This is a genomic window from Fusicatenibacter sp. (assembly GCF_977045365.1).
The window spans coordinates 1-57671 of sequence record NZ_CDRRUH010000011.1 but is presented as its reverse complement, the minus strand read 5'-3'; the positions used below and the strand labels follow the sequence as shown (position 1 = coordinate 57671).

53 protein-coding genes are annotated in these 57671 nt (G+C 46.4%); 40 read left to right on the top strand and 13 right to left on the bottom strand.

The genetic code is table 11. The features are described from left to right. The first annotated feature begins 241 nt into the window (after positions 1-241). The 9 genes from ACY2VW_RS04380 to ACY2VW_RS04340 all read left to right on the top strand — a co-directional run bounded on the left by ACY2VW_RS04380 (position 242) and on the right by ACY2VW_RS04340 (position 10309). Positions 242-1456: an MFS transporter gene (locus ACY2VW_RS04380; RefSeq protein WP_461877190.1), complete on the top strand. Its 1215-nt coding sequence runs from the start codon at positions 242-244 to the stop codon at positions 1454-1456. 109 nt (positions 1457-1565) lie between these two features. Next, positions 1566-2327: a type I 3-dehydroquinate dehydratase gene (gene aroD / locus ACY2VW_RS04375; RefSeq protein WP_118666662.1), complete on the top strand. Its 762-nt coding sequence runs from the start codon at positions 1566-1568 to the stop codon at positions 2325-2327. A gap of 103 nt (positions 2328-2430) precedes the next feature. Next, a complete protein-coding gene (locus ACY2VW_RS04370; RefSeq protein WP_461877189.1) occupies positions 2431-3075 on the top strand; it encodes a TRAP transporter small permease in 645 nt (214 codons plus the stop codon). Next, positions 3063-4352 carry a TRAP transporter large permease gene (locus ACY2VW_RS04365; protein WP_461872980.1) on the top strand — a complete coding sequence of 430 codons (1290 nt, stop codon included), beginning with the start codon at positions 3063-3065 and terminating at the stop codon, positions 4350-4352. The genes ACY2VW_RS04370 and ACY2VW_RS04365 overlap by 13 nt, the downstream gene beginning before the upstream one ends. Before the next feature lie 16 nt (positions 4353-4368). Beyond that, on the top strand, positions 4369-5400 hold the full coding sequence (locus tag ACY2VW_RS04360) for a TRAP transporter substrate-binding protein (protein WP_461877188.1): 1032 nt from the start codon (positions 4369-4371) through the stop codon (positions 5398-5400). Positions 5401-5562: 162 nt separating this feature from the next. Next, positions 5563-6231 carry an SGNH/GDSL hydrolase family protein gene (locus ACY2VW_RS04355; RefSeq protein ID WP_461872978.1) on the top strand — a complete coding sequence of 223 codons (669 nt, stop codon included), beginning with the start codon at positions 5563-5565 and terminating at the stop codon, positions 6229-6231. 260 nt (positions 6232-6491) lie between these two features. Next, entirely contained in the window at positions 6492-8174 is a 1683-nt protein-coding gene (locus tag ACY2VW_RS04350; RefSeq protein ID WP_118595765.1) for a phospho-sugar mutase, read from the top strand. Between the two features lie 123 nt (positions 8175-8297). Next, entirely contained in the window at positions 8298-8858 is a 561-nt protein-coding gene (locus ACY2VW_RS04345; RefSeq protein ID WP_461877186.1) for an RNA polymerase sigma factor, read from the top strand. Next, the gene (locus ACY2VW_RS04340; RefSeq protein ID WP_461877185.1) at positions 8855-10309 is read left to right on the top strand and encodes a serpin family protein; all 1455 of its coding nucleotides are present in this window, start codon (positions 8855-8857) and stop codon (positions 10307-10309) included. Before ACY2VW_RS04345 ends, ACY2VW_RS04340 begins: the two co-directional genes overlap by 4 nt. A gap of 53 nt (positions 10310-10362) precedes the next feature. Here the strand turns inward: ACY2VW_RS04340 and ACY2VW_RS04335 are convergent, their stop codons facing one another. Both ACY2VW_RS04335 and ACY2VW_RS04330 read right to left on the bottom strand, forming a co-directional pair. Next, the gene (locus tag ACY2VW_RS04335) at positions 10363-10956 is read right to left on the bottom strand and encodes a DUF1349 domain-containing protein (RefSeq protein ID WP_055218940.1); all 594 of its coding nucleotides are present in this window, start codon (positions 10954-10956) and stop codon (positions 10363-10365) included. Positions 10957-11020: 64 nt separating this feature from the next. Next, positions 11021-11953 (bottom strand): MFS transporter, encoded by a 933-nt coding sequence (locus ACY2VW_RS04330; protein WP_461877184.1) that lies wholly within the window; start codon positions 11951-11953, stop codon positions 11021-11023. Positions 11954-12091: 138 nt separating this feature from the next. Between ACY2VW_RS04330 and ACY2VW_RS04325 the strand changes: the two genes are divergently transcribed. After that, the gene (locus ACY2VW_RS04325; protein ID WP_461877183.1) at positions 12092-13030 is read left to right on the top strand and encodes an AraC family transcriptional regulator; all 939 of its coding nucleotides are present in this window, start codon (positions 12092-12094) and stop codon (positions 13028-13030) included. A 140-nt stretch (positions 13031-13170) separates the two neighbouring features. Here ACY2VW_RS04325 and ACY2VW_RS04320 read toward each other — a convergent pair whose 3' ends face one another. Beyond that, a complete protein-coding gene (locus tag ACY2VW_RS04320) occupies positions 13171-13866 on the bottom strand; it encodes a hypothetical protein (RefSeq protein ID WP_461877182.1) in 696 nt (231 codons plus the stop codon). A gap of 202 nt (positions 13867-14068) precedes the next feature. Here ACY2VW_RS04320 and ACY2VW_RS04315 point away from each other — a divergent pair, with 202 nt between their 5' ends. The 17 genes from ACY2VW_RS04315 (at position 14069) to ACY2VW_RS04235 (ending at position 36319) form a co-directional block, all read left to right on the top strand. Then, positions 14069-14515, top strand: a complete 447-nt coding sequence (locus ACY2VW_RS04315) for a MarR family winged helix-turn-helix transcriptional regulator (RefSeq protein WP_461877181.1) — start codon at positions 14069-14071, stop codon at positions 14513-14515. Between the two features lie 45 nt (positions 14516-14560). Next, entirely contained in the window at positions 14561-16879 is a 2319-nt protein-coding gene (locus tag ACY2VW_RS04310; protein ID WP_461877180.1) for an ABC transporter ATP-binding protein, read from the top strand. Next, the gene (locus ACY2VW_RS04305) at positions 16872-18725 is read left to right on the top strand and encodes an ABC transporter ATP-binding protein (RefSeq protein WP_461877179.1); all 1854 of its coding nucleotides are present in this window, start codon (positions 16872-16874) and stop codon (positions 18723-18725) included. The genes ACY2VW_RS04310 and ACY2VW_RS04305 overlap by 8 nt, the downstream gene beginning before the upstream one ends. A 203-nt stretch (positions 18726-18928) precedes the next feature. Beyond that, the gene (locus ACY2VW_RS04300) at positions 18929-19645 is read left to right on the top strand and encodes a LytR/AlgR family response regulator transcription factor (protein WP_461877178.1); all 717 of its coding nucleotides are present in this window, start codon (positions 18929-18931) and stop codon (positions 19643-19645) included. Further along, complete coding sequence (locus ACY2VW_RS04295; protein ID WP_461877177.1) at positions 19642-20958, top strand: sensor histidine kinase; 1317 nt, start codon at positions 19642-19644, stop codon at positions 20956-20958. The genes ACY2VW_RS04300 and ACY2VW_RS04295 overlap by 4 nt, the downstream gene beginning before the upstream one ends. 176 nt (positions 20959-21134) lie before the next feature. Beyond that, complete coding sequence (locus ACY2VW_RS04290; protein WP_461877176.1) at positions 21135-22313, top strand: hypothetical protein; 1179 nt, start codon at positions 21135-21137, stop codon at positions 22311-22313. Further along, complete coding sequence (locus ACY2VW_RS04285; protein ID WP_461877175.1) at positions 22270-23121, top strand: hypothetical protein; 852 nt, start codon at positions 22270-22272, stop codon at positions 23119-23121. The genes ACY2VW_RS04290 and ACY2VW_RS04285 overlap by 44 nt, the downstream gene beginning before the upstream one ends. Next, a complete protein-coding gene (locus tag ACY2VW_RS04280; protein ID WP_461877174.1) occupies positions 23114-23965 on the top strand; it encodes a hypothetical protein in 852 nt (283 codons plus the stop codon). Before ACY2VW_RS04285 ends, ACY2VW_RS04280 begins: the two co-directional genes overlap by 8 nt. 4 nt (positions 23966-23969) lie before the next feature. Beyond that, complete coding sequence (locus tag ACY2VW_RS04275; RefSeq protein WP_461877173.1) at positions 23970-24605, top strand: ABC transporter ATP-binding protein; 636 nt, start codon at positions 23970-23972, stop codon at positions 24603-24605. A gap of 289 nt (positions 24606-24894) precedes the next feature. Then, entirely contained in the window at positions 24895-26235 is a 1341-nt protein-coding gene (locus ACY2VW_RS04270) for an ATP-binding protein (RefSeq protein ID WP_461877172.1), read from the top strand. 51 nt (positions 26236-26286) lie between these two features. Then, positions 26287-26586, top strand: coding sequence for a cupin domain-containing protein (locus ACY2VW_RS04265; RefSeq protein ID WP_461877171.1), 300 nt, complete (start codon positions 26287-26289; stop codon positions 26584-26586). 12 nt (positions 26587-26598) lie between these two features. Further along, positions 26599-27540, top strand: coding sequence for a helix-turn-helix domain-containing protein (locus tag ACY2VW_RS04260; protein WP_461872954.1), 942 nt, complete (start codon positions 26599-26601; stop codon positions 27538-27540). Positions 27541-27742: 202 nt separating this feature from the next. Then, positions 27743-29116 (top strand): ABC transporter substrate-binding protein, encoded by a 1374-nt coding sequence (locus ACY2VW_RS04255; protein WP_461872953.1) that lies wholly within the window; start codon positions 27743-27745, stop codon positions 29114-29116. A gap of 210 nt (positions 29117-29326) precedes the next feature. Next, the gene (locus tag ACY2VW_RS04250; RefSeq protein ID WP_461877170.1) at positions 29327-30190 is read left to right on the top strand and encodes a carbohydrate ABC transporter permease; all 864 of its coding nucleotides are present in this window, start codon (positions 29327-29329) and stop codon (positions 30188-30190) included. Continuing rightward, positions 30190-30996 carry a carbohydrate ABC transporter permease gene (locus ACY2VW_RS04245; protein WP_461877169.1) on the top strand — a complete coding sequence of 269 codons (807 nt, stop codon included), beginning with the start codon at positions 30190-30192 and terminating at the stop codon, positions 30994-30996. Before ACY2VW_RS04250 ends, ACY2VW_RS04245 begins: the two co-directional genes overlap by 1 nt. A 98-nt stretch (positions 30997-31094) precedes the next feature. Then, positions 31095-34133, top strand: a complete 3039-nt coding sequence (gene lacZ / locus ACY2VW_RS04240) for a beta-galactosidase, LacZ type (protein WP_461877168.1) — start codon at positions 31095-31097, stop codon at positions 34131-34133. Between the two features lie 155 nt (positions 34134-34288). Further along, positions 34289-36319: a beta-galactosidase gene (locus ACY2VW_RS04235; RefSeq protein WP_461877167.1), complete on the top strand. Its 2031-nt coding sequence runs from the start codon at positions 34289-34291 to the stop codon at positions 36317-36319. A gap of 62 nt (positions 36320-36381) precedes the next feature. Here ACY2VW_RS04235 and ACY2VW_RS04230 read toward each other — a convergent pair whose 3' ends face one another. Next, on the bottom strand, positions 36382-36759 hold the full coding sequence (locus ACY2VW_RS04230; RefSeq protein ID WP_461877166.1) for a winged helix-turn-helix transcriptional regulator: 378 nt from the start codon (positions 36757-36759) through the stop codon (positions 36382-36384). Positions 36760-36920: 161 nt separating this feature from the next. On the opposite strand from ACY2VW_RS04230, the gene ACY2VW_RS04225 reads away from it, so the two are divergent. The 6 genes from ACY2VW_RS04225 to ACY2VW_RS04200 all read left to right on the top strand — a co-directional run bounded on the left by ACY2VW_RS04225 (position 36921) and on the right by ACY2VW_RS04200 (position 40532). Continuing rightward, positions 36921-37118, top strand: a complete 198-nt coding sequence (locus ACY2VW_RS04225) for a hypothetical protein (RefSeq protein WP_461877165.1) — start codon at positions 36921-36923, stop codon at positions 37116-37118. Then, entirely contained in the window at positions 37066-37362 is a 297-nt protein-coding gene (locus ACY2VW_RS04220; RefSeq protein ID WP_461877164.1) for a hypothetical protein, read from the top strand. The genes ACY2VW_RS04225 and ACY2VW_RS04220 overlap by 53 nt, the downstream gene beginning before the upstream one ends. Before the next feature lie 198 nt (positions 37363-37560). Then, positions 37561-37956: a pyridoxamine 5'-phosphate oxidase family protein gene (locus tag ACY2VW_RS04215; RefSeq protein ID WP_461877163.1), complete on the top strand. Its 396-nt coding sequence runs from the start codon at positions 37561-37563 to the stop codon at positions 37954-37956. Positions 37957-38002: 46 nt separating this feature from the next. Further along, complete coding sequence (locus ACY2VW_RS04210) at positions 38003-38614, top strand: pyridoxamine 5'-phosphate oxidase family protein (RefSeq protein WP_461877162.1); 612 nt, start codon at positions 38003-38005, stop codon at positions 38612-38614. Between the two features lie 79 nt (positions 38615-38693). Continuing rightward, positions 38694-39476 carry a protein-ADP-ribose hydrolase gene (locus tag ACY2VW_RS04205; protein WP_461877161.1) on the top strand — a complete coding sequence of 261 codons (783 nt, stop codon included), beginning with the start codon at positions 38694-38696 and terminating at the stop codon, positions 39474-39476. A gap of 150 nt (positions 39477-39626) precedes the next feature. Then, positions 39627-40532, top strand: a complete 906-nt coding sequence (locus tag ACY2VW_RS04200; RefSeq protein WP_461872941.1) for an SIR2 family NAD-dependent protein deacylase — start codon at positions 39627-39629, stop codon at positions 40530-40532. Between the two features lie 320 nt (positions 40533-40852). On the opposite strand, the gene ACY2VW_RS04195 is transcribed toward ACY2VW_RS04200, so the two are convergent. The 3 genes from ACY2VW_RS04195 to ACY2VW_RS04185 all read right to left on the bottom strand — a co-directional run bounded on the left by ACY2VW_RS04195 (position 40853) and on the right by ACY2VW_RS04185 (position 43571). Continuing rightward, positions 40853-41272: a MerR family transcriptional regulator gene (locus ACY2VW_RS04195; RefSeq protein WP_461872940.1), complete on the bottom strand. Its 420-nt coding sequence runs from the start codon at positions 41270-41272 to the stop codon at positions 40853-40855. Positions 41273-41357: 85 nt separating this feature from the next. Next, complete coding sequence (locus tag ACY2VW_RS04190; RefSeq protein ID WP_461877160.1) at positions 41358-43301, bottom strand: EAL domain-containing protein; 1944 nt, start codon at positions 43299-43301, stop codon at positions 41358-41360. Between the two features lie 51 nt (positions 43302-43352). Continuing rightward, on the bottom strand, positions 43353-43571 hold the full coding sequence (locus ACY2VW_RS04185; protein ID WP_461877159.1) for a FeoA family protein: 219 nt from the start codon (positions 43569-43571) through the stop codon (positions 43353-43355). A 235-nt stretch (positions 43572-43806) separates the two neighbouring features. Between ACY2VW_RS04185 and ACY2VW_RS04180 the strand changes: the two genes are divergently transcribed. After that, entirely contained in the window at positions 43807-44205 is a 399-nt protein-coding gene (locus ACY2VW_RS04180; RefSeq protein ID WP_461877158.1) for a hypothetical protein, read from the top strand. Positions 44206-44223: 18 nt separating this feature from the next. Here ACY2VW_RS04180 and ACY2VW_RS04175 read toward each other — a convergent pair whose 3' ends face one another. Continuing rightward, positions 44224-45381 (bottom strand): M20/M25/M40 family metallo-hydrolase, encoded by a 1158-nt coding sequence (locus tag ACY2VW_RS04175; RefSeq protein ID WP_461877157.1) that lies wholly within the window; start codon positions 45379-45381, stop codon positions 44224-44226. 23 nt (positions 45382-45404) lie between these two features. Continuing rightward, the gene (locus ACY2VW_RS04170; RefSeq protein WP_461872935.1) at positions 45405-46691 is read right to left on the bottom strand and encodes a hypothetical protein; all 1287 of its coding nucleotides are present in this window, start codon (positions 46689-46691) and stop codon (positions 45405-45407) included. Between the two features lie 142 nt (positions 46692-46833). Between ACY2VW_RS04170 and ACY2VW_RS04165 the strand changes: the two genes are divergently transcribed. From ACY2VW_RS04165 to ACY2VW_RS04155, 3 genes are all read left to right on the top strand, one after another. Further along, complete coding sequence (locus ACY2VW_RS04165) at positions 46834-47946, top strand: M20/M25/M40 family metallo-hydrolase (RefSeq protein ID WP_461872934.1); 1113 nt, start codon at positions 46834-46836, stop codon at positions 47944-47946. A gap of 94 nt (positions 47947-48040) precedes the next feature. Further along, positions 48041-49228 carry a hypothetical protein gene (locus ACY2VW_RS04160; protein ID WP_461872933.1) on the top strand — a complete coding sequence of 396 codons (1188 nt, stop codon included), beginning with the start codon at positions 48041-48043 and terminating at the stop codon, positions 49226-49228. A gap of 274 nt (positions 49229-49502) precedes the next feature. Then, the gene (locus ACY2VW_RS04155) at positions 49503-51104 is read left to right on the top strand and encodes an ABC transporter substrate-binding protein (RefSeq protein ID WP_461877156.1); all 1602 of its coding nucleotides are present in this window, start codon (positions 49503-49505) and stop codon (positions 51102-51104) included. Between the two features lie 68 nt (positions 51105-51172). Here the strand turns inward: ACY2VW_RS04155 and ACY2VW_RS04150 are convergent, their stop codons facing one another. Beyond that, positions 51173-52654: an IS1182 family transposase gene (locus ACY2VW_RS04150; protein WP_461877155.1), complete on the bottom strand. Its 1482-nt coding sequence runs from the start codon at positions 52652-52654 to the stop codon at positions 51173-51175. Between the two features lie 237 nt (positions 52655-52891). On the opposite strand from ACY2VW_RS04150, the gene ACY2VW_RS04145 reads away from it, so the two are divergent. Further along, on the top strand, positions 52892-54814 hold the full coding sequence (locus tag ACY2VW_RS04145) for a hypothetical protein (RefSeq protein WP_461877154.1): 1923 nt from the start codon (positions 52892-52894) through the stop codon (positions 54812-54814). Then, positions 54792-55766, top strand: a complete 975-nt coding sequence (locus ACY2VW_RS04140) for an HNH endonuclease (protein WP_461877153.1) — start codon at positions 54792-54794, stop codon at positions 55764-55766. The genes ACY2VW_RS04145 and ACY2VW_RS04140 overlap by 23 nt, the downstream gene beginning before the upstream one ends. Before the next feature lie 111 nt (positions 55767-55877). Here the strand turns inward: ACY2VW_RS04140 and ACY2VW_RS04135 are convergent, their stop codons facing one another. Next, a complete protein-coding gene (locus ACY2VW_RS04135; RefSeq protein WP_461877152.1) occupies positions 55878-56477 on the bottom strand; it encodes a transglutaminase domain-containing protein in 600 nt (199 codons plus the stop codon). Between the two features lie 77 nt (positions 56478-56554). On the opposite strand from ACY2VW_RS04135, the gene ACY2VW_RS04130 reads away from it, so the two are divergent. Then, the gene (locus ACY2VW_RS04130; protein WP_147422252.1) at positions 56555-56746 is read left to right on the top strand and encodes a hypothetical protein; all 192 of its coding nucleotides are present in this window, start codon (positions 56555-56557) and stop codon (positions 56744-56746) included. A 1-nt stretch (position 56747) separates the two neighbouring features. Here ACY2VW_RS04130 and ACY2VW_RS04125 read toward each other — a convergent pair whose 3' ends face one another. Together ACY2VW_RS04125 and ACY2VW_RS04120 are read right to left on the bottom strand one after the other, a co-directional pair. After that, positions 56748-57212, bottom strand: a complete 465-nt coding sequence (locus tag ACY2VW_RS04125) for a hypothetical protein (protein WP_025581125.1) — start codon at positions 57210-57212, stop codon at positions 56748-56750. After that, positions 57205-57671: DUF3990 domain-containing protein (locus tag ACY2VW_RS04120; protein WP_461877151.1), on the bottom strand; the 467-nt coding region annotated here is incomplete at its 5' end. The genes ACY2VW_RS04120 and ACY2VW_RS04125, both read right to left, overlap by 8 nt.

Genomic DNA, 57671 nt, shown 5'->3' with positions numbered 1-57671 from the left:
GTCTTTGCTTCCTCTTATTATTATAACTCAAGTATACCACATCAATGCATTCAATGCATTGGTTTTTTCCTTTAAAAGCATTAGACTGTATCCCCTTTCACTGCTAAAATAAAGGCAAATGTTATTTTTTTAACATTCACGAAACTGGTAATCTGTTGTTTGTGACAAAACAAAAGGATGAACCGAACAGAGGCAAAAACAATTTGACCTCAACATGATCTTATTTAAAAGGAGAGAAACCATGAACAAGAAATACCTGCCAAGTGCATTAATTCTGTACTTGAACTACTTTATCCACGGTGTTGGATGCTCCATCCTGGGCCAGGCAGTCATCAAAGAGGCTCTGGCAGCAGCATGGGGAGTGGAAGCAATGGCAATTACTGCGATTTCCGCAGCACTCGGTCTTGGCCGTCTGATCGCACTGCCATTTGCAGGTCCTCTGTCCGACAAGCTCGGACGCCGCATTTCCACTGCAATCGGAAGTGCTTCTTATGCAATTTACCTGATCGGTCTTGCTCTTGCATTTAATGCAGGAACACACGGTGGTTATACCATCGCTTACGTATGCGCCATCATCGGCGGTATCGCAAACTCCTTTCTGGATACCGGTATTTATCCGGCAGTATCCGAGATTATTTACAAAGCTCCTGGCGTTGCTACCATGGGAATCAAATTTTTCATCGCAATCGCACAGATGCTGCTTCCGTTTGTTCTTGGTGTAGCGGTTACTTCTACCGCAGCTGGCCTTACCTCCTACAATCCGTTATTCTACGGATGCGGAATTGCGTATATCGTACTTTTCGTACTGGTATTCCTGTTCCCGCTGCCAGATGCTGACCAGAAAGCATCCGGTAAAAAAGAAGGTCTGATCGACAGCCTGAAACATACCCATTTCTCCGTCGAGTCCGTTGCCATGATCCTGATCGGATTTACCTGCACCGGTACCTTCCAGCTGTGGCTGAACTGTGCGCAGAACTTTGCAAAAGAGAATGTAGGCTGGGCGAATCCGTCCATCATGCAGACCTATTATTCAGCAGGAACCATGCTGGCACTCGTTGTAACCGCATTCCTGACCAGAAAAATCAAAGACGTTCGTTTCATCGTTGTTTACCCGGCTATCTGCTTTGTAACCATGATCGCTGTCCTGATGGGACAGAGCAAACCGCTGATGATCGCCGGTGCTTTCATCATCGGATGGGCTGGTGCAGGCGGACTGCTTCAGATCGCAACTTCCGTTTGCAACATGCTGTTCCCGAAAATCAAAGGAACCGTAACCGCACTGGTTATGATCGCATCTTCTCTGTGTAACTACACCATCCTGACCGCAGCATCTAAAATGCAGCCGTCCGGCGTTATGACCATGAACATCGTTCTGACCGCTGTTGGTGTTGTACTTGGACTGTTTGTAAACATTCGCTACAAAAAAATGGTTGAACTTGCACAGCAGGACAACTAAAATGAGGTTAAGGATTGCGGGAGTACGAAGTACCAGGTAATCCGGGCGTGAAAAAGAAAAGCCTGTAAAGAAAAGTCAGGATTAATATTGAAGAAAGAAGGAAAAACACATGAATACAGTAAAAGTTCGTGATATTGAAATCGGTGCCGGTGCACCGAAGATCATCGTTCCGATCGTAGGCGTTACCAAAAACGATATCATCGAAGAAGCAAAAACCTTCCATTCGATTCCGGTTGACGTTGTAGAATGGCGTGTAGACTGGTTCGAGGGTGTATTCGACTTTGCACAGGTAGAGGACGTGTTAAAAGACCTCCGCGAAGCACTCGGCAATATTCCGCTTCTGATGACATTCCGTACCTCCAAAGAGGGCGGTGAAAAAGCGATTGAGCCGGCAGCATATGCAGAGCTGAACATCAAAGCAGCACAGACCGGATATGTGGATCTGGTGGATGTTGAGATCTTTACCGGAGATGATATTGTAAAGAAGATCATCGACGGTGCACACGCAGCAGGCGTAAAGGTTATCGCTTCCAATCATGATTTCTTCAAGACTCCTGCAAAAGCAGACATCATCTACAGACTGCGCAAGATGCAGGATATGAACGCAGATATTCCGAAGATCGCTGTTATGCCGCAGAATAAGAAAGACGTTCTGACCCTGCTTGCAGCAACAGAGGAAATGACCACCAATTATGCGGACAGACCGATCATCACCATGTCTATGGCAGGCACCGGTGTAATCAGCCGTCTCTGCGGTGAGGTGTTTGGTTCTTCCATGACCTTCGGCGCGGCGAAGAAAGCATCCGCACCGGGTCAGATGGGAGTCAATGATCTGAGCACAGTCCTGGATCTGCTTCACAAAGCCATGTAACCGTTTTTCTTTTGGGGACACCGGTGTTTTTAGCATTGCTATTGATGCCGATGTCCCCTTTATGTTATTATCCTGTTACAAATTTAACGGAGGTATGCCTTTCATGAAAAAAATATTTCACTGGCTGGATGAAAACCTGGAAGAATTTCTTCTTGTGATCGGTCTGATCGCCATGACGCTGATCATGGGAATTCAGGTTTTCTGCCGCTACGTCCTTGGCATGTCGCTGTCATGGTCGGAAGAGCTGACCAGATATATTTTTATCTGGTGCGGTTTCTTAAGTGTCAGCTACTGCAGTAAGAAATGTCTTTCGATTAAGATCGAGCAGTTTGTTGCGATTTTTCCGCGGAGAGGAAAAGCCATCTTCAAAATTGTGAATCATACGTTTGAATTGATTTTTTTCATCTACATGATTCCGTTTGCTTTTTCTTATATGATGTCGTCGGTTAAAAGCGGCCAGCTTTCCCCGGCCTGCGGAATCCCGATGTACTTCATCCAGGCAGCACCGCTTGTCTCCTTTGTGCTGGTTGCGTTCCGTGTCCTGCAGCGTTGGATGATTGAGTTCCGTGTAGCGCGCGGTGAGAACGTTTTCGACCCGGCCCATCCGGAGCGCAATACGCCGGAATCCTTCATCGAGGCAAATGCCGGAGCAGATAACGCCACAGAAAATGCCCTGAACGCGGGGATCGACAACCGCATCCATACGATTAAAAATTCGAATGAGGAGGAACACGAATGCCGGTCGTAGTATTATTTCTGATTTTTGTTGCATTGCTGGTCATCGCTGTTCCGGTATCGATTACCCTTGGAATCACATCTGTGCTTCCGTCGGTGTTTGACCCGTCTTTTACGGTAGGAGCCAAATATCTGATCCGTGCCATGTTCGGAGGACTCGATTCCTTCCCCCTGCTGGCAGTTCCGATGTTCGTTCTCTCCGGTATTATCATGGCAAAGGGAGGAATCTCCAAGAAGCTGTTTGATGTCTTTGCCTATTTCCTTGGAAAATTTACTGCGGGTATGCCGTGTGCGGTTATCGTCACCTGCCTCTTCTATGGTGCGATCTCCGGTTCCGCTCCGGCGACCGTTGCCGCGGTCGGAAGTATGACGATCCCGATTCTGACCACGCTTGGTTATGATCTGACATTCTCCACTGCGATTGTGGCAGTTGCCGGCGGTCTTGGCGTTATCATTCCGCCAAGTATTCCGTTCATCATGTACGGTATGGCTTCCGGCGCTTCGGTCAGCGATCTGTTTCTTGCCGGAATTGTACCGGGTCTGATGATTGGTCTGCTGCTGATGATTTATGCCGTTTATCACTGCAAACGGTATGGGGAGGACAAAGAGAAGATCCATGCAGAAGTCAAAACGTTGCATGACAAAGGTTTGCTTCGCGTTTTAAGAGAGAGCTTTTTTGCATTACTCAGCCCGGTGATCATCCTCGGATGTATCTACAGCGGCGTTGCTTCCCCGACCGAGGCGGCTGTTATCTCCGTATTCTATGCATTGATCATCAGCCTTTTTGTGTACAGAAGTATCCGCATCCGCGACATCTGGTCCATTCTGGTTGAGGCGATTCGTACCTTCACCCCGATCCTGTTCATCCTGGCAGCATCGACCGCATTCTCCCGTGTGCTGACGCTGATGCAGGTACCGCAGACGGTCAGCGAATTCATTCTGAACAACTTCCACAGCCCGGTTGCGATCCTTCTGATCATCAATGTATTCCTGCTGATTGTCGGAATGGTGATGGATACCACACCGGCAATCCTGATTCTGACCCCGATCCTGCTGCCGATCGTACAGGCAATCGGTATGGATCCGATTCAGTTTGGTGTGATCATGGTTGTCAACCTGGCGATCGGCTTCGTAACACCGCCGATCGGCGTCAACCTGTTCGTGGCAAGCTCCCTGACCGAGGTTCCGGTCATGCAGATCGCAAAGAAGGCTATGCCGATGATCGGTTTCTTCCTTGTGGCACTGCTGCTGATTACGTTTATTCCGGCGATTTCGATTGGAATTTTATAAGGAGGAGCGAAGGACAATGAAAAAGATGACAAAAAAGAAAAAGCTTTTCCGAACAGCGACGGTACTTGCTGCTGTCGTTGCGCTTGGTGCATCGCTTGCCGGCTGCGGCTCTTCCGAGGGAGAGACGACACAGCGTTATTCCTGGCCGCTGGCAACGGCGAGCCCGGAGGACACCGTAACACAGATTTTTGCCGAGAAGTTCGCGGAAGAGATTTCGGAGCTGAGCGACGGTAAAATGAAAATTCAGGTTTACGCAAACTCAACGCTCGGCGGCGACCGCGATCTGCTCGAAACGTGTGCCGACGGCGATATTCCGTTTGTCGTACAGAATACGGCACCGCAGGTTTCCTTTATGGGGGATCTTGCCGTGTTTGATCTGCCGTGTGTGTTTGATTCTCTCGATGAATGCCGTGAGAAGATTGATAATCCGGAGTTTTACGAGCTGATCAGCAATGTTTATACGGAGGGCGGCTATCACCTGCTCGGTATGGCGGATCAGGGATTTCGTGTCATGAGTACGAATAAGCCGGTTTACAGCTTTTCGGATTTCAAGGGCCAGAAGATCCGTACCATGGAGAACAGCTACCATCTGGCATTCTGGAAAGCGATTGGCGCCAACCCGACACCGATGAGCTTCAGTGAGGTTTACATCGGCCTGCAGCAGCATACAATCGATGCGCAGGAGAACCCGTATGAGGTTATCGTTTCGAACAACCTGTACGAGCAGCAGGACTATGTGGTGGAGACCAACCATCTGCCGCATCTGATTTCTCTGATTGTCAACGACGATTTCTTCAAGGATCTGCCGGAGGACGAGCAGGAGATTATGACTGAGGCTGCCAAGATTGCGACCGAGTATGCAAGAAAGCAGTCCGATGCCCGTATTGCCGACAAGATCGCGACGATCGAGGAGAGCGGAACGACGATCCTGACTCTTGATGACCAGACAAGAGCGGACATCCGAGAGGCATCGAAGAGCGTGTATGCGTCGATTAAAGAGAACATTGACCCGGCGATTTACAATGCTTATATGGATGGGATTGAGTAAGAAAAGAAAATGAAATTCCCGGCTGCGGGGCACTGAAAAACAGTGTTTCGCGGCCGGATTTTTTTACACAAAATTTGCCTTGCACGGTCGAAACTGTAAGACTATAATGGGGTTCAGAGGGTTTTTCTAAATTAATTACTCATGATCAAGGGAGGCAAAAAAATGATTTTTGAACACATGGACCGGATTGTATTTGCAGGAGATTCCGTAACGGATATGGAGAGTGCACAGCCGGTGGGGGAAGGTTTATTTGAAAATGTAGGAAAGAGTTACGTTCGAATTGTCGAGAACATGCTCGCTGCATTTTACCCGGAGGTATATCTCCGCGTGACAAACTCCGGCATCGGCGGAAACACAAGCCGTGATCTGCTGAAGCGTTTCGACCGTGATGTAGTATCTTTAAAACCGGACTGGGTATCCATCTGCATCGGCATCAACGACGTCTGGAGACAGTTCGACAGCCCGGCCATCCCGGACGAGCAGGTATCCCCGGAGGAGTACCGTTCTAATGTGGAACAGATGATTCTTTCCGTAAAAGATAACGTAAAAGGCATTTTCCTCATGACCCCATACTACATGGAGCCGAACGCAGAAGACTGGATGAGAAAACGCATGGACACCTACGGCGCAATCTGCGGCGAACTGGCTGAAAAATACGGCTGCCGCTTCATCGACCTGCAGGCCGTTTTTAACGATTACTTCCAGTACCGCCATTCCTCCTACATCGCCTGGGACAGAATCCACCCGAACCAGATTGGTGCAACGGTGATCGCGCGGGCATTTCTGGAAAAATGCGGATTTGATTATAACCATAGGCCGGGGGAAGAATAAAAAATGCATATGATAAGCGGGAATCGTCATCGCGGTTCCCGCTTTTTGCTTTTGAAAAGGGCAGAGGTTCTGTCTGAAAACTGCGGATGGAGTCGAAAAAAGGAGAAAAACTGCGGTAAAATTTTGCTTAAATGACCAAATTTAATTGCTGTTTTGGCGCTTTTATGGTATATTATGACTATCCATACATTTATGTGGCGCTGAATTGGGACATAAGAGTGAGACATAAAAATAAAGAATAGAACAGGAGAGAAAAAGATATGTATCTGGAAGAGTATAAGAGATGGCTGGCAGCCGATCTGGAAGACGCAGATCTGAACCCGGAGCTGGCACGGATTGAAGGAAACGATGAGGAGATCAAGGATCGTTTTGCCGTATCTCTGAAATTCGGAACCGCAGGACTTCGTGGTGTACTTGGCGCAGGAACAAACCGTATGAATATCTATGTAGTACGTCAGGCAACACAGGGTCTTGCAAACTGGGTAAAAACACAGGGCGGAAACCAGACCGTAGCCATCAGCTATGACAGCCGTATCAAGAGCGATGTATTCGCAAAAACAGCAGCAGGCGTTCTGGCAGCAAACGGAATCAAAGTCAGAATTTACGATGCATTGATGCCGGTACCGGCACTTTCCTTTGCAACCCGTTACTACAACTGCAACGCAGGTATCATGGTAACCGCATCCCACAACCCGGCAAAATACAACGGCTACAAAGCCTACGGTCCGGACGGATGCCAGATGACTGACGATGCTGCTGCAATCGTATACGCAGAGATTCAGAAAACCGATATCCTGACCGGCGTAAAATACATGCCGTTCGCAGAGGGCGTGGAAGAAGGACTGATCCGTTTTGTCGGAGAAGACTGCAAGAATGCCCTGTATGAAGCAATCGAATCCCGTCAGGTTCGTCCGGGCCTGTGCAAAACTGCCGGACTGAAACTCGTTTACAGCCCGCTGAACGGATCCGGTCTTGTACCGGTTACCCGTGTATTAAAAGACATCGGCATCACCGATATCACGATCGTTCCGGAGCAGGAGTACCCGAACGGATACTTTACTACCTGCAGCTATCCGAACCCGGAAATCTTTGCTGCACTGGAAAAAGGTCTTGATCTTGCAAAAGAGACCGGCGCAGACCTGATGCTGGCTACCGACCCGGATGCAGACCGTGTTGGTATCGCCATGAAATGCCCGGATGGAAGCTATGAGCTGGTAACCGGAAACGAAGTCGGCGTTCTGCTTCTCGACTACATATGCGCAGGCCGCATCGAGAAAGGCACCATGCCGGAGAAACCGGTTGCTGTCAAATCCATCGTATCCACACCGCTGGCAGATGCTGTTGCTGAGCACTACGGCGTAGAACTCCGCAGCGTTCTGACCGGATTCAAATGGATCGGCGACCAGATTGCAAACCTGGAGGCAGACGGCGAAGTAGACCGCTTCATCTTCGGATTCGAGGAGAGCTACGGATACCTGGCCGGCCCGTATGTAAGAGATAAAGACGCAGTCATCGGCTCCATGCTGATCTGCGAGATGGCAGCTTACTACAGAAGCATCGGAAGCTCCCTGAAACAGAGACTGGAAGAGATCTATGCCGAGTACGGCCGCTACCTGAACAAAGTAGACAGCTTCGAGTTCCCGGGACTTAGCGGAATGGACAAGATGGCCGGCATTATGGACGGCCTTCGAAAAGAGCCGCTGACCGAGATCGCAGGTTCTGCCGTTGTCAAAGTAACCGACTATGAGAAACCGGAAGAAACCGGACTCCCATCCGCAAACGTTCTGATCTACAAGCTGGCAAACGGTGAAACCGTCATCGTCCGCCCGTCCGGAACAGAGCCGAAGATCAAAGTATACTACACAACACTTGGAAAGGATCTGGCAGAGGCAGAAGCAGAGAAAGAAAAACTCGCAGAGGCTTTAAAACCGATTCTGGCATAAAGAAAATAAAAGAATGGAAGGGCGTGGCTTTGGTCACGCCCTTTTTTGAACCGAATTTTTTTAAAAAAAGTGTAAGATTTTCTGCAAAATGGCGTGATGATAGATGAAAGGGGGGATTTCCATATGGAGGATACTCATATTGTCCAACTGTACTGGGACAGAAACGAAACAGCGATCAGCGAATCATCGATGAAATATGGCGCATACTGTACGTCCATTGCACAGAATATTCTGCAGAATCCGGCGGATGCAGAAGAATGTGTCAACGACACCTGGCTTCACGCGTGGAATGCCATGCCGCCGCACCGGCCGTCTCTGTTATCCACATTTCTTGGAAAAATAACGAGAAATCTTTCGTTTGATCTGTATAGAAAAATGCATCGCAAAAAACGCGGAGAAAGTCAGATGGATGCGGTATTGGACGAGCTGGAAGAATGTGTTTCGGGGAAAGATGATATTGAGCGGCAGTGGGAGATGAAAGAACTGATCGCGGAGATCAATCGGTTTCTGCAGAAGCTGCCGGAGGAAAAACGATGCATGTTTGTCCTGCGGTACTGGTATGTAGACAGCATCGGTGAAATCGCGGAGCGGCTGGGAAGAAGTGAAAATTATATTTCAGTTTCATTGAACCGGATCCGTGGAAAATTGCATATACACTTGACGGAAAGGGGGTTCGAAGTATGAAGAAAGAAGAATTATTTGAAACGCTGGGAAATCTGGATCCTGGTATGGTGGAAAAAGCGGGGAAATATCAGCATTCACGAAGGGCTGCGTGGAAAAAATGGATGGCCACTGCAGCCTGTGCGGTGATCATTGGCGGAGCTGTGCTGGGGGTTACGACATGGAGAAACGGTCGGGAGGGTTCTGCAGTCCGTTACCCGTCGGGGGTAACGACGGTTCTGGCGGCTTATCCGGCATCTGTGGCGCGGACAATGGATGCGCAGAAATTTATGGAAAGCGATGCACACTGGGACTGGTGGGATTCGTACCGGGAGCTGACAGCAAAATCAGCAGAACTGCAGACAGGAATGGATGCGTATTATCAGAACCTGATAGAACAGATGCTGGTTTCGGAAAATGAAAATACCGTCTGCTCGCCGATCAATCTGTATATCGCGTTTGCGATGCTGGCGGAAACTTCGGATGGAAATACACGGCAGCAGATTCTCGACATGCTTGGTGCTCAGGATATGGATACGTTGCGGGAAAATGTTTCTTCGCTCTGGGAAAGTAATTATGCAGATACGCCTGCGCTGAAAAGTGTGCTGGCAAATTCGCTGTGGCTGGATGGTGAGGAAACATACAATGACACAACGCTGCAGCGGCTGGCGGAGCAGTATTATGCATCGACCTTCCGTGGGACTCCCGGATCGGAGGAGATGAATCAGGCCCTGCGGACGTGGACGGATGATAATACCGGAGGACTTTTAAAAGAATATACCGAAAATATGGCGATCGCCCCGGAAACGGTATTTGAACTGGTATCAACCATCTATTATAAGGCGATGTGGCGGGAGAACTTCTGGGAAGTAGATACAGAGAAGGAAACCTTCCACGGAACTGCGGGAGATACCACTGTGGATATGATGAAGAAAACGGAACGGATGGATGTCTATCAGGGCGGACAGTTTACGGCAATTGGCCTTAGCCTTCAGGACAGCGGATCTATGTATTTTCTGCTTCCGGATGAAAATGTAGATGTCAATGAACTGGTATCATCGCCGGATCTGATGAAGGTTATACGGCGGGATGAAAGCAGTGATAACTGGTATTCCCCTATGGTGAACCTGTCTGTTCCTAAATTTAAAGTATCGGAAAAAACAGACCTGATCGAAACCGTGCGTGCACTGGGTGTAACGGATGCACTGGATGCGGATCTGGCAGATTTCAGCCCATTGACAGGGGATAAAGAGAATTTATACCTGAGTAAAGCAGACCACGCCGCCATGCTTGAAATCGACGAAAACGGAGTAACCGGAGCAGCGTATACAGAACTTGGCATTTCAGAAACTGCAGCAGAAATCCCGGACGACGAAATCGATTTCGTACTGGATCGTCCATTCCTGTTTCTTGTTACGGGGCAGGACGGATCGCTGTTGTTCTCGGGAGTTGTAAGAAATATCGACGGGAAGTGAAAAAAGGAGTCGGACTGTCCGACTCCTTTTAAAATAGAAGAACTCAGGGTATTTCATTCTCCGAAGCGGATATTCTTTACTGTTTTCTTCTCAATATGCAAATCTTCATAAATCCGGTTGCCACCATTTCCCTGCGGCGCCTGGGCAAGAAGCCCTACTTTTACGGTCTTTTTACCGGAAAGATTAAAAAATCTTGTCATAAAATAATGAATGCCGTCTTCAGAATAATGGAAAGCAAAGGAATTTTTCACTCTGCAAATTTTCAGCCATGCGGTATTTCCGGAAATATTACTTCCGTTGGCATCGTCAGAATAACCTTGTTTCGTCACAACGCTGACAGCGGCATGAGTTCCGAAATCGGTTTTTTCAAAGCAGCTTTTTGCCCAGTTGTCCAGATCTTCCATGACCATAAGAGAAGAAGAGTCATAGATGTCTTTGAAGTCATGAGAAACTTTGACAGTCAAAACAAAATCGCCTTCGATTTCCGTATAATAATAGGGTGCATTGTGCAGTGATTCCGGCGTAATGCCTTCTTCCGAAACAGTGCCGTTGTTGCAGAAGAAATCTGTCCCAGCCGGTGCAAAGATGACAAGCTTGCCTTCTTCCTCTCTTTTTAATTCGCTTTCATTTAACCAGGAAAAATCCATCATCCTATCTCCTTTCTAAGAAGTGTGTCTGAGACACGTTACAGTATCTCTTCGGTGCTTATTTTTACTCTGCGTTCCTTTGTCGGAGCAGAAAAACAGACAAAATCAGTACAGCAGGGAAAATGCAACCGGCCAGCATACCTGCCTTCAGATCGTCGCCGGTGTTTTGTGTGACAAATCCAATAACAAATGGTCCAATGGAACCGCCCATATCTCCGGCCATGGCGAGAAGTGCGAACAGTGCAGTTCCGCCAAGTGGAATTTTAGAGGATGAAATACTGATGGTTCCCGGCCACATAATTCCTACGGAGAAACCACACACAACGCAGCCTGTAAGATTTAAAAGAGGATATGGTGCGAGAGCTGCAGCCAGATAACAGATCAGGCAAAGTGTACCGGATGCGATCATGAATTTTGTTAAGTCAATTTTTTCCCCGTATTTACCATAGAAGGTTCTGCTGATGCCCATCATCACAGCAAACAGGCACGGTCCTGCAATGTCTCCAATGCTTTTTGAGAGACCTAATGCAGACTCGGCATAAGCGGAAGCCCATTGCGCCATCGAAATCTCGCTTGCTCCGGCGCAGACCATAAGAACAAGGGAAATCCAGAAAATGGGAAGACGGCACAGCTGACGAATGGTAAGTCCTTCTTCGCTTCCGGTCAGTGATTCAATCGGGCAGGAAAGAAAATTAAACGTATTGTACAGTGGAAGTACAGCCCAGATACATGCGAGGATCGGCCAGCGTTCCATACCAAAAACTGCCAGAAAAGCAGTGGAGAGTAAGATGACGCCTACAGACCCCCAGCAGTAAAAGGAGTGAAGCAGACTCATAACGCTGTCCTTATTGTCAAACGGACAAGCTTCTACGATTGGGCTGACAAGAACTTCAATCAGTCCGCTTCCGGCGGCATAGATCATGGCGCTGAGCAAAATTCCTGCATAGGTATTTGGCAGAACTGCTGCGGCCGTAGTGTTCGTTTCGTTGCCGTTCACCGTGTTCCATGGAGCGACAACGATTCTTTTTGTATAATAACGTAAAATAATGTCGTTTTCACTGGAATATATCCTCTGTTTATTGTATAATATCGTAAAATAGAGAGGGCCGTGCCTGAAAAACGGAGGCGGGGAAAGATGGAATTTAATACATTTTATAACAAGATCCAAACGGATGAAAGCATGATGGAAACGATACAGCATGGAAACAGTGAGTATCCGTTTCAATTGTATTACGACGATCTTGCGTTGTTTGATTTTCATTGTGTAGAATGGCACTGGCATGTGGAGTTTGAGTTTGTTTTTGTACAGGAGGGAACAGCAACCTTCTGGGTTGGCGAAAAGCAGTTTTCACTGGGACAGGGAACGGGCATTTTTATTAACTCAAAGATTTTGCATCGCTATTTTTCTGAAGGCCATGCGATTGTGCCAAATTTCGTTCTGAAACCGACATTTCTCGCTCCGGCAGACAGCCTGATTTACAAAAAATACATTGCACCGATACAGGCGTGTAAGGTGGACTGCATTGTCTTTTGCAGGGAAATAAAATGGCAGGCAGAAGCGCTGGAGCTCATGCAGAAAATTCTCAAAGCGCAGGAATCAGACAAAGACCGGGAACTGGTTACTTTATTTCTGACGCAGGAATTGTGGCACTTGCTTTATTTGCACATGGATTCGGAAGTGCTGCAGAAAAAAAGAGAAAATACGGCATCCTCACAGGGAAGAACACAGCTGATGATGCAATATATTCATCAAAATTTCCGACAGAATCTTACCTTGGAGGATATCGCCGGGCAGGCTATGGTGAGCAAGAGTACGGCATTGAATCTGTTCCGAAGATATCTTCACGATACGCCGGTACATTATCTGGTGAAGTATCGTCTGCAGGAGGCTGCAAAGCTTCTGGCCACGACGGAGAAAAAGATAACTGTAATTTCCGGCGAGACGGGATTTGAAAATATGGATTATTTTTGCAAAGCATTTAAGAAGTATTATGGGAGGACACCAACGGAATACCGAAGAAAAAAACAAATGGATACGGATGACAGAGGATGGATCGTTCAAGATGTAGTGTAAGAGAAAAAGGATATATAGAGCGGAGCGTTGACAAAAAAGACCGCAGAAAGTGGATAAAAGTGCGGTAGACATAAAATAAAATTACATTCTGAAAAAGGAGCGGAATCTGGTGTGGGTTCTGCTCCTTTTTGAATGGAAAATTATGGAATATACGTATTCGGCACAGCCAAAAATTCTTCTACATATTGTTCCAATGCCGCAAGCAGTTCTTCAAGCGGAAAGACCTTCAGATCCTGCGCAGCCTCCGGCGGGACGGAGAGGAAGTGATGGAGGAGGTCAAGTACCTGTTGGACGTTCTCGTACTGAATTTCTGTGATTCCAGGGTTCGTGACGTTAGGATCGAGATCGAGCGGGATGCAATAGCGGTTGACAAGATAGGTATTCATTTGGGTATAGTCCCCGTAATAATACTCCTCCGTGAGATATCTGGAAAATGGAATGAATGTCTGCGATTTTTTGATATAAACCGTTGCAATCTCATCTCTCATATCTGTAATTTCCCCATCCGCATTATAAAATTCCACAATCTGCGGAATAAAATCCTTAAAAAATTTCCGGTCAATATAAAGATGAAAATAATATCCCAGTGCGCTCGAATCTGGCAGAAGTGAACGGTATTTCGCCGTAAACCGCGTAAGGTCCGGGAATACCATCATTTTTTCACGGTAAAGCGGGTCGCGGAAATGGGAGGATTCTTTTTGCTGCGTCGCATCCGGCAGAAGATTTCCGATCAGAAAATCATTTACCGATGAAATCGGATATGGAAAATCCGGATGGGACGGGAGGTGCTTTAACAGCATTTGGGCTGCGGTGAGATGTAAGATAAAACCTGGCATGGGAATGAAGGTGTCCTTTCGTATTTGCTTCTAATCTAAACAAAATGGCAGCGTTTGTCAAATTCTATTTGAGTTACTCTAAATTCTAAAAAAAACATAAACACCGGCAAATTTCTTGACATAGAAATTTGCCGGTGTTATTATTTAACGCACGTAAATAAATAACACTGTTAAGCATTTGCGCAAAAAGGAGGGGGACAACATGAAGGATGCATTTGAAAAACTGTTTCGTGCGATGCACCAGTTTAAAAAACTGAACGTATCAGACCTGATTCCGGGACTCAGCAGCTCCGAATTTTCCATTATGGGTGCGATTTTGCAAATGGGAGAAAACGGAAGAATTACAAGCTCCGAACTGGCAGCAAAGACCAAAACACTTCCGCCGGCTGTATCGCGGACACTGCGCGGACTGGAGGAAAAAGGATATGTAGAGCGGACCGTTGACAAAAAAGACCGCAGAAATACGTATATCAGTCTGACAGAGCAGGGCTGGAAAAAGGGGGAAGAGGTACGGGACAGAATGCAGGATTTTGGCTGTTCTGTGATGTCACAGTTAAAGGAAGAGGATATAGATCAGCTGGTTGCTTATCTGGATCGTATCTATGAGATCGCAGAAAAAGAAATTGAAACCCGAAAACGACAGAATTAGTGTGCCGGCAAGCTGGTACACAAAAAAAGACAGAAAGGGGAAAAAATGAGTAAGATTTTCAAAAACATGCTCCCGTACTGGAAATCAATTCTTGTGATTCTTATGCTGTTATTTGTCCAGGCGTGGTGCGACCTGTCGCTCCCGTCGTACACATCCGACATTATTGATGTGGGCATTCAGAACAGCGGTGTTGAGCATGTTACGCCCAAAAGGATCACAGAGGAAGAATTTCAGACAGCAAAATTCATCATGACGGATGATGAGGCAGACTTGTGGGAAAGCCTTTATACGAAAAAGAACGGCTATTATGAGCGGAACAAAGTTTCCGAAAAAGAGCTTGATGCAGCGGATGAAACGCTGACCGTTGCACTCCTTATGAATTACCAGATGGGTGCGATGGAGGAAACTACCTTCAAACAGCTCATGGCGCAGCAGACCGGTCAGGATGTTTCTGCATTTGAAAACATGACCATAGAGCAGATCGGCGAGATGATGCATGTGGAGCTGAAGAGCTTCCGGCAGGAAAAAGAAGATGAGGATGGAAACAAGGCGGAAGTGACCAGTGTGGATGTCCGTCCGATTTTTGCATCCATGCTCGAGAGTGGACAGATGGAGAAAGATGACGTGCTTTCGATGCGCGACAACATGGAAAAAACGCTCGATACGATGGGAAGCTCGCTGGTAAAATCAATGGGAATTGCCTATGCGGTTTCCGTAGATAAAGCGGCGGGACTTGATATCGACCGGATTCAGAAGTCGTATCTTCTGACGGCTGGCCTTAAGATGGTCGGCATGGCACTTCTGATGGGTGTGGTAACGGTTTTTGTCGGACTGTTTGCATCCCGCGTCGCTGCCGGAATCGGTCGTGATCTGAGAGATCAGGTATTCAAAAAGGTTGTCGGATTTTCCAATGCGGAAATGGATCAATTCTCCACCGCATCTCTGATTACGCGAAGTACAAATGATATCCAGCAGATCCAGATGGTATCGGTGCTGCTGCTGCGCATGATTGCGTATGCGCCGATCCTTGGTATTGGCGGTGTCATTAAGGTGGTAAAAACAGGGGCCGGCATGGGTTGGATTATCGTACTGGCAATTATTGTGATTATCAGCTATGTCATGTTGCTTGTATCCATTACAATGCCAAAATTCAAAAAGATGCAGAAGCTGGTCGATAACATTAACCTGGTTTCCCGTGAGATCCTGACCGGACTTTCCGTCATCCGTGCATTCGGAAGAGAAGATAAAGAAGAAGAGCGTTTTGATACGGCAAACCGGGAGCTGACCGGGACGACACTGTTTACCAACCGTGTCATGACCTTTATGATGCCCGGCATGATGATGATTATGAATGTACTGACCGTAGGAATTGTCTGGTTTGGTGCACACAGAATCGACGAGGGTACGATGCAGGTCGGTGCAATGACAGCGTTCATTACCTATGCCATGATGATTGTTATGTCCTTCCTGATGCTGACGATGATGTCTATCATGCTGCCGCGTGCTGCAGTTGCAGCAGGCCGTATCGACGAGGTTGTCCGGACAGAGCTTTCGATTCAGGATGCCGAAATGCCGGAAAAATTAGACGTACACAATGGCGTTGTCCGCTTTAGCCATGTCAATTTCCGGTATCCGGGAGCAGAAGAGGATGTATTGCATGATATTGATTTCGTGGCGGAGCCGGGAAAAACAACGGCAATTATCGGAAGTACCGGCTGCGGAAAATCAACGCTGGTAAACCTGATTCCGCGTCTCTACGATGTGACGGGCGGACAGATTACCCTGGACGGAAAAGATATCCGAAACATTACCATGAAGGATCTGCGCGACGAGATTGGCTTTGTGCCTCAGAAAGGCGTGCTGTTCTCGGGAACAATCGCATCGAACCTGCGCTTCGGAAAAGAAAATGCAACCGATGCCGAGATCGAAAAAGCAGCCGCGATTGCACAGGCAACAGAGTTTATTGAAGCAAAAGACGATAAATATGACACCGCGATTTCCCAGGGCGGAACGAATGTGTCCGGCGGACAGAAACAGCGTCTGGCGATTGCACGTGCGATTGCCAAGGATCCGAAAATCTTTATTTTCGATGACAGCTTTTCTGCACTTGACCTGAAAACGGATGCGGCGCTTCGAAAAGCACTGGCGGAGAATGTCAAAGACAGCACCGTGATTATCGTGGCACAGCGAATCAGTACAATTCTCCATGCGGAGCAGATTCTGGTGCTCGATGACGGAAAGGTAGTCGGAAAAGGTACACATGAAGAACTGCTGAAGAACTGTAAGGTTTATCAGGAGATTGCAAAATCCCAGCTTTCGGCGAAGGAGCTTGGAATAGAAAGTGAGGTGGCTGACCATGAGTGACAGGAGAAATCAGCAGCCGCGCAAAGGAGGACCGATGGGAGGCATGGGCCGCGGCATGCAGCCGGGCGAAAAGCCGAAGAACCTGAAAAAATCGATCAAACAGCTTGCACAGTATATCGGAAAGTATAAAATTGCGATTTTTGTCGTTATGCTCTGTGCCGCATGTTCGACCGTGTTCAACGTTGCGGGACCGAAGATTCTCGGAAAAGCAACAACGGCATTGTCTGAGGGACTGATGGAAAAAATCAGGGGGACAGGCAGCATTGACTTTACAAAAATCGGAAGAATTCTGTTGTTTACCCTTGGCCTGTATCTGATGAGCGCCCTGTTCAGCTTCATCCAGGGCTGGATTATGACCGGCGTTACCCAGAAGGTATGCTATCGGCTCCGAAAGGAAATCTCGGAGAAAATCAACCGCATGCCGATGAAATATTTTGAGAGCCGCACCTATGGCGAAGTACTCTCCCGCATTACCAACGATGTCGACACACTGGGTCAGGGACTGAACCAGAGCATTACCACAATTATCACATCCGTGGCAACGCTGGTCGGCGTTCTGATCATGATGCTGAGTATCTCCCCGCTGATGACACTGATCGCACTTGTGATCCTGCCGATTTCTATGGGGCTGATCGGACTGGTGACGAAAAAATCCCAGAAATTCTTCCGTGACCAGCAGGAATATCTGGGTCATATCAATGGACAGGTTGAGGAGGTTTACGGCGGACATCTTGTAATTAAGGCATTTAACCGTGAAAAGGATACCATTGAGGAGTTCGAGAAAACCAACAGCATTCTCTATGATTCCGCATGGAAATCGCAGTTTTTATCCGGCATGATGCAGCCGATTATGATGTTTGTCGGGAATTTGGGCTACGCCTGTGTGGCGCTGACCGGAGGTCTGCTGGCAATCCGAAACGTGGTTACAATTGGTGATATCCAGGCATTCATCCAGTATGTGAAAAACTTTACCCAGCCGATCCAGCAGATTGCGCAGGTCATCAACATGGTACAGTCGATGTCGGCGGCATCCGAGCGTGTCTTTGAATTCCTGAACGAGGAAGAGGAGGACCAGATTGTCGAGAATCCGGCAGCAATCGAGACTGTGACAGGAGAAGTCACCTTCGACCACGTACATTTCGGCTACAACCCGGAGCAGATCATCATCAACGATTTCAGCGCCAAAGTAAAACCGGGCCAGAAAATCGCCATTGTCGGTCCGACCGGAGCCGGAAAGACGACGATGGTCAAACTGCTGATGCGCTTCTACGATGTCAACAGCGGAGCCATTCTGCTGAACGACCACAACATCAAAGACTTCAACCGCAGAGAGCTGCGCGATGCCTTTGGTATGGTTCTGCAGGATACGTGGCTGTTCAAGGGCAGTATCATGGAAAACATCCGCTACGGCCGGCTCGATGCGACAGATGAGGAAGTCATCGCAGCAGCAAAAGCCGCAAGAGCCCACCACTTCATCCAGACCCTGCCGGGCGGCTATCAGATGGAACTGAATGAAGATGCCAGCAATGTGTCGCAGGGACAGAAACAGCTGCTGACGATTGCAAGAGCCATTCTTGCTGATAATAAGATCCTGATCCTCGATGAGGCAACCTCATCTGTCGATACGAGAACCGAAATCGAGATCCAGAAGGCAATGGATAACCTGATGAAGGGCAGAACGAGCTTTGTCATCGCCCACCGGCTGTCCACCATCCGCGATGCGGATCTGATTCTCGTCATGAAAGACGGAGACATCATCGAGCAGGGCAATCACGAAGAACTGCTCGCGGCAAATGGGTTCTATGCAAATCTTTACAATTCGCAGTTTGAGGATGTGGTGGCGTAAGAGCAGTGGTCCCTACTGTGAGTGGGAATTACAATTCAAAGAAGCAATTCATTTCAGCACCTGCGTCAGTAAAATGATGCAGGTGCTGTTTTGCTTTACGGTTTATCCCAGATACTGCGTCTTGTCCCAGATTGCTTGAGAGAAAAGGAAAAATCTGATATGCTGTTGAGAAATAGAATCTGCAGAAATATGGGGAGATTACGATGCATTTGATTTTATGTGATGACGATAACGTCTTTTTAGATAAACTGGAAACCAGGATCCGCGGTCTGTGTCAGAAGCATGGGATTGCGGTGGAGATGGAACGGTATGATTCTTCGAAGAAGATGCTGGAGGGGCTGAAGGATCTGGATACGGTTCCTGTTTTTTTGATTGATATTGATATGCCGGAAGTGAATGGATTTGAGGTTGCATCCTTTTTGAAAAAATGGAACCGGGAGTGCTGTATCGGGTTTGTGTCGAATAAGGATGAGCTGGTGTTTCAGGCATTTGCGTATCATCCGTTCTTTTTTATCCGCAAAACGCATCTGGATGAGGAGCTGGAGCCACAGCTTTTGGAGCTGCAGAAGAAAATGGGGGTGAAAGTGCCCAAAATAGAGCTGCAGACCGGGAGGCAGACGGTGGAGGTTGCGCTCGATACGATCTGGTTTGTGGAGAGTGAGAAAAATTATCTGCTGTTTTACCGGGAGAAAGATGAGCGGGGCGATGCTATCCGGGCGAGGATGAAAATTGCGGAGGCAGAAAAAGAGCTGGAACCGCATGGATTTGTGAGGACACACAAAGGGTATCTGGTCAACATAAATTATGTGTACCGGCTGCGGGAAAATGAGATTCTCTTGCTGAATGGGAAACATGTTCCGGTCAGCAGAAGTTATCTGAACCAGGTACGGATGAAAATTATGGGGGCGGTGATGGGATGAGTGCGACATTCTGGAAAGTTTTTGAACTTACGATTTCTGTTTTGGAAAATATGCTTCTGTTGGGATTCTGCATGGATTTCATGCAGCAGCGGCCGAAAGGAAAACGGGGGAAAATGCTGTGGCTGCTCGCGGTACTGGTCGGAATGATTTTTCCGGCGCTGGAGAAGTATCCGGAGATTTATGACCGGTGGGAATTATGGCTTACATTGCTCTGGCTGGTGGGGTATCTGGCAGTGAGTACGCGGGGCAGTATTCTTCGAAAAATCATTGCTGCAGTAGTTGCGAGGGAATTAACGACGTTTGTGAATACCGCAGTTCTTTTTGGATGCAGTTTGCTTCTGCAAGAGAGTGTAGCATCTTTTATTCAACAACAGGATATCGCGAGAATTGCTACTGTTCTTTTGACAAAAATCTTATATTTTTTTGTGGGCAAAATTTTAAACGGCCTTCTTTTTGAAAGAAAAAATCTGGTGAGCTGGCAGTGGATTGTTATAGGATGCAGTCTTGTATTCTCAACCGTTGCGGGAAAGACATTGATTACCTTGTCCAGAGATTTTCCGGGAATCCAGATGCAGGAACAGAAATTAATGCTGCTGTGCGTGGCCTGTATCTGGCTGACCTGTCTGATTATGTATTTTATAGTACAGCAGATGAGCAAAGACAATCAGACCAAACTGGAATACGAGCTGATGAAGGAAAAAGAAAAGTATTCCAAAGAGAGCATGGAAATCATCAAACGAGGCAACGAAGAACTGCGGGAGTTTAAACACGATCTGAAAAATTATCTCCTCCCGATGCAGGAGATGGCAGAAAAGATGCCGCAGTCCGAAATGGCAGATGCCTGGGAAAAGATTTACCAGAAGATGGAAAATGTGCAGACGCTGATTCAGACCGGAAACAGTTATGTGGATTCGATGATCAACACGAAAATTTCTCTTGCGCGGAGCGAAAAAACAGATGTGAAATGTACGATACTGAGCAGAATGGATGGCGTTGACGGCCTGGAATTCTGTTCGGTCTTTGGGAATCTGATGGACAATGCGATCGAGGCAGAGAGAAGCATTGCGGATGGAAAAAAGATTGAGATTCTGATCGACGAAAAGATGGGCTATCTCCGGCTGCTGGTGCAGAATAAAATCGACAGATCCGTTTTGAAAGAAAATCCGGAGCTGCGGACGACGAAGAAAACGGAAGGTGTGCATGGAATCGGCCATAAGAGTGTCGAGCGGACGATGCAGAAGATGGGCGGAGCTGTGAAATATTATGAAAAAGACGGAATGTTCTGTGCGGAGACAGTCTTCCCTGTGAAATAAAAAGTAAGAAAGACTTTGTGTGGATGGAAAAAGCGAAACGCTGATCCGGAGACCAAAGTCTTTTTTGCATTTTATCCCAGATAGCGCATCTTGTCCCAGCTCTGTTGTCGGAGAAGAGAAATTTCGATATGCTCAAAACAGTTACCGGAAAAGAAAACAGTAGAAAGGGGTACTGTATGAAAAAACGAGTATGGGGAATTGTCATGGCAGGATTGCTGCTGATGGGATGCCAGAACATGGGAAATGAGCAGATACAGACAACACAGGCGCAGTCAACGCAGACACAACCGGATCAGAGCGATTTCGGTGAGGAGCAGGAGAACGGACAGCAGTTAAAAAATGGAGATCACATCAGTCTTTCCCTTGGCAGCCAGGTATCCATCGACGCAGTAGTCGAAATGTCGGATAAAAACTGGAATGGGATCGAAAAATGCACGGCAAAAATGGATGGCTTTCAGGGGGAGAAGATATTTGAGGAATTGTTTGGAAAGATTCCTGAGGATGGTGTGAAAAAAGAAGAAGGATATGAAGGGACTCCTGCATTTAACTATTTCTATGAAGGAACGCTGGGTGAAAAACTGCGGAATCAGAATGGAACGATACGCGTCAGCAGTGGGCTGGACCTGGAAACAGAAGAAGGAAAAAAGATTTATTCCAATCTGCCGGTTGAGTATATTTCCGCAGGCAACGGCGAGGGAATTATGATTTATGGAGGGGAGCAGGAGGTCACGCTGGAAAACGAAGAAGATCTGATTGCACAGTGCCAGCAGTTCATCGAACAGGTCGGTGGCTGGGAGCAGGCTTCCCTGACGGATGCGTATGGATTTTCCTGCGAGCAGATGGAACAGCAGCAGGAAGCATCGATACAGGCAGAGGAAAACGGGGAACTTTTGAAACCACAGGAGATAGAAGAGTATGAATGGTCCGAAGCAGACAACTGCAAACTCCTGTTTTTCCAGAGCTATCTGAATGGAATTCCGGTGCTGTGCAATGAAGTGAACCGGCAGGATGAGCTTTTTATTCCAGCCACCAAAATACGGGCAGTTATAACAAAAGAGGGCATCGAGTATCTTTCCGCAGACGGTCATTTTGCCGTTCAGGGGAAAGAAACCATTTCGCCTGCCGGGAAAGATACCGTGATGGAAACACTGAAAAATAAGTTTGATCTCACAAGTGCAGATCCCGTGACACTCGACCGGATGAAGCTGATCTACTATCCCGTCACGACGGGAAGAGATGAGGACGGTTTTCTGACATGCGATATGATTCCGGCATGGCAGTTCCGGTATGTGGTGGAGGACATCTCCATGTATGTTTATATCAACGCAGCCGACGGCAGCGAAATTGTGGGGTGATGAAAAGAAGATGACATTTTTTCAAATGATGAAAATGGATTTCAGGCGCATGTTTCTGTCCGGAAAATTTTATTTTGCCATGGCGGGGACCATGTTCGTGACTCTGCTGAACATCAGCCAGGAGGCGGCACATGCGTGGAACGATACTTCTCTGTGGTATCTGGTAAAAAGCAGCCACGGACTGGGCGCATTTTTCGGGGTGTTTTCGGTTCTGGCAGTGCTGCCGTTTGCCTTGAGCTACTGGGAGGACAGACGAAATCACTATCTCTGTTTCGTGGAAACGCGGGCGGGAAAAACGGCGTACTGCTGGTCGCATCTTTGTGTCACGTTTCTGGGAGCATTCCTCTGCATTTTCCTTGGCATGACGGCGGCCTACAGTCTTCTGCTGCTGAAAATGCCGATGCTTCGGGCGAGTGATGCGGAATCCTTATTGTATGAAATAGAAATGGGAGACGGCAAAGGGGATTATTTGATTCTGAGCAGAACCTTTCCGCAGATGTATTTTATCGCAAGTATTGCAGCCGATGCGGCCAGATATGCGTTCCTTGCTGTGACAGTGTTTGCAGCCTCCGGAAAAATAAAGAATCTGTTCGTGCTGGCGAGTCTGCCGATTCTGCTGGAATACGTATCGCTGATCCTTGCGGATTCCCTTGGACTGCCGCGGTGGATGCGGTGGTACGCCTTTAACGGAACCAGAATTGACACTCTGTCCGATTTTTTGGGGATTTCCGGCTATTTTCTGATCCTGGCATTTCTGATCGGTGTGGTCTTTTGGCTACTCATGCGAAGGAGGGAACTCGATGGATAACATACGAAAGATACACCATGTCTGCCAGATCCGGCTGAGAAAAACATTTACAACGCTGCGGTTTTACGTTGCCCTTCTGTGGGTACTGCTGGAGTTTCAGGGGACAGCTTCCGGGATCCGCGCATTCTGCAAAACTTCGGGAATCGATGTGACATTCTGGATTCTGCCGTTTCTGACGCACCGCTGTTTTGCGCAGGTTATGATTGCGCTCGGTGCATTGCTGCTTTTCTGTGACGCACCGTTTCTGAAACCGGACAGCAGTTTTCAGATTCTGCGCGCCGGGCGGAAAAACTGGTTCTGGGGAAATGTTCTGTATCTCTGGATTCTTTCGCTGATTTACACGGTGTGCCTTGCCATTCTCCCGGTACTGCTGGTGTTTCCTTATGTCGGATGGGAAAATGGCTGGGGAAAAGTGCTCGGTCTTCTGACAACGGATGCGGCGTACAGTGTTGAGATGGAAGCGCTGAATGGTCTGATTCTTTCCCGATTTTCGGTTCCGCAGGCGATGGTGCTTACCATGCTTGCAATCTGGATTTTGACGGTGATGATTGGAATGGCGGTGTATGCGGGAAATTTTCTGATGAGACGGGGATTTGGAGTAGTCATCGGCTGCGGCATCGCACTTACGGCGCTTCTGTTGAGTAAATTTTCCAACATCACAATCGGCTATTACTGCGCGCCGCCGCTTTGGATGAATATTGCAAGCTACAAGTGGCAGGGGTATGGAAACGGGCCGTCGATAGTGTATGTTTACAGTGTCTTTGCGGCTGTCATCGGCGCATGTACGATCCTTTCGTATCTTGGAATTCGGAAGAAGGATCTGAATTTTGTGGAGGAAATTTAAGGCGATGGAAGAAAAGATCAGAATAGAAAACGTGACAAAAAAGTTCGGCAGCTATGCGGCGCTGGATGGGATCAGTCTGAATTTTGAGAAGGGGAAGATTCACGGAATCATCGGAAGAAACGGAAGCGGCAAGACGGTTCTGTTCAAATGCATCTGCGGATTTCTGCGGGTGGACGGCGGTGCGGTTTTGGTGGATGAAAAACAGATCGGAAAAGAAATCGAAGCGCCGGAGAGCATTGGCGCTATCATCGAAACACCGGGCTTCCTTCCGGGATACAGCGCAAGGCAGAATCTGCAGTTTCTTGCCGGTATCCGCAGGAAAATCGGAAAGAAAGAGATCGACGAAGCCATCCGAAAAGTCGGCCTGGACCCGGAGGCGAAAAAGCACGTCGGCAAATATTCCCTCGGCATGCGCCAGCGCCTCGGCATTGCACAGGCGATCATGGAAGATCCGTCCCTTCTGATCCTGGACGAGCCCATGAACGGCCTCGACAACCAGGGCGTGCAGGAGATGCGGCAGCTGTTTTTGAAACTGAAAGACGAAGGAAAAACCATCCTTCTGGCCAGCCATAACCGGGAAGACATCGCAGCCTTGTGCGATACAACGGTGGAGATTGACAGAGGGAAGATTGTAGAATAGCGGAAGAAGATAAAGCAAAAAAATCGCCTGCCATGCATAAAGTATGGACAGGCGATTTTCTTTGCCAGGCGATAATTTGAGAAATGCGCAGAACGTGTTTCTCATAGTTCGGAAAGGAGTTTTTATTTCCTGAAAAACGGAAAATGTGCAGAAATGCTAAAAAGTCGCTCTGAAAATGTGTAAAAAGGGAGAAAAGTCGCTCATTTTTTGTGAATCCAGTTGTTTTCCAGTGAATGAGAGGATATAATAAAAATACAGAGAAGACGAAAATCTGGAAAAGGAGGAAAAGATGGTTTATTTAAAACGAAAAATTGATGCATTTCTGACAGAATGGAAAAACAATCCAGACAGAAAACCATTGATTGTAAAGGGCCCGCGCCAGGTTGGAAAAACAGAATCGATTCAGCGGTTTGGAAGCAGGAATTATCAGAGTGTGATTTATATTAATTTTGTAGAAGAACCGAAATACAAGATGATTACGACAGATGGATATAAAGCGGAAAATATTGTAAAAAACATTTCACGAATGGATCCGTCGAAACGGTTTCTGGAAGGAAACACATTAATCTTTTTTGATGAACTGCAGGAATTTCCCGATATTGCCACAGCACTGAAATTTTTTAAGATAGACGGCAGGTTCGATGTGATCTGCAGTGGATCGATGCTGGGAATCAATTATCGGAAAATTGAAAGCAACAGCGTGGGATATAAATCGGATTATGAAATGTTTTCTATGGATTTTGAAGAATTTTTATGGGCCAAAGGTTACGATGACGGTTTTGTGGAAGAGATGCTGGAACACATGCAAAATCTGACTCCGTTTAATGAGGTGGAAATGGCAGTATGCAGCGAACTTTTTCTTGATTACTGCATTTTGGGCGGAATGCCGGCTGTGGTGCGGGAGTTTATAGAAAAAGGAAATTTTGAGGGATCGCTGGAGGTACAGAGACAGCTGATTGCCGATTATAAAGAAGATATTCGTAAGTACGCAGAAGGAATGGATCAAACCAGAATATTGAATGTGTTCAATCATATTCCGGTTCAGCTTGCCAAAGATAATAAAAAATTTCAGATTTCCAAAGTGGCATCCGGAGCGCGTTTCCGCGATTACCGGGGCTGCATCGAATGGCTGAATGATGCGGGAATGGTCAATATTTGTTACTGCATGAATTTTCCGGAACTGCCGCTGAAAGGAAATTATGATGAGAAAAAATATAAACTCTATTTTGCAGACAGCGGCTTACTTGTTGCAATGCTTGATGAAGAAGCACAGGAAGATTTGAGGAGCAACAAAAATCTTGGGGTTTATAAAGGGGCACTTTATGAGAATGTTGTCGGAGAAGCACTGGTCAAAGCAGGATATGGGCTTTATTACTACAAACGGGATGATTCTTCACTGGAACAGGATTTTTTTGTGAGAACAGCAGATGAATTGATTCCAGTCGAAGTAAAAGCAAAAAATGGAATGGCAAAGTCGATGCGGACGTTGATCAGCGGTAAAAAATATGCGGATATTCACTGCGGCATCAAGTTTACGGGAAGTAATATTGGGTATGGTGAGGATATTTATACCTTTCCATATTTTTGCGCCTTTCTGTTAAAGAGATATTTAGCAGGATTCCATAGATGAGAAAAGTGAGCTAAGATAAGCAGGAGTATTAAGAAAGTGAGGACAAAAAACATGGCAGACAGACACACAACCGAAAAACTGCTGGAGGGCGAGCGCCTTTCCGGAAAAGTAACATTATTTGCGAAAGTAACGATTTTACCGGGCGACGAGCTTCCGTATCATGAGCATCACGGAGAGACAGAAACGTACCACATCTTATCCGGCGAGGGAATGTATCAGGATAATGACAAGACCTATCCAGTACAGGCTGGTATGACGACGTTCTGCGAGGACGGCAGCGGCCATGCGATTTCCTGCCTTGGGGAAGAGCCGCTGGTCTTTCTGGCGATGATTCAGAAAAAAGCAGAATAAGCAGGTACGGATATGAGCAGAAAGAAAAAGCCCAGAATGGAATACCGCTATTACGAAGTGCCGGAAAAATGCCCGGTGCTGGTGCTGCAGGGAGAAAAATGGGTGCAGAATTATGGGTACCAGATTGATTATCTGCATTTTCATAACCTGATGGAGATCGGTTTCTGTTATTACGGTGAGGGAACGATTGTTTTGGAAGAAAAAGAAATACCGTACGACGGGGGGGCATTTACGGTAGTACCAAAGAATTTTCCGCATACCACGAATTCGAAGGAAAACAGCCTGTGCTCCTGGGCATGGCTGTTTATTGATGTGGAGGGCTTTATCATGGCGCTGTACAAGGACAATCCGCGTATGGCACAGAAGCTGATTTCACGCATTAACCAGAGGGCTCATTTCTCAAAAAAGGAAGACAGGCCTGCGGTAGCGGAGCTGATCAAGCTGATTCTCAAATGTATGGAGGAAAAAGAAGAATTTTATCTGGAAGAAGTGAAAGGACTGACACGGGCACTCCTGATGCAGATTGCCAGGTGGAATGAGAAAGACGAGGAGCAGGAAAGAAACTCCATCGTGGATGATGCGAGCGTTACCTTAATTCTGCCTGCCCTGGATTATATCGGGGAAAATTTTCAGGAGAGTATCCGGATTGAGGAGCTTGCAGAGGTATGCCATATCAGTGAGACACACCTGCGCCGCATTTTTCAGGAATCGATGCGGATGCCGCCGGTGGAGTATATCAACTGGGTCCGGATCCGGGCGGCGTGCAAAGAGCTGCGAAAGACAAATGCCTCCGTAAATGACATTGCACTGCACTGCGGATTCACCACAATGTCTACATTTAACCGTAATTTTCGAAAGATTCTCGGCGTTTCTCCGCAGCAGTGGCGGAGCGCACCGGAACACTATGAACGGAATTTGTTGAAATTTGACATAAAAACGCAGGAGGGATGGTAATATCCGTTGAAATAACGATAGATGGTTGAAAGTGCACATGAAAGAGTCGAATATGCGCACAAGTGACGGAAAAATGTTGTTATAATTTGTACATGTTGAGGGGATAAAAACCTGAAAAGTGTACAAAACAACCAAAAGGATTTCTGCGCGAAAGATGCAGAAGTTCTGGTTGTAAAATAACATCTTAAGGAGGATGTGCAATATGAAAAGAAAAATTGTATCAATCGTAATGGCATCAGCAATGGTATTTGGACTGGCAGCATGCGGTTCCAGCGGCGGAACAACAACAAGCTCCAGCAATGGCGGAAACGATGCAGCAGCAAGTGATACCAGTGCAAAATCAGAGAGCAGCGACGTAGTAGAGGGCGGCTCTGATGACGACAACACCTTAACCGTATGGACCTGGGACCCGAACTTCAACGTTTATGCGATCAAGAAAGCAGCTGAAATTTATGCACAGGATCACGAAGGATTCAAAGTAGAAGTCAGCGAAGTACAGTCCGACGACATTGAAACCCGTCTGACCACAGCAGTTTCCGCAGGAGACTTAAGCACTCTGCCGGATATCTTCCTGATGCAGGATAACTCCTTCCAGAAATATGCAACCAACTATCCGGACATCTTCACCGATCTGACCGATTCCGGAATTGATTTTGGCGAATTCTCATCCGCAAAAGTTGCTTACTCTACTCTGGATGGAAAGAACTACGGAATTCCGTTCGACAATGGTGCCGTTATCGAGTGCCTGCGTACTGATATGCTGGAGCAGGCAGGCTTCACCGTAGATGATTTCACAGATATCACCTGGAATGACTTTATGGAGAAAGCAAAAGTTGTCAAAGAGAAAACAGGCCAGCCGATCCTGACATCTCAGGCCGGATCTCCGGACCTTGTTATGGAAATGCTGCAGTCCTGCGGTGAGTCCCTCTTCAATGAAGATGGATCTGTCAACATCGTAGACAACAAAGCACTGAAACCAATCCTTGAGATTTACAGCCAGATGGTAAAAGATGGCACTCTTGTAGAGGTTACTGACTGGGATCAGTACATTGCATCCATCAACAACGGAACCACAGCAGGCGTTATCAACGGATGCTGGATCATGGCTTCCATCACAGCAAACGATGATCAGTCCGGCAAATGGGCAATCACCAACATGCCGAAACTGGACGGCGTTGACGGAGCAACCAACTACTCCAACAACGGTGGTTCTTCCTGGGCAATTTCTTCCAACTGCAAAAAACAGGATCTTGCTATTGACTTTATGAAATCTACCTTCGCAGGCAGCACCGCTCTTTACGATGACATCATCGCAAAAGGCGCTCTGGCAACCTGGGCACCGGCAGGAGATTCCGAAGCATACGCACAGCCAGTTGCATTCTTCAGCGATGACCCGGTTTACGCAAAGATCGTTGATTTCGCAACCAAGACTCCATCCAACATCACCGGAGCATTCTACTACGATGCACGTGATGCTGTCGGAACCGCACTTTCCAATATCATCCAGACAGGAGCAGATATGGACAGCGAACTTCAGACCGCACAGGAAACTGTAGAGTTCAACATGGGTGGCTGATCAAATCCCATACATAAAAAAGTAGGACGATAAGAAACGGGTCTGCTTCCTGGACAGACAGAAGCAGGCCCGTTCTGTATCTATGAGGTGTGTGTTTGAAAAATGATTTCTGCAGGATAACATGAAATGTTGTCTGCAAAAAGATTTTTTCAAACACATGCCGGAGTAAAAAGAAAGGAAGATTCCATGAGCAGTCAGAAGAAAAAAGGAATGAACTTGGAAAGAAAACAGAATCTTACCGGATGGGTTTTCCTGATGCCGGCAACGATCCTGATCGCATGGATGAGCTTTTATCCGATGATTCAGGCATTCATCCTGTCTTTGCAGACAGGTATGGGCATCAACCTGAAATTTAACGGATTTGCAAACTATGCCCGTATTTTAAAAGACCCGACCTTTAAACAGACCTTAAGCAACACCTTCTTCTACCTGATTATTCAGGTACCGATCATGCTGATCCTCGGCCTGATGTTTGCTTCCATGCTGAACAACAAAGATCTGCGTTTCAAGGGACTGTTCCGTACCTGCATTTTCCTGCCGTGCGCAACATCTCTCGTATCTTACGCGATGATTTTCCGTTCCCTGTTCGCAAACGACGGTTTTATCAACACCGTTCTCCGCGGCCTCGGCATGAATCCGATCATGTGGTTCTCCAATGCGTGGACAGCCCGTGCGGTTATCATCATCGCCCTGATCTGGAGATGGACGGGATACAACATGGTATTCTATCTCTCCGGTATGCAGAACATTGAATATTCAATCTATGAAGCAGCCAAAATCGACGGCGCAAGCCCGCTGCAGACCTTCTTCAAGATCACCGTTCCGCTGTTGAAGCCGATGATCCTGCTGACTACGATTACCTCTACCAACGGTACCCTGCAGCTGTTCGATGAGTCCCTGAACCTGACTAACGGAGGTCCTGGAAAATCGACCATGACCATGTCTCATTATATTTACAATATGTCCTTTGTACAGAGCCCGAACTTTGGCTATGCGGCAGCAATGTCCATCCTGATCCTGATCATGGTAGCCATTCTGGCACTGCTTCAGATGAAAGTAGGTGACGAGCGATAATGGGAAAAGCAAAGAAATTTTTCATGTATCTGATTTTAAGCATAGCATCGATCCTTTCCGTTTTTCCGCTGTACTATATGTTCTGTGCATCCACAAACAGAAGTATTGATGTCATTGCCGGAAAATTGATTCCGGGTACGTATCTGGTTGAAAACTTTAAAGCGCTGATCGCGCAGCAGAACCTGCGTCTTGCACTTTGGAACTCCTTCCGCAATGCGACGATTCTGACCATTCTCTGTCTTCTGGTCTGCTCGATCGCCGGTTATGGATTTGAGATCTATCATGATAAAGCAAAAGATGCGGTCTTCACCGTACTTCTGACTGCGATGATGATTCCTTTCGCAGCCATCATGATCCCAATGTTCCGCATGTTTTCCCAGCTGAAAATGGTCAACACGATGGCAGCTTTCATGCTTCCTTCGATTTCAACACCGTTCATGATCATGATGTTCCGCCAGGCTTCCCGTTCCTTCCCGCACGATATCATCGAAGCGGCAAGACTCGATGGCTTAAGCGAGACAGGAATTTTCTTCCGCATGTATATGCCGACCATGAAATCGACGTATGCGGCAGCAACGATCATCACCTTTATGAACGCATGGAACAACTACCTGTGGCCGAAGGTTATCTTACAGAACAATGAATCCATCACCATGCCGATGCTGGTAGCGAACCTGCTCGGCGGCTACACTGTAGATTACGGTGTGCTGATGCTCGGCGTATTTATCTGTACGATCCCGACAGCAATCATTTTCTTCTGCTTCCAGAAGAGCTTCACAGAAGGTATCACAGGTGCCGTAAAATAAGAAAAAGAATCGAACAGAAAAGGTGGATATTTGGATGAATATCCACCTTTTTTTCAAAAGAGCAAAAAGAACAAAATTCCAGAAGGAGGAAAATAAAAATGAGTGTATTTCAGTATGAAAAAGTGAAGGACCCGACGTATTATGGAGAAAACCGGGTGCCGGCGCATTCCGACCACAGGTATTATGGATCGGTGGAAGAAATGGAGCAGCATGTGGAAAACTTCCGTCACAGTCTGAACGGACTGTGGAAATTTCACTACGCAAAGAACTACGAGAGCACGATTCCGGGATTTGAGACACCGGAGTATGACTGCACAAAATGGGATGATATCCGCGTGCCGGCGCATATCCAGATGGAAGGATACGACGCACCGCAGTATGCCAATGTGCAGTATCCGTGGGAAGGAAGAGAAGAAATCCAGCCGGGCGAGATTCCGGAGCGGTTCAACCCGACCGCTTCCTATGTGAAATATTTTGAAGTGCCGGATCAGATGAAAGGAAAACGGCTTTTTGTTTCCTTCCAGGGAGCAGAGAGCGGTATTGCCGTATGGCTGAACGGAACCTTCCTTGGCTACAGCGAGGATACGTTTACTCCGTCCGAGTTTGAACTGACCCCGTATCTGAAAGAGGGCGAAAATAAACTGGCAGCACAGGTTTTCAAATGGACGAGCGGAAGCTGGTGCGAGGATCAGGATTTCTTCCGTTTCTCCGGTATTTACCGTGATGTGTATCTGTACACGATTCCGGAGGTTCACGTTTCGGATCTGAAAGTACAGACGCTGCTGGATGATACGTTTACGAAGGCAGATCTGGTCATCGATACGAAAACGATCGGAAAAGGAAAGGTAAAAATTACCCTGTCAAAAGACGGAACGGTACTGCAGAGCACCGAAGGTGTGCTGGATGGGGAAACACAGTTTGTCCTGAAAGTCGATCACCCGGAACTGTGGTCCGCAGAGACACCGGTGCTGTATGATCTTCTGCTGGAAGTCACCGCAGAGGATGGAACGGTGCAGGAACTGATTCCGCAGAGAGTCGGATTCCGCCGCTTTGAGATGAAAGACCACATCATGATGCTGAATGGAAAGCGGATTGTCTTTAAAGGCGTCAACCGCCACGAGTTCAGCTCCGTATCCGGCCGTGTCGTTTCGAGAGAAGAGCTGATCAAAGACCTGACAACGATGAAACAGAACAACATCAATGCAATCCGTACCTGCCATTACCCGGATGCGGTCGGCATTTATGATCTGTGCGATGAATACGGTCTTTACATGATCGCGGAGTGTAACATGGAGTCCCATGGAACGAGAGATACGGATGCGGTACGAAGCGGAGATTTCTCCGGTGTTGTACCATGCGACCGCCCGGAGTGGATGGACTGTATGCTCGACCGTGTCAATTCGATGTATCAGAGAGACAAAAACCATCCGGCGATTCTGATCTGGTCCTGCGGAAATGAATCGTTCGGCGGAAAAGTTATTTTCGAGATGTCCCAGCTGTACCGGAAGATGGACCCGACCCGTCTCGTTCATTATGAAGGAGTTAATGACGACCGCAGATACAACGACACCAGCGATATGGAAAGCCGGATGTACACGACCGTCAATGAGATCCGGGAATTTTTATCGAAAGACAGAAGAAAACCGTATGTCTGCTGCGAGTATGCTCATGCAATGGGAAATTCCTGCGGTGCCATGAAGAAATATATGGATCTTGCCGAGGAAGAACCGCTGTTCCAGGGCGGCTTTATCTGGGATTATATCGACCAGTCAATCTACAAAAAAGACCGCTACGGAAAAGAATTTCAGGCGTACGGCGGAGACTTTGATGATCATCCATGCGATTACAATTTCAGCGGAAATGGTATTGTATACGGCGGCGAGCGCGATGCTTCCCCGAAGATGCAGGAAGTAAAATTCTGCTATCAGAACATTGCTGTGGATGTACAGAAAGACAAAGCAGTTGTAAAAAATAAGAACCTGTTTGTGAATACCGATGCGTTTGACTGCGTGGTAATTCTCGAAAAAGAAGGAAAGAAACTGAAAGAAGTGCCGATGGAAATTTCCGTGGAGCCGCTTTCCGAAAAAACAGTGGAGCTTCCGATTGCCGTACAGACCCTTCCGGGCGAGTATGCGGTGACCGTTTCCTTCCGCCTGAAAGAAGATACCGTATGGGGCAGACGCGGCCATGAAGTTGCATTCGGACAGGGTGTTTATGAAGTGGAAGCACCGGCGAAAGCAGAAAAACCGGCGAAATTTGAAGTGATCCGTTCCAACCATGATTTTGGTGTGCGCGGCGAGAATTTCGATGTGATGTTCTCCGATCTGAACGGCGGACTCGTATCGTACCGTTACGGCGGCGTTGAGATGATCAAAATGATTCCGAAACCGAACTTCTGGCGTGCGCCGATCGACAATGACTGCGGAAGCCTGATGCCGATGCGTTACAGCCAGTGGAAGATTGCTTCGATGTATCTGTCCCACAAATATCCGAACGGCAGCCATTATCCGGGACTGTATGCGCCGGAAATTGAAGTACACGAGGACTGCGCAGAAGTCAGCTACCGCTATGTAATGCCGACCACACCGGCGAGCGAGTGCCGTCTGACCTACCGTGTCTTCGGCGATGGAAGCATTCAGACGACGCTGACGTATGATCCGGTGAAAGAGCTCGGCGATATGCCGGAATTTGGCGTGATGTTCAAACTGGATGCCGATTACGACCATGTAACCTGGTACGGTATGGGACCGGAGGAGACGTATGTGGACCGCTGTGCCGGAGCAAAGCTTGGCGTTTATAAGAATAAAGTCGAAGACAATATGGCGAAATATCTCGTTCCGCAGGAGTGCGGCAACAAGGTTGGTGTACGCTGGGCAACCGTGACGAACCGCAAGGGCCGCGGTATGATGTTCAGCGGCGACAAGATGGAATTTTCCGCACTGCCGTACACACCGCACGAGCTGGAAAATGCGATGCATCCGTATGAACTGCCGCAGGTACATTACACCGTTGTGCGCGTGGCAAAACAGCAGATGGGTGTTGGCGGAGACGACAGCTGGGGTGCACAGACCCATCCGGAGTACCTGATTCCGATTGATAAAAAACTGGAGTTTACCTTTACGTTTAAGGGAATCTGATGTAAGATGTTCCAGAAAGCCGAAAAGCAGAACAGGCGGACTGATTTTTGAATTTCTGGATCAGAAACAGACAGCAAAGGCAGAAAATTTTGTAGAACAGCTCATTCTGCGCGGAGGAAGGATGGGCTGTTCGTGAAATAAAGGAGACAGAACAGATGCGTGGTAAAGAGGTAAATTTTGGAAAGCTCCTGCACGGGGGCGATTATAACCCGGAACAGTGGCTGGATTATCCGGAGATTCTGGAACAGGATCTGGCGTATTTCAAGAAAGCCAGAATCAACGAGGTTTCGCTTGGCATATTTTCCTGGGCATTTTTAGAGCCGGAGGAAGGAGTTTTCCGTCTGGAATGGTTAAAAGAGGTGATTGACCGCCTGTACGAAAACGGAATTGTGGTCATGCTTTCCACGCCGACGGCGGCAAGACCGCGCTGGATGGCGGAAAAATACCCGGAGGTGCTCCGTGTCAATGCAGCGAGAGAACGGAATCTGTACGGAGAGCGCCACAATCACTGCTATACCTCACCGGTTTACCGGGAAAAAACAAGAATCATCAATACGAAACTGGCGGAAATGTTCAAAGACCACCCTGGCGTGATTGCATGGCATATTTCGAATGAATATGGCGGAGAGTGCCACTGCCCGCTGTGCCAGGAGGCGTTCCGCGGCTGGGTGAAGAAGAAATACGGCACGCTGGATCAGCTGAACCGCGCCTGGAATACGGCATTCTGGAGTCATACGTACCAGAGCTTTGATCAGGTGGAAAGTCCGTCCCCGAAAGGAGATTCTTCGCTGCACGGACTGAACCTGGACTGGAAACGGTTTGTGACGGATCAGACCGCGGATTTTGTAAAATGGGAAATCAAAGCGCTGCGGGACGCCGGGGCAGAACAGCCGTCTACCATCAATATGATGTATAACTTTACCGGACTGAACTACTACAAGTTTGCCGATGTGATTGACTTTGTATCCTGGGACAATTATCCGACCTGGCATAAAGAGGCGGAGACGGTAACAGCGACGGATACGGGCATGCAGCACGACATTATGCGGAGCATTCAGAAAAAGCCGTTTTATCTGATGGAGAGCTGTCCTTCCGCGACAAACTGGCAGTCGGTCAGCAAGCTGAAAAAACCAGGCATGCTGCAGGCCGCGTCGCTGCAGGCGGTTGCGCATGGATCGGACAGTGTGCTGTATTTTCAGATGAGGCAGAGCCGCGGTGCATCCGAAAAATTTCATGGAGCGGTGATCGACCATTATGGCGGATCGGATACCAGGGTATTCTGTGAAGTGACAAAAGTCGGCGTAGCTTTGGAGCAGCTGCAGGAAGTGAACGGTTCGCAGAACCCGGCGGAAGCAGCCGTGATTTATGATGTCGAAAACCGCTGGGCGGTGGAAGATGCGGCGGGTCCGCGGAATGCAGGTGTTTTTTATAAAGAAACCGTGGAAAAGCCATATCAGGCATTCCGGAAACTGGGCATCAATGTGGATGTGATTGACGAGACGAGGAGCCTTAACGGGTACCGTGTGGTGGCGGCGCCGATGGTGTATCTGCTGCGGGAAGGATGGACAGAGAAGGTTCGGAACTTTGTGAAAAACGGCGGAATTTTTCTGCTGACTTACTGGTCCGGCATTGTGGATGAGACGGATCTCTGTTACTTAGGCGGAACACCGCATGACCTGATGGATGTGATGGGATTCCGGAGTATGGAGATTGACGGACTGTACGATGGCGAATGGAACGAAGGAATCCCGGAACCGGAAAATCCGCTGCATCTGGAACGGGCATACCGCTGCAGTCATCTCTGCGAGCTGGTGAAACTTTCTACAGCGGAAGCACTGATGACATACGGAAAGGATTTCTATGAAGGCATGCCGGCACTGACCCGGAATGTGTACGGAAAGGGAAAAGCGTATGCCGTTTGTGCGGACTTCGAACAGGGACTGTACGATGAAGTCTGCCGGAAACTGGCAGAAGAGGCCGGTGTGGAGCGGATCGTAGAAGAAGTTCCGGAAGGCGTGGAAGTCACGATGCGCGAGCAGAAGGACGGAACACGGTACGTGTTTGTCCAGAATTTCAACCGGGAGGCGGTTACAATCCAACTCCCAACGAAGCGTTACCCAGTATGGCAGGGAACGTATGACGGAACAATCGGAAGCTGGAAGACGATTGTGCTGAAAGGAAGATAAGAGAGAAGAAAAGTCTGTTGAGAAGAACCAGAATGGGCGGTTTCTCAACAGACTTTTTTCGTTCATGCATTTGCGGCGGCGTCTTCCTCCTGCGCCAGCTTTTTCTTGTACGCTTCGCCCCAGTCCCACATCGCGTCCATGATCGGGCGGAGGCTGAAACCGAGTTCCGTCAGCGAATATTCGACACGCGGCGGTACCTCGGCGTAAACTTTACGGTTGACCAGAACGCTCTGTTCCATCTGGCGGAGCTGGGAAGTTAAAACTTTCTGGGAGACATGGCCGATGGATTTTTTCAGCTCACCGAACCGCATCGTGCCGTGGAGCAGCAGATCGCGCAGGATCAGAACCTTCCATTTATCACTGATCAGAGTCAGCGTAGTTTCCACCGGGCAGGGCGGAAGATCGACAAGAGTAACGGGTGTTTTTTCAACAGATGACATAAGAGAATCCCTCCTGTGATAAAAAAAGAGTGAAGAGTCTGCAGAACAGGTGGTTTTACACAATAGTATCTTTTGGATACTTTGAGTATTATATTATACCGTTTAAAAATAAAGTGCAAGGAAAAATTTTTGCACTGAGCCGGGAAACCTATCAGGAGGTTTTGGATCAGGCACTGATACATCCAGGTACGTTTCTGGAACGGCTGACATTTTTTGCAGTGACCTTCACCGGCTGCATTGAGAACAGAGGGTTAAAACTGTGTCAGGAATGGGTACGCAATACCGTTGACCCGGATCTGATCGAAAATGAAGATGACCGCGGCAAGCCATGCGATCCGTTTCGCAGCATCTTTGGATGAGGTGTTTGTGGTATTGTCCGGCATCATCCGCGCATACAACAGCCTGATGCTTCAGCCGAATCCATATTTCGGAGCAGAGCTGAATTACTATAAGAGCTTCCGCTCTGCGTATGACCGTGCGTTTGAGACGGCAGATTATACCGAGCAGACGAAGAAAATCGGAAATGCCTTTGATGTGAATGAAGCGATGAAAGAGACCATTGACTTTGAAACGAAGAACAGTTTCCAGGGATATATGGAATAAAACAGAAAAAGGAACGAAGAGAAAGCGTACCGCGGGAAAAACGGCGGAATACGGAAATAGTTTCCTTTTGGTAACTACACCACAATATTGTGCTTACTTTACGAAAAGCCTCTGTGGATTTATGATAGAACCATCGAAAGAGAAAACAATCTTTCAAAAGAAACAATCTAAAAAATATTCAAAATGGAGGAAAGTAAAATGAGCAAAGTAGTAGAATTTTTAAGTGAGAATCCAGTACAGTATCTGGCAACGGTAGGCCGCGATGGAAAGGCAAAATGCCGTCCGTTTATGTTTGCAGGTGAGCTTGACGGAAAACTGTGGTTCTGCACCAACAACACCAAAGATGTTTACAAAGATATGCAGGAAAACCCGGAAATTGAAATTTCCGTTTCCAGCCCGTCCTACGCATGGATCCGTCTGCACGGAACGGCAGTGTTTGAAAAAAACATGGCCGCAAAAGAAATGTGCATCCAGAACCCGATCGTAAAAGGCCAGTACCAGACTGCTGACAACCCGATTTTCGAGGTATTCTATCTGGACAATGCACACGGTGTAATCGCAGACTTTTCCGGAAACCCGCCGTACGAGTTTTAATCTGTCGCTATGAATTTGAAGTAAAAAGAGAAAGGAATCTGCCGCTATGGAGAGAAATGATTATCTGAAAATGTTAGTGGAGGAGATGCACTCAACCACGATGGCAACGATCGGCGCAGACGGTCATCCACAGACCCGCGTGATCGACATGATGCTGTGGGATGAGAAAGGAGTGTATTTTCTGACCGCAAAAGGAAAAGCTTTTTATGCGCAGCTCATGGAGCAGGGCTACGTGGCGATTTCCGCGACAAAAGATAAAAAAGCAGTCTCTCTCCGCGGCAGAATTCAGAACATCCACAGCGAAAAGCTGGATGAAATTTTCGAAAAAAATCCATACATGCAGAAAATTTATCCAGGCGATACGCGCGCAGCACTTGAGGTGTTCCGGCTGTACGAAGCCGAGGGAGAATACTTTGACATCAGCGATCCGTCGCATATCGTGCGTGACACGATCCTGATCGGCGGCGCAGAGCAGTCGATGGCCGAATACGAAGTGGGAAACGAATGCATTGGCTGCAAGCTCTGCTTTGCAGTCTGTCCGCAGAAATGCATCGACATCACCCGCATCCCGGTCGTGATCGACCAGCACCAGTGCCTGCACTGCGGCCGGTGCGCGGAGACATGCCCGAAAGGAACAATCCGTAAAAGAGGGCAGTAACCCGCTTCTTTTATCTACAGATTTTATGGGAAAAGTGATAAGATAGAGTCTATAGAAACGACGGAAATGAGGAAATAACATGAACCAGAGTGAACGACGAAATTTTCTGATCCAGTCACTGTTGGATGAGAGTCAGGAGTACCACGATTTACAGATCCCGTCCGACAGCACCGGGCAGAGACAGCTTCTGCGGGGGCTGATGAATGTGCGCATGGCGAAAAAGAGCAGTGCGGAATTTTTGAAAATCCAGGATGCGTATCTGCAGGAGGAGACGGCGAAAAAGGGTGTGACGGATATTGAAGAGCTTACGCCGGTGCAGCCGGGGCTGTATCTCTGGCGGGGCGACATCACCGCGCTCCGGTGCGATGCGATTGTGAATGCAGCGAACAGCGGCATGACCGGCTGCTACGTGCCGAATCACCGGTGCATTGACAACTGCATCCATACGTTTGCAGGCGTGCAGCTTCGGCTGTACTGCGAGGAGATGATGGAAGCGCAGGGCCACGCGGAGCCGACAGGGCAGGCGAAAATCACACCGGCGTATAATCTGCCGTGCCGCTATGTGCTCCACACGGTCGGTCCGATTGTCGGAGGACGGCTGACGGAAACGCATTGCCGACAGCTGGCGGACTGCTATTGGTCGTGCCTTTCGCTTGCAGCGGAGAATGAGTTGAAAAGTGTGGCATTCTGCTGTATCTCCACCGGTGAATTTCATTTCCCGAACGAGAAAGCGGCAGAGATTGCCGTTGCGACGGTGAAAGAGTTTTTGGCGCAGAATAAGACGAGCGTGGAGAAGGTGATTTTCAACGTGTTCAAGGACCGCGACCGGGAGATTTACGAGGAACTGCTGGGAGAAAAGTAATCGCGGAAGAATGGGAAACAGAGCAGTCGTTTTTTGATGTTGAAAAGCGGCTGCTTTTTCCATACATGAGTTACAAAAAAGTGCTTACTTGTGAAGCGAGCAGTTTTCATTTAAAATAAAAGCAGAAAATAAAGAAGAGGTGAATTTGCAATGTTTGAAAGTTGGAAAGAAAGAGAATTTGAAAAAAAGATGGAGCGTTTTCGCACCGCACTGCAGGAAAAAAACACGATTTTAATAGGAGCCGGGGCCGGGCTTTCGACATCGGCCGGATTTACCTACAGCGGTGAGCGGTTCCGGAAATATTTTGCGGATTTTGAACAGAAATACGGTTTCCACGATATGTATTCTGGCGGCTTCTACCCTTACGATACGCTGGAAGAATACTGGGCGTACTGGAGCAGATACATTTACATCAACCGTTATCAGGACGCGCCAAAACCGGTTTACCAGAAACTGCTCAGCCTGATGAAAAATAAGAGCTATTTTGTCATCACCACAAATGTAGACCACTGCTTCCAGAAAGCCGGATTTGATAAAAACCGTTTGTTTTACACGCAGGGAGATTACGGCCTGTTTCAGTGCTCCAAGCCGTGCTGCAAGGAAACGTATGACAATGAAGAAATCATTCGAAAGATGCTGCTTGCCCAGGGGTATCAGATCCTGGAAGACGGAAGCCTTGTTCCGCCGGAGAACGGAAACCTGAGTATGCGGATCCCATCCGAACTGGTGCCGTACTGCCCACACTGCGGAAAACCGATGAGCATGAATCTGCGCGCGGATGACACGTTTGTGGAAGATAAAGGCTGGCATGAGGCATCCAGCCGACGCATTGATTTCCTGCTTCGTCACAACAGGGGCCATATCCTGTATCTGGAACTCGGCGTGGGATACAACACGCCGGGAATCATCAAATATCCATTTTTCAGCATGACAGCAGAAGATAAAGATAATCTTTATGTCTGCATCAACACCAGCGATATGCGTGTCCCGGATCTGATCCGTGACAGAGCGGTGTGCATTAAAGGGGATATTGGGGAAGTGCTGGATCGGATCTGAGACGGAAAAACATATAATATTCGAGAAAATTAATCACGTCACTTACGTGACGAGATGATGACATGATTGATGAGATTTATCCTCTTCCAGCAAGAAGACTTCGACCTCTAAGGTGGGAGATGAATTGCGTCCGTTATCCTGGGAGCAAAAATCCTGTGGCACATCGTCGATTTCGGACAGAGTATGCGGACCGCAGCCGAAGTAAACGAACAGCTCCGCAGACGACGCATGGAGACGGTGGAGGAAAGAAGAGAAAAAATGAGAAAACGGCACTGATCTGTAAAAAGATCGGCGCCGTTTTTTGCATAGGATAGGAAGGACTACTGTGCCTTCTGTGCAATCTCTTCATCGGAAATCAGATTGCTGTGATATTCGATTTTGCCCGACAGGACATCATCGTAAAAATTCTGTTTCCAGTCGATATAATCAATGGCTTTCTGCAGTTCTTCCATTGATGCGAGCAGCGCTTCTTTTTTTACCGCGAGAATTTCTTTACGCTCCGGAATGGAGGATGGGCCTTCGAGGCAGTAGGCGAGATATTCTTTCATTTCCGCCAGCGTCATGCCGCAGCGCTTCAGGCAGCCGAGGCTCTGGATCCATTTGATGTCGCGGTCGTCGAAAACGCGGTAATTGTGGCTGTCGCGTTTTACGTTCGGGACGAGGCCTTCTTTGCAGTAAAATTTCAGGGTTTCATACGACATGCCTGTCTGAACGCAGGCTTCTTTCATGGAATACATCATGCATACCTCCCAACAAAGTTGATAACAGAATTAAATCGGTAGTAACTACCGGGTAGGATAACCATAGTATAGAATTCGGACTTTGTCAAGAAATCAGCTCTTCAAATTTTTTCTGTTCCATCGGTTTATAATAATAGAATCCCTGCAGCTCGTCGCATCCTTCGGCGATCAGAAAATCTACCATCTCTTTCGTCTCCACACCCTCGCAGACAATCCATTTGTCCGTGCGCTTTAGGAGATGGAACATCTCCTCCAGCACAATTTTTCCTTTTTCAGAAAGGCCTGCCGAGAGGAAATGTTTGTCAATTTTAACTTCATCAAAAAGAATATCCTTCAGCGAATTCAAAGAAGAATACCCCGATCCGAAATCGTCCATGGAAATGCGGATATTCCGGTCGTGGAAAAAGCGGATCATCTGGTTGACGGCATCAATATTATGAATGTACGTCGTCTCTGTGATCTCAAAAACCAGGTACTTCGAAGGAATCTGATAATAATCGAGCAGTTGTGTAATCCGCTGTGTGAACGTATCGATTTTGCGGAAATGAACCGGCGACACATTCAGCGAGAGCGGCAGCAGCGGAAGTCCTTTTTCCCGGCGGTCAGCGAGCCATTGAAAAGCAGCATTATACACATAATAGTCGAGCGATTCAATCTCCCCGGTCTCCTCGAGAATCGGCAGAAAGCTGTCCGGGAACCAGAGCGAGCCGTCCTCGCGCAGCCATCGTACCAGTACCTCAGCGCTTGCGATTTCCTGCGTTTTTCCGCTGATTTTCGGCTGAAAATAAATCTGAAATTCCTTTTTCGCAAGGGCATTCTGGAAGGAATGAATCGTCTCCGCACGTTTCTGCTCCGTGCTGGCAAGCTCGGCGTTGTATTCAAAGACGCAGGTGGAAGTTTCCTTCGCCCGCCGCCGCGCAATGTTGGCATGAGAGATGACTTCCTCCGCTGGTGTGTCCGTGTCATTCAGATAATAGACGCCAGTGTTCAGCGTCATGTAATTCAGCGGGTACGATTCCAGCACTTCGCGGACCGCCTGCTTGTGATAGGCGGAAATCTTTTCCCGCACCACGGCCGGATCCTGTCCGGTGATATCGATGATGCCGACAAAGATATCGGAGTGATAGCGGTTCACAAAGAGCGTCTGCGGAAAGAGTTCCAGCTTTTTCAGAATGAAATTCAGAATGTTCGTACCCGTCTCATAGCCCCAGTAATCGTTGATCAGATGAAAATTGTCGACATCCGTCATCAGGAAGGCGTACTGCTTTTCTTCGCTTCTGTTATTGAGAAGCGTGAAAATCTTTTCTTTTAAAGAATCCGTGGAAATGCTCTCGGCAAGCATACTGCGGCGTGCGGCCAGCAGCCCGTTTTTCTGGAGCTGCTTTTTATACCGCTTGTCCTGGTACATTTTTTCATCTGCCATCTGCAGCAGATCCATGATCAGATAATAATGATTTTTGCAGCTCAGCTCATAACCAACGGCGTAGCTCAGCGGGCGATCCGCCGCCTGATTGTAGGTGTCGATCATCGTCTGCAGCTGGAGATTCATCTGTTCCAGCTGGTTCCAGGTCGCATGATTCTGGATAATGACAAATTCATCGCCTCCGAACCGCGCCAGAAAACTGTCCTCGGTCAGAATGCGGGTCAGATAGGAGGCGAAGGTCTGGATAAAGACGTCGCCTTCTTCGTGGCCGTACGTGTCGTTGATCATTTTTAAATTGTTCATATCAAACATCATCACGCCGACATCGAGAGTGTCGTCCGCATTCTGAAGCTGGAGGAGCTTTTCTTCCAGCGATTTTTTATCATGCACGCCGGCGACATCAAAGCCGGAACGGCGGATCAGGCTTTTCAGATAATCGGTAAGCGTCAGTGCAGAGGCGCAGCCGAGCAGCGTAAGGATAATCAGAAGCGCAAAGGCGCGGTGATCCAGCCCACGCTTGAAATGCAGAAACAGCGATGTCAGAAAAACGACATAGAATGCGATCTGCAGATAGCACAGTTTGATGATTTTTTTGTTCTTTTCCATAATACTCCATACTTTCTAAATGCGTATGCAAAAAGTGAACCCTGCCATCGGTCAAAGGGCATACACAATAATTTTCTTGGCCAGACTCTTATCCAGCCCGATTTTACTGCCCTTCACCATAACGAGATAATAGCCGTGAAGCTCCGACAAAATCGAAATGCTGGCCCCGGGAACAAACCCAAGCGACTCCAGATAATGGCGCTGTTTTTCCTGACCGCAGATTTTATTGATGACGTAAAACTGATTGAAATCGGTTAAATTTAAAGGCATGCAGTTCCTCCTTTATTACGAGAGCACATCGAGTTAGAATTGCCTAACGGATAGTATAGCATAACATATTTGGAACAAAATAGAAAACTTTTCCATTGAGAAATTTTTTCAAAAATGGTTTACGTGGGGCGGATGCATTTTTGCGTTTCTTATTTTCGGGTCTTGCTATAGAATAAAAATCCTGCTGCTTGCAGTTCTGATCGCGGCGCTCTGCAACTGTATGCTGATGATCGGGATGACCAAAACGAAAGAGAAGAATACCATTCCAAAAGATGCAAGCCTGATCTGCGAAGAAACCGTATCGCCGAACAAGGATTATATTACGGATGAAAAAGACCTGGTAAATTACGCGGTACGGGTCTATCAGGAAAAAAACAACGACATCATCGTCTATGCGGAATCCAATTCGCCGCTGTTCGATGAAGCACAGTACATCGTACCATGCGACCACGCCATCACCGCCGACGATGTCCAGATCAAATGGACCACCCTCATGGGCAGCACGGAAGCAAGCGAGAAAGATGAGATCGGACTGGCACACGTTTCGATTTCAAAAGACGGGGAAGTGTTCAGCGAAAAGACGATCAGCTTTGTGGCGAAAGCGGTGAATGCGGTTACGGATGTGATTGGGTAAACTATGAAAAGAGGCATTTTACATTGCCAAAATCGTAGCCACCAGCTTCTTGCACTGTGTCAGCAGCGAGGAAGGGATCGCATACTCATCAAGTGAATGTGCGCCTGCGCCCTGGATGCCGAGGCTGCAGAGGGCGGGGATTCCGATGCGGGTGACGAAGGAAGTGTCGGAGCAGCCGCTCTGCTGGATGCCCTGCGGGATTGGTTCGCCGAGGAGCTGACAGCTTTCCTGGTAGAGGGAGAGGAGGCGGTCAGCGCCGTCGACCATTTCCATGGCTGGGTAGTAGCCGTTCTGTTCCATCGTGCAGCTTGTGCCCGGAACAGTGACGTGCTCGCAGAGATTTTTTAAGAAAGCGATGGCTTCCTCATACTGCGCATTTGCGGCGTATCGGATACCGATGGAAAACTCACAGGAATCCGGGATAACGTTAGCCCCGGTTCCGCCCAAAATGCGGCCGCAGTTGAAGGACAGATAGCCGAAAACTGAGCGGCTTTCAATCTCCGTAATCATGCGCGCCGCCTGCAGAATTGCACTCGCACCTTTCTGCGGCTCCTTTCCGGCATGAGCAGCTTTTCCTTTTACTTTGACGCGGATGATTGCGCCGCCGTTTCGTCTCGTGGTCACTTCTCCGTTGGTATAACCCGATTCCAGATTAAAAGCCGCCTCACAGCCGCTGGCATACTGCTCGACAAGTTTTCCGGCCTCGCCGTGGGAAAACGCATGGGCGACTTCTTCATCACCGGTGAGCACCAGTTTGATCTGGCGGTCTTCATATCCGACCGCATTCAGCGCGCGGAGCGCAAACAGCGCAATGACATCGCCGCCCTTCATATCATAAATACCAGGTCCGTACACACGGTTATCTTTTACAAGAAACGGTTCCGGCCCAAATTTTCCAACCGCGTGAACCGTATCCATATGTCCGAGCAGAAGAATCGGTTTCTTCTCCTGCGCCCGTGTCCACGCCGCAAACGTCGGACCGGCCTTCTCAAAATGATGAATCTCCCGCTCCATACCAAGCGCATCACAGTACGTATCAAGATGCGCCGCAATCCGCTCATTTGCCTCGCGGTCAGCCGAAGGCGTTTCAATGGAGACAAGATTTTTCAGCAGCTCCATCATACTGTGTTCATTTTTCTCAAGATAGGCAAATGCTTGTTCTCTTCTTTTATCCATAACCATTCTCCATTTCTTATCTTTTATAAAGTGATTTTCATAATCCGTGCCGGCCGTCCCCTGCCGCCGCTGATTTTGCCGATCGTGGTCACGCAGTTTTCCTGTTCCAGCCGCAGAATCAGCCGGTTTGCGCTCCGTTCCGTGATCCCCATCTCTGCGGCGAGCTGGGCAGAAGTGATTTCCTGGTCATGCGACTGCAGAATCTCTTTCAGCTTTTCATACGTACTGCTGCTGATGTGAAGCCGGTGCAGAAGGTACGCTGTGTGATCTGTTGGATCATCCATTTTAATTTTGGTAAATTGATGCTCATCCTCCGCAATATAGTTCGCGCCGGAACGGTCCGCGATCGAGTGGTTGAGTGCCATTGCTGCACGGGATTTCGCCTCCATGGGGGAGTCTCCGTAGCCGATACCGATCCACAGCCGGTTGTGCGGAGTCTGCTGTCCGTGAAACAGAATTTTCTGATATTCCCCGTTCTGTATAAATTCCCGCATCAGAACCGGACGAGACGACATGATATAAAAAATAGAAGCACCCTCAGAAAATGCAGCGGCACCCATGCGGTGGGCGGCAGAGTAGATCAGTTCGCGCATCTCATTCTGATAATGAATTTTCTCCCATTCGCGGAGCGTAAGATCCGTCTCCTGGTCAAAGGAGTAATCAAAATAGATCTGCACAGAAGCGCTCTGTCCGCGATTGTTCCGCGCCGTGTTTTCCAGAAACTGAAGATGATAAACCTGCTCCAGAATTACATCCTCGGAGACAGAGATGCGGATGCAGGGAATCCCTTCTGCAGCCAGCATTTCATATGTTTTTTCCATGTTAGTAAAACAGACTTTTGCCCCATTGTGATAATAATTGTAGCGGTGAAAATCTGTGAGCGCATCCTGAAAATCACCCTGATCGGGAGAAGAGCCGTGTGCCACGAGGACGCGGCCATTGGAAATGCCGATTTCTTCCAGTGTTTCCTGCACAAGCTGTTCCTCATACATATCGATGCTGATGATATCCGGTACGCAGGAATAACGGACAGCAGATTCCGCGAGCGCTTTTAAGATGGAAGCCTGATTGTGCGGAAGAAAAGTCCAGGGAACGGTGGGTTCCAGACGCTTTAAAGCATAGTGATAGTTTGTCGGTCCGGTGAAGATAATGCCGGATACGTTTTCTTTCTGAAACTGGGCAGCCGCTTCCAGACCGTACCGGTAGTCGTTGGAACGACGGTAGACCACTTCAAGGTCCGGCATGCGCTTCTCCAGCGTTTTCTGAATCCTGTCGCAGATATGGTCAGAACCTGTTACGCCGATTTTCATATATAAAATTCCTTTCCGAGAATTAAAGACATAAAAATGAATTATGGCATAATTTTACACCTATTAAGGACGAAAGGCAAATGGTAAGATGTAGAAGAATTGTTTTTGAAAATTTTTTTCAAGAATGGAGAGTGGAAAAGAAATGAAAAATCAACGTATGTTGGATGAACTGACCGAGCTGATGCGGATTGATGTGTCGAGCGGGCAGGAGACGGAAATTGCGGAATGTCTGGTGAAGAAGCTGAAGCAGATGGGATTTTCGATTACGCGGGATGAGGCCGGGGATACGTTTGGCGGCGTGTGCGGCAATGTTCTGGCGGTACGGGAAGGAGAGCGGGACGGTGTTGTCTGTTTCTGTTCTCATATGGACCGTGTGCCGGGCGGCATTGGAATCAAACCGGTGGAGGAGGATGGAATCCTTCGTTCTTCCGGCGACACGATTCTGGCGGCGGATGATCTGTCCGGTGTGGCAGCCATTTTAGAGGGTGTGCGGCAGGCCATCGAATCCGGTAAAGCACTTCCGAAACTGGAGATCCTCTTTACGGTCGGTGAGGAAGCCGGTCTGTACGGTGCGAAAGCGTTTGATGTAAGCCTTCTGACATCAAAAACGATGTATGTGCTCGACTCCCCGGGACGCATCGGCCGAATTGTAAATGGGGCGCCGGGACGTGCCCTTCTGGAAGCACAGGTTTTCGGCAAGGCAGCCCATGCGGGAAATGAGCCGGAGAAAGGCATTGATGCGGCAAAAATTATGGCGGAAATGCTCGCAACGATGGAGACGGGAAGACTGGATGAAAATACAACGTCGAACTTTTCTCACCTCTGGTCCAAAACATGCAAGGCAATGAACGTTGTCTGCGACCACGCAATCCTGCGCGGAGAGATGCGGAGCCGGTCGGGAGAAAAACTCGACCGCTATGAAGCGTATTTCCAGTCGCATTGCCGTGAAATCGCAGAGAAGCGCGGCGCGCGTGTGGAATTTAAAAGAGAAAACACTTTCCTGCCGTTCTTCATCCCGGAGGACTCCGAGATGATTCAGATTGTGACGGAATCCATGAAAGAAATGGGAATCGAGCCGCAGATCAACGGCGGGGGCGGCGGTATGGACGGCAATATTTTCAATCAGAAGGGAATCACCTGTGTCGGTATCGCAACGGGATATTTCAAGAATCATTCGATCGAAGAATATCTGCATCTCGATGACTTCTGCAAGGCCGGAGAGCTGGTGGCGCGGATAATTGGAAAGAGTGCATAAATATGCAAAATATAAAATAAAATCGGATAAAACTTGCAAAATAAAAGGAAATTATGTATAATTTCAAATTAAAAAGAGCAAGGGAGAAAAAGAAATGGCTGAGATTTTAACAAACAACGCAATGTTCGCCAGCTTCATGATTGTTCTGATCGTGTTTGCACTTGGCGACATTGTCGGTAAAATTACAAAAGGAAAGCTGTCCGGAATGATGGTCGTCATGCTCCTGTTCCTGGTAGGCTTTCTGACGAAACTGTTCCCGGCGGACATCATCGACCAGGGAGGCCTTACGGCGTTATCAAAACTGGCAATTGCGATGGTATTGTTCAACATGGGAACAACTCTGAACGTAAAACAGCTGATCGAGGAGTGGAGAACCGTATTAATGGCGGCGCTCTGTATGCTGGCTTCCTGCGTTGTGATGCTTCTGGTATCCCCGATCATCGGATTTGATACTGTGCTCGTCGGCATGCCGGTTATCAACGGTGCTGCAATGGCAACTTCGCTGATGGCAAGCGCCGCAGCAGAAAAAGGACTGGCAACAGCGGCAGCGCTCTGTGCGGTCATCTATTCCGTACAGAAATTTGTCGGTGCGCCGATCGCATCTGCCATGGGTATCCGCTATGGAAAGAAACTGCTGAAAGCATACCGCGAGAATCCGGCGCAGTTTAAAAAGCAGGAGACCGGAAACGGTGCTTCCGCAAAAGTTTCCTTTGCAGATAAACACAAAGAATGGTATTCCGCCAACGTCATGATGGCACTCGTTGCCGCCGGTTCCTGGGTTGCCCACATCCTTGGAGATCTGACCCCGATCAACTACAGCATTTGGGCGCTGCTTCTCGGTGTTGCCTGTGCCGCTTCCGGACTCGTTCCGACGAAACCGCTGCAGAAATCGAACTCCTACGGCCTCATGATGGTTGCTGTCTTTGGCTCCATCATCCCGTCTCTGGCGAAGGTTTCCTTAAGTGATCTCGGCACGATGGCATTCCAGACGATCGTTCTGTTCGTGGCAGCCCTGATCGGTGTTGCGCTGGTTGGATGGGTTCTCCCGACCTGGAAACTTGTCGGCGACAAGGATCTGGCTGTCGGCATCGGTGTCGAGCAGTTCCTCGGATTCCCGAGCAACGTGGTCATCTGCCGAGAGGTCGGCGATGCAGTCGGAGAGACGCCGGAGGAGAAAGCGTTTATCGAAGATACCTTAAACGTGCCGTATGTCGTGGGAGGAATTACGGTTATTACGGTTCTGTCCACAATGCTGGCTGGATTTGTTATCAATATGCTGTAAAATTTTAAAATCATAGGAAAAGAAACATGACCTTGATGCAGAGGAAGAGTCCTCTGGTCAGGGTCATGTTTTGTGTTGGCATGCGGAGCAGTTCCCTCTGCATGAGACGATTAACTTTACAAGAAAAAAAATATCCCCCCACCCGGCTTGTGAGAGCCTGAAATATCAAATATAATGAACGAACAGTACATGGATCAGGCGCGCAGATCATGGGAGTACAAAGCAAAAAAGCGGTCAGTCCGGGTAAAAACGGTCTGAAAATGGGAGGAAAAGGATGAAAAAGAAAATATTATCTTTGATGCTGATGGTGTCTCTTGCGGCATCCCTTGCGGCATGCGGTCAGGACAGCGGGAAAAACAGCAACAGTACAGATTTGTCGAAAACAGAGACGGAAGCTTCTTCCGGCCAGACAGGGGAGGAAGAAACGACCCTGGTTTACGGTTCTGCTGATTATACCAGAATCAATCCGGCGATGGATGAGCACGGCGAAATTAATCTGCTGCTGTTCAACGGACTGACCGCACACGATGCGGATGACAACATTGTTCCGGGTCTGGCAGAAAAATGGGAGTACGATGCAGAAACCTGCACCTACACCTTTCATATCCGGGACGGCATCCAGTGGCATGATGGAGAAAAATTTACGGCGGATGATGTGAAATTCACCATCGAAGCGATCATGGATCCGGAAAACGGATCTGAAAATGCACCAAATTATGAGGATGTAGAAGAGATTACAGTTATAGATGACAGCACCGTTTCCTTCCGCCTTTCCGAGCCGAACGTGGCTTTCCTGGAATACATGACGATGGCCATCCTGCCGAAGCACCTGCTGGAAGGTGAAAATATGCAGGAATCGGATTTCTTCCGTGCACCGGTTGGAACCGGCCCGTATAAACTGGAGAGCTGGGACGAAGGCCAGTCGATTGTTCTGGTAAAGAATGAGAATTATTACCTTGGGGCACCAAAGATTGACAAGGTCATATTCAAAATTGTACCAGATGATAATGCACAGGCGATGCAGCTGGAATCCGGCGAACTGGATCTGGCGCTGCTCGATCCGAAAAATGCGCAGAATTTCAAAGAAAAAGATGGTTTTACCTGTTACGACATGACAACGGCAGACTACCGCGGAATCTTGTTTAACTTTGCGAATGATTACTGGACGAAAAACAGGGACATCATTCCGGCCGTCTGTTATTCGATTGACCGCCAGGCTATTATCGATTCTGTGCTTCTTGGAGAGGGAATGGCGGCATACAGCCCGCTGCAGCGGAACATTTACAATAACGAAAACGTAGAACATTACGATTACAATCCGGAAAAAGCACAGGAAATTCTGGAAGTAGCCGGATGCACCAGAAACAGCGATGGTTTCTATGAGCGGGACGGCGAAGAAATCGGTTTTGTCATCAGCGTGATGTCCGGTGAGCAGGACCGCATTGATATTGCCCAGGCAGCAGCACAGCAGCTCCGGGAAACCGGAATCAACTGTACCGTAGAAATTCCGGCACAGATGGACTGGGGCGGACAGATGGCCTGCCTGATCGGCTGGGGAAGCCCGTTCGATGCGGACGATCATACATATAAGGTTTTCGGCACGGACAAAGGGGCGAATTATTCGAGCTATTCCAATGAAAAAGTAGATGAGTATCTGTCCCTTGCCCGACAGAGTGATGATCCGGAAGTGCGGAAAGAATATTACGGAAAATTCCAGGAAGAACTGGCAGAAGATCCGGCCTATGCATTCATCTGCTATATTGATGCAAATTATGTGGCAGATTCCGAAATTCAGGGCATTTCCAAAGATACGGTACTGGGGCACCACGGCGTTGGTATTTTCTGGAATATTCAGGACTGGACAATCGAAGAATAAAAATAAAAAGCAGACGAAGGAGGTATGGTTACCTCCTTTCAGACTGTAGACAAACTTGGTGTTGGGGATTATGCCCAGCACCATTTTTCTTTTAAAACTTCTTTTCTTTTTATTTTCTTCAAAATCAACAAAAATCTGGCTGTGTTCCAACCTCGTTTTTCCAGGATCTTTGCCAGTTTTTTCAAATTCATGCATGCAAAGGTAAGCCCGGCTTTCATTTCCATCCGTGCTTTTCCTACATACTGTGTATATCGAAATCCATGCTGTTCTTTCGCTGTAGCGAAGATCCGCTCTATGGTTTCTTTTCTTAACTGGTAGATCTGTCTGTTTCCGATCGTGTGCCGAATGTCTTCTACCACTTCCATATATTCTTCCCATACATGACGTGTGATCAGTTTTATATGATCCTTACTTTCTGTGCATTTTGAAAGACATTGGCATTCAGCACAATGTTCACCGCAGCTTTTATACTCTTTATATCCACTTCTGTTTGTTGTACTGTATGTCAATATATGTGCTCCCGGACATATATAACAATCATAGTATTCATCATATGCGAATTCGTGTTTTCCGAAAAAGCCTTCTTTGGTCTTGGGACGGGTATACGGAAAAAGTGGTTGAATTCCATCTTCCAACAGCCGATGAGCGATTGCCGGAGTTTTATATCCTGCATCTGCAACTACCATCTGCGGATTCAGTTTAGATATCTTATCGTATAATGCTTTAAAAGTACGACTGTCATGCTCATTACCAGGATGTACTGTATATCCAAGGATCCAGCCATGTTTATCACAAGCAGTTTCTACTGCATATGCAAAAACGTGTTTATGTTCACCCTTTCGAAACCATCCACTTTCCGGATCGCTGATGCTGCATTTTTGTGTTTTCACATCTTCAGGAAGTTCTTCAGATATAGAATCCTTATCATTTCCGGTTCCACCGGATGCAGGTGGCTGGTTATCATCTTTTTTCTTTAATGGCTTTTTTCCATGTGCCAGACGATCTTTTTCAATCTCTTTATTTAATTCCTCTTCATACCAGAGAGCCTGTTCGTGTGCAACCCGCTTACGCATTTTTTTACTGTTTGCACAGGCTTTTACATGTGTTGCATCCACGAAGATCTGTTCTGTATTTACAAGCTTATATTTCATACAATCTTCCAGAATCTTTGAAAAGATCTGCTCAAAAAGGTCTGTATCTTTGAAACGGCGGGTATAATTCTTTCCAAATGTAGAGAAATGAGGTACTGGATCTAACATGTCTAGTCCGAGAAACCAGCGGTATGCAACGTTTACCTCAATCTCTTTCATGGTCTGACGCATGCTTTTTATCCCATAGAGATACTGAATGAATGGTATCTTTATCAGCATGACGGGATCCATACTGGGACGACCGTTATCCGGACAGTATTTTTCTTCAACCAGATCATAAATAAAGTTCCAATTGATTGCTTTATCAATCAATCGCAGCATATGGTTTTGAGGTACCATGTCATCCATGGAAAACATCATCATTTGTTCTCTTTTTTTATCTGCATTTTTCGTCATCATAAAAAACACCGCCCTTCTGATATTTATTATATCAGAAAAGCGGCTCCAACAATAGCAAAACCCTGCAAAAGCAGGGCTTTGTCTACAGTCTGGCTCCAGCCAGAAATGGCTGGAGTTTTTCTTTTTTACAAAATTTCATTGATTATTCTTTGTAAAAACAATAAAATTAAAAATAAAAAGCGAAAGTTAATAAGTATGTTTTATAGTATACTGTTGCTTTTTACGGAAAGGCAGTTTATGAAAATGCATCTTTTATATATTTGGAATGATGGTGATGACATGGTCGAACACAATACCGGATATCAATTAAATAGTAAATATATTGTAAAATACGATAATACATCACCTGATAAAATAGAAATTCAAGAAAATCCTTTATATATTTCTGAATTCTGGGGAGATAATATTTTGGATATTATGGCTGTAGTCGGTGAAAACGGATCTGGAAAAACACAATTGATGAATTATATTATAAAAATTTTATCATATATAGAAAATCCTCCTTCCAATATAGAAGATGATTTTTTTATAATACTTAGTGATACGTCAGACTGTTATATTTGCTATGCAACACATAAATATGCTGAGCTTTTGAAAGCATCTGCAAATAAAAATTTTGAAATTATTGATTTATCAAATAAAAATACATTTAAAAAATTAACAAACTATAACATAGGCTATTTTACTAATGCACTTTCACTCAGGGATTATCAATTTATTAAGGATGGAAATGTTTATGATGCCTCAGCCGGTGCATTAATAAGACAAAATTTCCAATTTAAAAAAGATATGAAGTATATTTCAGGAGGAAGTGAATTAAGAAATTATTTTTTAAGTGAGGATGAAAAAATATTAAACTTCCGATTTTCTGAGGGATATAAAAAATGTGTAGAAGCTGGGGGACCTGATTTAAATTATGTTCATATTACAGTAATTAGTTATAAGCAGAATGAGTCGGCACTTATAGAATTATTCCCAAAGGAATCATCCCTAAAAGAACCATCTCTAAAAGAATCTTTGCTTAAAATGACAAATGCAATCCAAAAAGAATATGCAGCTACTTGTTCATTTGTTGTCAATGTTATATTAAATATAATGCTCAATATAATACGAAGTTTATGCGTAGAACAAACATCAGGAGAAAATAAAGAAAAAGAACGTTCTGGTGTTTCAAGAGTACTATGTGAAGTTAGACAAAACTTAAATACTAAAAAAGATATTTTCGACGTGGGTCATTATTTCTTAAAAATGTTAAAAGAAAAAATTAATTTTAACAATAATTACCCCGTCCAAATTGAAGACGCTGTTAAATTTATTGAATGGATAAAAACCAAACACAACTCCGAGCAAATGAAAAACACTGCTTGGAACTCATTATATTGCAAATTAGACGAAGCTAATAAAAACTTTATTAATGAGTTTTTTATTTTATATAAGGCAACTTCTTTTCCGTTTTTGTATTTAGAATTTTCTTTTAATATTAGTTCAGGAGAGTTTTATTTTCTTAATTTATACACAAATTTGTATGGAGATGAGCATCAACAATTATTAAAAATTAACGATAATTATTCACAAAAAAATATTTTACTTATTTTTGATGAGGCAGATATGCTTTTACATCCTCGATGGCAGCAACAATATGTTAAAAACCTAACAAATTTTATTACAAGCATTGCTGATAAAAGGGTTTCCATTCACATTTTGATAGCGACACATTCTCCAATATTATTATCTGATTTTCCAAGAGAAAATGTTCTTTATTTAAGAAACAAAAAAGTAATCAATAAATCTAATAAAACTTTTGGCTGTAATATTCATAAAATGTTTTTAGATTCTTTCTTTTTGGATGAAAATGGTATGATAGGTGAATTTGCATATAATAAAATAAATTTTTTAGCAAATAAAATTTCAGATCCGAATGTAGAACCAGATAAAAATGATTTAAAAATTATTGAATATATTGGAGACAACATTATAAAGAATCAATTATTGCGCATTCTCAAAAGACCAAAACCTTTTATAGAAAATATATTTGATACATCCGAGAACAACGACATTGAAAAAGCTATTACTTTACTAAAGAAAAAGCAGGCACAGACAGCTACTATAATAGAAGAATTGGAAAACTTAAAAAAATATGATAAAAATAACACTGACTAAAGAAAAAAGAGAATTTATAGAAGAAAAATACTGGGAACTTGTAAATCAAGGACATCCCAGTATTAAAAAATCATTCATGGATGGATTTGAAGAGCTAAAAAAATTGTGCCCTGAATTAGCAAAACTTTTATATGATGAACAGGGTAGGTTTCAGATGGAATCATTTAAAAAGTATATTCTAGCAGATAGAGCACAAATGTTATCTTATATAAATACTTTTAAAATAGAATCAGGAGAAAACAAGGCATTACTTAATAATTTTTTTAAATATTCTTTAATAACTCGCAATAGTTCCCAGAACTCTATATATTCAATATTAGAAATCATGGATGTTCAAACCTGTCCTTACTGTAATAGACAATATACTTCAACTTTAAAACGGAATAAAGTACGTCCTACATTAGACCATTATTTCCCGAAATCGAAATATCCTTTTTTAGCATTATCTATATGGAATTTGGTTCCCTGCTGTAGCATATGTAATTTAGCCAAGTCAGATCACGATACTAGAATTAGACCTATCTTATATCCATATGAGCAAGGTGTAGGAGATAGTACAATATTTCATATACATTTAAAAGATAATGGTAGTTTTGTTAAATTGATCTATGGATTAGAAAAATCTTTTAATGTTTCTATTGAAACTTCGGAAAAATTTCAGCAGCCACTTAGCACACAGATAAAGATATTACACTTACAAGATTTGTATAATGAACATAAAGCATATATCCTGAAAATATTAAAAAATTCATACATAAATTCCGAAGAACATATAGACTCTCTTTACAAAGGTTATCCTCAATTATTTGATTCCATAGATGATGTTAAAAATTTAGTTTATATGAATGACATGCGAGAAGAAAATTTAATTCAGAATCCATTATCGAAATTGACAAAAGATATACTTGAAGATCTTGATATACAATTTTACACAAGTACCGAAGGGGTCTGACCGCAATGTGGTCAACTTAAGCCCAGAATGCTGAAAATTCAACGATTCTGGGCTTATATTCTGGATTTTTTTATATAAATAACATAACATCCGAAGACGAAAAGAAAGTCTTTATCTCTTATAATCTGTTTTACTACAGGTTGGCAGTCCTTTTGTATCCCAGGACATCCCGGCCTGTTTTATCCAGGTATTTGTCCCGAGAAGAAAGCCGTTTGACTGAGCATCCAGGATGTACCATTTACCACCAACCTTTACCTGATTCCACTGGTGGCTTGGGTTACTGGCTTTGGCATTTGCATGAATGTAACGGCAGTCTACCCCGCTCGCATCACAGAGTGCTTTCATGGCTCTTGCATATCCGGAACACTGTGCCTCTCCATATACCAGTGCACCCCAGGCTGTATTTGCATAATTATACTGCCATCCCCTGTATGCATATCTACAATTGCTACGGAGATAATTAAAAGCAGTCAGGACTTTATCATAATCTGACATTCCTTTCCGGATATAATTCAGTTTAAAGCTCTGTACAACACTTCTTACCTGCGCCAGATGGGCAGTATCCAGATATGGACCATACACACTGCCATAACTATAATCACCTTTTACAGTAGGAGATTTTAAGGTTATCTTTCTGGCTACGCTCTTATCACTATATATGTTTTTCCCATTTACATTCTCTGTTCCGCGAAGCTTCTGCAGATGAGGCATTGCAAAAATCGTATATCCGGTTATTTCGTGCACTGTTTAAAGGGGTACAGATATCTCAGTTCCTGGCAGGTTCTTATATGACAGGAAGCCTGCCAATAAAAAAATATGGAACACCGTCTGCATTGACAGACTTTCGTGAATTTTCAATGCTGGAACCGGGGCTTCTGGCAGAATATGTTGGCTTTACGGAAAAAGAAGTCAGGGATTTATGCCAGACAAATTATATGGATTTTGATGGATTAAAAACAGCATTTCAGATGCTCTGGTAACTCAGTTGCCGAGTAGTTCACTATGATGCATATATAAGTCTTTCAAATGATAAATCTCATATATTTTTGTAACCGCATTGGTAAGAGATGTTTCGTGCAGCGGATAATACTGCTTATATAATTTTTCCGGTTTTACAATGTCAATTATTTCAGAAGACCAGAGCCGGTACTTCCATTGCAGAGTAATATAGCAGTCAGACATCCATTCCAGAATAAATTCATCATAAGTATTACTTATTTCTGCATTTAAATCTACAGTAATTCCCATATTTCCCATAATCTGTTTCGGAGTTTTACATAAATACAGGGGATTCCCCATATCCATATATCTACGATAATCACTTTTCATATATTTATAGATTATACCAAAACAGTCAGAACAGTTTCGAGCTATCAATTTAAATAAATATCTTCCAGATAGTTTTGCACTGTTCAGGTAACCTGAATCATACGCCGGATTATTCATAAAAATCGCCCTCCTGATGATAGAGTAAAAATTTCCCCATAGCAGTTCTCACCGTAATTCCCGGAACTTCGAATCCTTCCAGCAAAATTGCACGGTTTCTTGCAGAAAGAAATTGATTTACTTCTCTGCGAGCGTGAAAATCAGCTGTTACATCTGATTCGTCTTTGTATACCTGCCATGCATCCTTCCATTCAATTTGTTTAAATGCTTTTTGTGATTTCAAAAATATCTGATTACCAAGAGAACCTTTATAGAAAAGTTTCTTTATTTCTTCAATATTGATCTGATTTAGCAAAAAAGCTTCTATGACCTGTGTATAACTGTCATCTGCGCGATAGCCTTTGATAATATCAAAATCTGCTGTAGAAATACGGTACATTTCTACAATCCGCGAACCTGTGATTTCAGCACTCTCCAGGCTTGTTCCCCTGTTGGCAATGACCTCTGCGATCCAGGCTA

Bases quoted from the DNA above. Each gene is read 5' to 3' on its own strand.
- ACY2VW_RS04380 (WP_461877190.1), top strand. From the start codon at position 242: ATGAACAAGAAATACCTGCCAAGTGCATTAATTCTGTACTTGAACTAC.
- aroD (WP_118666662.1), top strand. From the start codon at position 1,566: ATGAATACAGTAAAAGTTCGTGATATTGAAATCGGTGCCGGTGCACCG.
- ACY2VW_RS04370 (WP_461877189.1), top strand. From the start codon at position 2,431: ATGAAAAAAATATTTCACTGGCTGGATGAAAACCTGGAAGAATTTCTT.
- ACY2VW_RS04365 (WP_461872980.1), top strand. From the start codon at position 3,063: ATGCCGGTCGTAGTATTATTTCTGATTTTTGTTGCATTGCTGGTCATC.
- ACY2VW_RS04360 (WP_461877188.1), top strand. From the start codon at position 4,369: ATGAAAAAGATGACAAAAAAGAAAAAGCTTTTCCGAACAGCGACGGTA.
- ACY2VW_RS04355 (WP_461872978.1), top strand. From the start codon at position 5,563: ATGATTTTTGAACACATGGACCGGATTGTATTTGCAGGAGATTCCGTA.
- ACY2VW_RS04350 (WP_118595765.1), top strand. From the start codon at position 6,492: ATGTATCTGGAAGAGTATAAGAGATGGCTGGCAGCCGATCTGGAAGAC.
- ACY2VW_RS04345 (WP_461877186.1), top strand. From the start codon at position 8,298: ATGGAGGATACTCATATTGTCCAACTGTACTGGGACAGAAACGAAACA.
- ACY2VW_RS04340 (WP_461877185.1), top strand. From the start codon at position 8,855: ATGAAGAAAGAAGAATTATTTGAAACGCTGGGAAATCTGGATCCTGGT.
- ACY2VW_RS04335 (WP_055218940.1), bottom strand. From the start codon at position 10,956: ATGGATTTTTCCTGGTTAAATGAAAGCGAATTAAAAAGAGAGGAAGAA.
- ACY2VW_RS04325 (WP_461877183.1), top strand. From the start codon at position 12,092: ATGGAATTTAATACATTTTATAACAAGATCCAAACGGATGAAAGCATG.
- ACY2VW_RS04320 (WP_461877182.1), bottom strand. From the start codon at position 13,866: ATGCCAGGTTTTATCTTACATCTCACCGCAGCCCAAATGCTGTTAAAG.
- ACY2VW_RS04315 (WP_461877181.1), top strand. From the start codon at position 14,069: ATGAAGGATGCATTTGAAAAACTGTTTCGTGCGATGCACCAGTTTAAA.
- ACY2VW_RS04310 (WP_461877180.1), top strand. From the start codon at position 14,561: ATGAGTAAGATTTTCAAAAACATGCTCCCGTACTGGAAATCAATTCTT.
- ACY2VW_RS04305 (WP_461877179.1), top strand. From the start codon at position 16,872: ATGAGTGACAGGAGAAATCAGCAGCCGCGCAAAGGAGGACCGATGGGA.
- ACY2VW_RS04300 (WP_461877178.1), top strand. From the start codon at position 18,929: ATGCATTTGATTTTATGTGATGACGATAACGTCTTTTTAGATAAACTG.
- ACY2VW_RS04295 (WP_461877177.1), top strand. From the start codon at position 19,642: ATGAGTGCGACATTCTGGAAAGTTTTTGAACTTACGATTTCTGTTTTG.
- ACY2VW_RS04290 (WP_461877176.1), top strand. From the start codon at position 21,135: ATGAAAAAACGAGTATGGGGAATTGTCATGGCAGGATTGCTGCTGATG.
- ACY2VW_RS04285 (WP_461877175.1), top strand. From the start codon at position 22,270: ATGTTTATATCAACGCAGCCGACGGCAGCGAAATTGTGGGGTGATGAA.
- ACY2VW_RS04280 (WP_461877174.1), top strand. From the start codon at position 23,114: ATGGATAACATACGAAAGATACACCATGTCTGCCAGATCCGGCTGAGA.
- ACY2VW_RS04275 (WP_461877173.1), top strand. From the start codon at position 23,970: ATGGAAGAAAAGATCAGAATAGAAAACGTGACAAAAAAGTTCGGCAGC.
- ACY2VW_RS04270 (WP_461877172.1), top strand. From the start codon at position 24,895: ATGGTTTATTTAAAACGAAAAATTGATGCATTTCTGACAGAATGGAAA.
- ACY2VW_RS04265 (WP_461877171.1), top strand. From the start codon at position 26,287: ATGGCAGACAGACACACAACCGAAAAACTGCTGGAGGGCGAGCGCCTT.
- ACY2VW_RS04260 (WP_461872954.1), top strand. From the start codon at position 26,599: ATGAGCAGAAAGAAAAAGCCCAGAATGGAATACCGCTATTACGAAGTG.
- ACY2VW_RS04255 (WP_461872953.1), top strand. From the start codon at position 27,743: ATGAAAAGAAAAATTGTATCAATCGTAATGGCATCAGCAATGGTATTT.
- ACY2VW_RS04250 (WP_461877170.1), top strand. From the start codon at position 29,327: ATGAACTTGGAAAGAAAACAGAATCTTACCGGATGGGTTTTCCTGATG.
- ACY2VW_RS04245 (WP_461877169.1), top strand. From the start codon at position 30,190: ATGGGAAAAGCAAAGAAATTTTTCATGTATCTGATTTTAAGCATAGCA.
- lacZ (WP_461877168.1), top strand. From the start codon at position 31,095: ATGAGTGTATTTCAGTATGAAAAAGTGAAGGACCCGACGTATTATGGA.
- ACY2VW_RS04235 (WP_461877167.1), top strand. From the start codon at position 34,289: ATGCGTGGTAAAGAGGTAAATTTTGGAAAGCTCCTGCACGGGGGCGAT.
- ACY2VW_RS04230 (WP_461877166.1), bottom strand. From the start codon at position 36,759: ATGTCATCTGTTGAAAAAACACCCGTTACTCTTGTCGATCTTCCGCCC.
- ACY2VW_RS04220 (WP_461877164.1), top strand. From the start codon at position 37,066: ATGAAGATGACCGCGGCAAGCCATGCGATCCGTTTCGCAGCATCTTTG.
- ACY2VW_RS04215 (WP_461877163.1), top strand. From the start codon at position 37,561: ATGAGCAAAGTAGTAGAATTTTTAAGTGAGAATCCAGTACAGTATCTG.
- ACY2VW_RS04210 (WP_461877162.1), top strand. From the start codon at position 38,003: ATGGAGAGAAATGATTATCTGAAAATGTTAGTGGAGGAGATGCACTCA.
- ACY2VW_RS04205 (WP_461877161.1), top strand. From the start codon at position 38,694: ATGAACCAGAGTGAACGACGAAATTTTCTGATCCAGTCACTGTTGGAT.
- ACY2VW_RS04200 (WP_461872941.1), top strand. From the start codon at position 39,627: ATGTTTGAAAGTTGGAAAGAAAGAGAATTTGAAAAAAAGATGGAGCGT.
- ACY2VW_RS04195 (WP_461872940.1), bottom strand. From the start codon at position 41,272: ATGATGTATTCCATGAAAGAAGCCTGCGTTCAGACAGGCATGTCGTAT.
- ACY2VW_RS04190 (WP_461877160.1), bottom strand. From the start codon at position 43,301: ATGGAAAAGAACAAAAAAATCATCAAACTGTGCTATCTGCAGATCGCA.
- ACY2VW_RS04185 (WP_461877159.1), bottom strand. From the start codon at position 43,571: ATGCCTTTAAATTTAACCGATTTCAATCAGTTTTACGTCATCAATAAA.
- ACY2VW_RS04180 (WP_461877158.1), top strand. From the start codon at position 43,807: ATGACCAAAACGAAAGAGAAGAATACCATTCCAAAAGATGCAAGCCTG.
- ACY2VW_RS04175 (WP_461877157.1), bottom strand. From the start codon at position 45,381: ATGGATAAAAGAAGAGAACAAGCATTTGCCTATCTTGAGAAAAATGAA.
- ACY2VW_RS04170 (WP_461872935.1), bottom strand. From the start codon at position 46,691: ATGAAAATCGGCGTAACAGGTTCTGACCATATCTGCGACAGGATTCAG.
- ACY2VW_RS04165 (WP_461872934.1), top strand. From the start codon at position 46,834: ATGAAAAATCAACGTATGTTGGATGAACTGACCGAGCTGATGCGGATT.
- ACY2VW_RS04160 (WP_461872933.1), top strand. From the start codon at position 48,041: ATGGCTGAGATTTTAACAAACAACGCAATGTTCGCCAGCTTCATGATT.
- ACY2VW_RS04155 (WP_461877156.1), top strand. From the start codon at position 49,503: ATGAAAAAGAAAATATTATCTTTGATGCTGATGGTGTCTCTTGCGGCA.
- ACY2VW_RS04150 (WP_461877155.1), bottom strand. From the start codon at position 52,654: ATGATGACGAAAAATGCAGATAAAAAAAGAGAACAAATGATGATGTTT.
- ACY2VW_RS04145 (WP_461877154.1), top strand. From the start codon at position 52,892: ATGAAAATGCATCTTTTATATATTTGGAATGATGGTGATGACATGGTC.
- ACY2VW_RS04140 (WP_461877153.1), top strand. From the start codon at position 54,792: ATGATAAAAATAACACTGACTAAAGAAAAAAGAGAATTTATAGAAGAA.
- ACY2VW_RS04135 (WP_461877152.1), bottom strand. From the start codon at position 56,477: ATGCCTCATCTGCAGAAGCTTCGCGGAACAGAGAATGTAAATGGGAAA.
- ACY2VW_RS04130 (WP_147422252.1), top strand. From the start codon at position 56,555: ATGACAGGAAGCCTGCCAATAAAAAAATATGGAACACCGTCTGCATTG.
- ACY2VW_RS04125 (WP_025581125.1), bottom strand. From the start codon at position 57,212: ATGAATAATCCGGCGTATGATTCAGGTTACCTGAACAGTGCAAAACTA.